Annotated in this window: 43 protein-coding genes and 1 pseudogene (2 of these 44 cut by a window edge); 23 read left to right on the top strand and 21 right to left on the bottom strand. The window is 61.5% G+C overall.

Features of this window, described 5'->3' with window-relative positions; genetic code table 11:
• The 3 genes from AC3I65_RS02775 to AC3I65_RS02765 all read right to left on the bottom strand — a co-directional run.
• Positions 1-953: the 5' portion of an MFS transporter gene (locus AC3I65_RS02775; protein ID WP_139051239.1), read on the bottom strand. Its footprint begins 430 nt before the window's first position; 953 of the gene's 1383 nt are visible here — the first part of the coding sequence; the start codon lies at positions 951-953; the stop codon falls past the left edge of the window.
• Positions 954-1041: 88 nt separating this feature from the next.
• On the bottom strand, positions 1042-1776 hold the full coding sequence (locus AC3I65_RS02770) for an ArsR/SmtB family transcription factor (protein ID WP_047227419.1): 735 nt from the start codon (positions 1774-1776) through the stop codon (positions 1042-1044).
• Between the two features lie 201 nt (positions 1777-1977).
• Entirely contained in the window at positions 1978-2907 is a 930-nt protein-coding gene (locus tag AC3I65_RS02765; RefSeq protein WP_047227418.1) for a LysR family transcriptional regulator, read from the bottom strand.
• A 113-nt stretch (positions 2908-3020) separates the two neighbouring features.
• Here AC3I65_RS02765 and AC3I65_RS02760 point away from each other — a divergent pair, with 113 nt between their 5' ends.
• Both AC3I65_RS02760 and AC3I65_RS02755 read left to right on the top strand, forming a co-directional pair.
• Positions 3021-4034, top strand: coding sequence for a zinc-binding alcohol dehydrogenase family protein (locus AC3I65_RS02760; RefSeq protein WP_488523440.1), 1014 nt, complete (start codon positions 3021-3023; stop codon positions 4032-4034).
• 222 nt (positions 4035-4256) lie between these two features.
• The gene (locus tag AC3I65_RS02755) at positions 4257-4427 is read left to right on the top strand and encodes a hypothetical protein (protein WP_171061426.1); all 171 of its coding nucleotides are present in this window, start codon (positions 4257-4259) and stop codon (positions 4425-4427) included.
• A 1-nt stretch (position 4428) separates the two neighbouring features.
• Here the strand turns inward: AC3I65_RS02755 and AC3I65_RS02750 are convergent, their stop codons facing one another.
• Positions 4429-5631 carry a multidrug effflux MFS transporter gene (locus AC3I65_RS02750; protein WP_076382806.1) on the bottom strand — a complete coding sequence of 401 codons (1203 nt, stop codon included), beginning with the start codon at positions 5629-5631 and terminating at the stop codon, positions 4429-4431.
• Between the two features lie 96 nt (positions 5632-5727).
• Positions 5728-5925, bottom strand: a complete 198-nt coding sequence (locus AC3I65_RS02745; protein ID WP_047227415.1) for a heavy-metal-associated domain-containing protein — start codon at positions 5923-5925, stop codon at positions 5728-5730.
• 148 nt (positions 5926-6073) lie between these two features.
• Between AC3I65_RS02745 and AC3I65_RS02740 the strand changes: the two genes are divergently transcribed.
• The 3 genes from AC3I65_RS02740 (at position 6074) to cueR (ending at position 9389) form a co-directional block, all read left to right on the top strand.
• Positions 6074-6457 carry a hypothetical protein gene (locus AC3I65_RS02740; RefSeq protein ID WP_047227414.1) on the top strand — a complete coding sequence of 128 codons (384 nt, stop codon included), beginning with the start codon at positions 6074-6076 and terminating at the stop codon, positions 6455-6457.
• A gap of 128 nt (positions 6458-6585) precedes the next feature.
• On the top strand, positions 6586-8979 hold the full coding sequence (locus AC3I65_RS02735) for a heavy metal translocating P-type ATPase (protein WP_107321490.1): 2394 nt from the start codon (positions 6586-6588) through the stop codon (positions 8977-8979).
• On the top strand, positions 8976-9389 hold the full coding sequence (cueR, locus tag AC3I65_RS02730; protein WP_047227412.1) for a Cu(I)-responsive transcriptional regulator: 414 nt from the start codon (positions 8976-8978) through the stop codon (positions 9387-9389). Before AC3I65_RS02735 ends, cueR begins: the two co-directional genes overlap by 4 nt.
• Before the next feature lie 1009 nt (positions 9390-10398).
• On the opposite strand, the gene AC3I65_RS02725 is transcribed toward cueR, so the two are convergent.
• Both AC3I65_RS02725 and AC3I65_RS02720 read right to left on the bottom strand, forming a co-directional pair.
• Positions 10399-11292 carry a PA4780 family RIO1-like protein kinase gene (locus AC3I65_RS02725; RefSeq protein ID WP_047227411.1) on the bottom strand — a complete coding sequence of 298 codons (894 nt, stop codon included), beginning with the start codon at positions 11290-11292 and terminating at the stop codon, positions 10399-10401.
• Between the two features lie 225 nt (positions 11293-11517).
• The gene (locus AC3I65_RS02720) at positions 11518-12309 is read right to left on the bottom strand and encodes an AraC family transcriptional regulator (protein WP_160893684.1); all 792 of its coding nucleotides are present in this window, start codon (positions 12307-12309) and stop codon (positions 11518-11520) included.
• Between the two features lie 79 nt (positions 12310-12388).
• Between AC3I65_RS02720 and AC3I65_RS02715 the strand changes: the two genes are divergently transcribed.
• Positions 12389-13417, top strand: coding sequence for a bile acid:sodium symporter family protein (locus AC3I65_RS02715; RefSeq protein WP_454865179.1), 1029 nt, complete (start codon positions 12389-12391; stop codon positions 13415-13417).
• On the opposite strand, the gene AC3I65_RS02710 is transcribed toward AC3I65_RS02715, so the two are convergent.
• Entirely contained in the window at positions 13404-14681 is a 1278-nt protein-coding gene (locus AC3I65_RS02710; protein ID WP_047227408.1) for an acetyl-CoA C-acetyltransferase, read from the bottom strand. The genes AC3I65_RS02715 and AC3I65_RS02710 overlap by 14 nt on opposite strands.
• A gap of 145 nt (positions 14682-14826) precedes the next feature.
• Between AC3I65_RS02710 and AC3I65_RS02705 the strand changes: the two genes are divergently transcribed.
• Both AC3I65_RS02705 and AC3I65_RS02700 read left to right on the top strand, forming a co-directional pair.
• The gene (locus tag AC3I65_RS02705; protein ID WP_076382814.1) at positions 14827-16179 is read left to right on the top strand and encodes a 3-oxoacyl-ACP reductase; all 1353 of its coding nucleotides are present in this window, start codon (positions 14827-14829) and stop codon (positions 16177-16179) included.
• 2 nt (positions 16180-16181) lie between these two features.
• A complete protein-coding gene (locus AC3I65_RS02700) occupies positions 16182-17036 on the top strand; it encodes a MaoC family dehydratase (RefSeq protein WP_139048470.1) in 855 nt (284 codons plus the stop codon).
• 295 nt (positions 17037-17331) lie between these two features.
• Here AC3I65_RS02700 and AC3I65_RS02695 read toward each other — a convergent pair whose 3' ends face one another.
• The 4 genes from AC3I65_RS02695 to AC3I65_RS02680 are packed head-to-tail and all read right to left on the bottom strand — an operon-like array spanning position 17332 to position 19604.
• Complete coding sequence (locus AC3I65_RS02695) at positions 17332-17889, bottom strand: DUF4136 domain-containing protein (protein WP_047227405.1); 558 nt, start codon at positions 17887-17889, stop codon at positions 17332-17334.
• A gap of 20 nt (positions 17890-17909) precedes the next feature.
• On the bottom strand, positions 17910-18527 hold the full coding sequence (locus AC3I65_RS02690) for a DUF4136 domain-containing protein (RefSeq protein WP_076382818.1): 618 nt from the start codon (positions 18525-18527) through the stop codon (positions 17910-17912).
• Positions 18528-18552: 25 nt separating this feature from the next.
• Positions 18553-19302 (bottom strand): methyltransferase domain-containing protein, encoded by a 750-nt coding sequence (locus AC3I65_RS02685; protein ID WP_047227403.1) that lies wholly within the window; start codon positions 19300-19302, stop codon positions 18553-18555.
• Positions 19299-19604, bottom strand: a complete 306-nt coding sequence (locus AC3I65_RS02680; protein WP_076382820.1) for a MazG-like family protein — start codon at positions 19602-19604, stop codon at positions 19299-19301. The genes AC3I65_RS02685 and AC3I65_RS02680 overlap by 4 nt, the downstream gene beginning before the upstream one ends.
• Before the next feature lie 164 nt (positions 19605-19768).
• Between AC3I65_RS02680 and AC3I65_RS02675 the strand changes: the two genes are divergently transcribed.
• Both AC3I65_RS02675 and AC3I65_RS02670 read left to right on the top strand, forming a co-directional pair.
• The gene (locus AC3I65_RS02675; protein ID WP_047227401.1) at positions 19769-20062 is read left to right on the top strand and encodes a hypothetical protein; all 294 of its coding nucleotides are present in this window, start codon (positions 19769-19771) and stop codon (positions 20060-20062) included.
• Positions 20063-20271: 209 nt separating this feature from the next.
• Complete coding sequence (locus tag AC3I65_RS02670; RefSeq protein ID WP_488523439.1) at positions 20272-21621, top strand: MATE family efflux transporter; 1350 nt, start codon at positions 20272-20274, stop codon at positions 21619-21621.
• A 5-nt stretch (positions 21622-21626) separates the two neighbouring features.
• Here the strand turns inward: AC3I65_RS02670 and AC3I65_RS02665 are convergent, their stop codons facing one another.
• From AC3I65_RS02665 to AC3I65_RS02640, 6 genes are all read right to left on the bottom strand, one after another.
• Entirely contained in the window at positions 21627-22424 is a 798-nt protein-coding gene (locus tag AC3I65_RS02665; protein WP_139048472.1) for a DUF4123 domain-containing protein, read from the bottom strand.
• The gene (locus AC3I65_RS02660) at positions 22421-23737 is read right to left on the bottom strand and encodes a type VI secretion system Vgr family protein (RefSeq protein WP_439125461.1); all 1317 of its coding nucleotides are present in this window, start codon (positions 23735-23737) and stop codon (positions 22421-22423) included. The genes AC3I65_RS02665 and AC3I65_RS02660 overlap by 4 nt, the downstream gene beginning before the upstream one ends.
• Positions 23738-23971: 234 nt before the next feature.
• Entirely contained in the window at positions 23972-25885 is a 1914-nt protein-coding gene (gene speA / locus AC3I65_RS02655) for an arginine decarboxylase (protein WP_047227397.1), read from the bottom strand.
• A 223-nt stretch (positions 25886-26108) separates the two neighbouring features.
• Positions 26109-26480, bottom strand: coding sequence for a translation initiation factor Sui1 (locus AC3I65_RS02650; protein ID WP_047227396.1), 372 nt, complete (start codon positions 26478-26480; stop codon positions 26109-26111).
• A 171-nt stretch (positions 26481-26651) separates the two neighbouring features.
• Positions 26652-27209: an NUDIX hydrolase gene (locus tag AC3I65_RS02645; protein ID WP_076382828.1), complete on the bottom strand. Its 558-nt coding sequence runs from the start codon at positions 27207-27209 to the stop codon at positions 26652-26654.
• A 3-nt stretch (positions 27210-27212) separates the two neighbouring features.
• Complete coding sequence (locus AC3I65_RS02640; protein WP_047227394.1) at positions 27213-28280, bottom strand: DUF2333 family protein; 1068 nt, start codon at positions 28278-28280, stop codon at positions 27213-27215.
• Between the two features lie 285 nt (positions 28281-28565).
• Here AC3I65_RS02640 and AC3I65_RS02635 point away from each other — a divergent pair, with 285 nt between their 5' ends.
• The 5 genes and pseudogenes from AC3I65_RS02635 (at position 28566) to accC (ending at position 35118) form a co-directional block, all read left to right on the top strand.
• A complete protein-coding gene (locus AC3I65_RS02635) occupies positions 28566-30236 on the top strand; it encodes a GGDEF domain-containing response regulator (protein ID WP_047227393.1) in 1671 nt (556 codons plus the stop codon).
• Positions 30237-31728: 1492 nt separating this feature from the next.
• Positions 31729-32235 (top strand): annotated as a pseudogene (locus AC3I65_RS02630) (methyl-accepting chemotaxis protein); the annotation flags it as partial.
• Between the two features lie 547 nt (positions 32236-32782).
• The gene (aroQ, locus tag AC3I65_RS02625; RefSeq protein ID WP_018605716.1) at positions 32783-33235 is read left to right on the top strand and encodes a type II 3-dehydroquinate dehydratase; all 453 of its coding nucleotides are present in this window, start codon (positions 32783-32785) and stop codon (positions 33233-33235) included.
• A gap of 48 nt (positions 33236-33283) precedes the next feature.
• Positions 33284-33745: an acetyl-CoA carboxylase biotin carboxyl carrier protein gene (accB, locus tag AC3I65_RS02620; protein WP_047227391.1), complete on the top strand. Its 462-nt coding sequence runs from the start codon at positions 33284-33286 to the stop codon at positions 33743-33745.
• Positions 33746-33762: 17 nt separating this feature from the next.
• A complete protein-coding gene (gene accC / locus AC3I65_RS02615) occupies positions 33763-35118 on the top strand; it encodes an acetyl-CoA carboxylase biotin carboxylase subunit (RefSeq protein WP_047227390.1) in 1356 nt (451 codons plus the stop codon).
• A gap of 81 nt (positions 35119-35199) precedes the next feature.
• On the opposite strand, the gene AC3I65_RS02610 is transcribed toward accC, so the two are convergent.
• Positions 35200-39174 carry a type III effector 1 gene (locus AC3I65_RS02610; RefSeq protein WP_488523438.1) on the bottom strand — a complete coding sequence of 1325 codons (3975 nt, stop codon included), beginning with the start codon at positions 39172-39174 and terminating at the stop codon, positions 35200-35202.
• A gap of 192 nt (positions 39175-39366) precedes the next feature.
• On the opposite strand from AC3I65_RS02610, the gene prmA reads away from it, so the two are divergent.
• The 8 genes from prmA (at position 39367) to AC3I65_RS02570 (ending at position 49733) form a co-directional block, all read left to right on the top strand.
• Positions 39367-40245 (top strand): 50S ribosomal protein L11 methyltransferase, encoded by an 879-nt coding sequence (gene prmA, locus AC3I65_RS02605; protein WP_488523437.1) that lies wholly within the window; start codon positions 39367-39369, stop codon positions 40243-40245.
• A 30-nt stretch (positions 40246-40275) separates the two neighbouring features.
• Positions 40276-41514, top strand: coding sequence for a DUF3426 domain-containing protein (locus AC3I65_RS02600; RefSeq protein WP_107321479.1), 1239 nt, complete (start codon positions 40276-40278; stop codon positions 41512-41514).
• Positions 41515-41699: 185 nt separating this feature from the next.
• A complete protein-coding gene (gene dusB / locus AC3I65_RS02595; RefSeq protein WP_047227386.1) occupies positions 41700-42707 on the top strand; it encodes a tRNA dihydrouridine synthase DusB in 1008 nt (335 codons plus the stop codon).
• Positions 42704-43024: a DNA-binding transcriptional regulator Fis gene (fis, locus tag AC3I65_RS02590; RefSeq protein WP_025211617.1), complete on the top strand. Its 321-nt coding sequence runs from the start codon at positions 42704-42706 to the stop codon at positions 43022-43024. Before dusB ends, fis begins: the two co-directional genes overlap by 4 nt.
• An 83-nt stretch (positions 43025-43107) precedes the next feature.
• Positions 43108-44715 carry a bifunctional phosphoribosylaminoimidazolecarboxamide formyltransferase/IMP cyclohydrolase gene (gene purH / locus AC3I65_RS02585; RefSeq protein ID WP_047227385.1) on the top strand — a complete coding sequence of 536 codons (1608 nt, stop codon included), beginning with the start codon at positions 43108-43110 and terminating at the stop codon, positions 44713-44715.
• A gap of 188 nt (positions 44716-44903) precedes the next feature.
• A complete protein-coding gene (purD, locus tag AC3I65_RS02580; protein ID WP_047227384.1) occupies positions 44904-46199 on the top strand; it encodes a phosphoribosylamine--glycine ligase in 1296 nt (431 codons plus the stop codon).
• 99 nt (positions 46200-46298) lie between these two features.
• Positions 46299-49073, top strand: a complete 2775-nt coding sequence (locus AC3I65_RS02575; RefSeq protein WP_076382840.1) for a hybrid sensor histidine kinase/response regulator — start codon at positions 46299-46301, stop codon at positions 49071-49073.
• Between the two features lie 63 nt (positions 49074-49136).
• Complete coding sequence (locus AC3I65_RS02570; protein ID WP_047227382.1) at positions 49137-49733, top strand: MarC family protein; 597 nt, start codon at positions 49137-49139, stop codon at positions 49731-49733.
• 54 nt (positions 49734-49787) lie between these two features.
• Here AC3I65_RS02570 and AC3I65_RS02565 read toward each other — a convergent pair whose 3' ends face one another.
• Positions 49788-56861: a TcdA/TcdB pore-forming domain-containing protein gene (locus tag AC3I65_RS02565; RefSeq protein WP_488523436.1), complete on the bottom strand. Its 7074-nt coding sequence runs from the start codon at positions 56859-56861 to the stop codon at positions 49788-49790.
• A 465-nt stretch (positions 56862-57326) separates the two neighbouring features.
• Positions 57327-57671 carry the 3' portion of a precorrin-3B C(17)-methyltransferase gene (gene cobJ, locus AC3I65_RS02560; RefSeq protein WP_281459581.1) on the bottom strand. 1347 nt of this gene lie beyond the right edge of the window, so the window shows 345 of its 1692 coding nt (coding positions 1348-1692); its start codon lies off the right edge, out of view; the stop codon is at positions 57327-57329.

Below are 57671 nucleotides of genomic sequence, written 5' to 3'. Positions count from 1 at the left end.
GCCATGAGGAAGCCGGGAATCCCGCCCAAGGAAATCAGCACGGTGTAATACACCGACTGGGTCACGGCGAATCCGGACTGCTGCAACAAGGCACTGAGCCAGGACGTCAGGCCATAAAAACCGAGCAAGGCGAAGAACCAGACGCTCCAGATCATCATCGTGCGCTGGCGATACAGCGGTGACCAGATCTGCGCCAGGGCCGAAAAGAAATTGCCCGGCGTGCTCTCGCCCCTCGGCAGACGAATCGGTTCAGGCAATTCTCCACGTCCCAACGAGGCTCGGACCTTGTCTTCGATTCGCTTGAGCACGGCGTCCGCCTCGTCCCCCCGGCCGGCCTGTTCCAGCCAGCGCGGCGACTCGGGAATGAAGAAGCGAATGACCAGGACGAACACCGCCGGCACCGCCAACACCAGGAAGATGTCGCGCCAGCCGATCACCGGCAACAGGAAATACGACAGCACGCCCGCCGCCACGAAACCCAACGGCCAGAAGCCATCCATCAACGCGATATAGCGGCCTCGGCGTGTGGCCGGGATCAGTTCCGAGAGCATCGACTGAGCGATCGGAAACTCCATGCCCATGCCGATACCCAGCAGGATACGGAACAGCATCAGTGAATCGACGCTCTGGGCGGTCGAGCACAAATAACTGGCGACGCCCCACAACACGATGCTCCACTGGAACACCGGCTTGCGCCCGAACCGATCGGCCAGCATGCCCGACAGCGATGCTCCCAGTACCATGCCAAAGAAACTGGAGCTGGCGAGCAAACCTGCCTGGGCGGTGCTTAAGCCAAACTCGGCTTTGATCGAGCCCAACAGGAACGTCATCATGGCCAGGTCCATGGAGTCGAAGAAAAACGCCAAGGCAATAATGATGAAAATAATCCGGTGGTAGCCGCTGATGGGCAGTCGCTCCAGACGTTCCGCCGCGCTGTAGCCGTGAGTATCCATGCTGTTTCCCCCAATCCAAAAAAATCCCAGGTTCGAGTGTGCGCGAACCTTGCTGGAGGCTATTGCTGAATACGACCTGTCGGCAGCCCTAGAACGCCATTTCCACGGTGTCCTGCGTGGCGAACCGATGGATTTCCTGCTGGCCAAGCACCGTTACCTGCAAGGCCCTGGAGTCGTTGGGCAAGCTCAGCCAACCGGACTGCATGAACAGTTGCAGCAACGCAGCACCCAAGGCGCCCCCCAGGTGCGGACGTCGCTCGCTCCAGTCCGGGCAGGCACAAGCGGTGCGGGCGTTGCGGTGGGCCAGCGCCTGGATGAACAGGCCGTGCCCGGCCAGCTCATTGGCACCTTTGTGAGTCACGATCACCCGCTGGTCGCCCTGCTCGATCCATCCGGCATCCAGCAGGCGCTGATACAGGTCGGCCGCCAGGGTGCCGCCCAGATGGTCTTCGCAAAGCCTGGCCCGCATCAACGAAGCGGGAGCCGACGGGGCCTTGCCCGGCATGACTCCGCGCTTGAAGACTTCCGGAAGCTGGCGCGGCGTACTGGCCAGGGTCGCGCTGGCCAGCGCTTCGACGGCAGCGCCGATCTCGGGTGCCGCCAGGCGGAAAAACCGTTTGCGGCCACGGGCTTCGACTTTCAACAGGCCACCGGCGGACAGACGGCCCAGATGAGCGCTGGCCGAAGACGGCGACAGCCCGGCCAGCAACGCCAGCTCTTCAGCCTGACGCGCAGTGCCGTCCATCAAGGCCCACATCATTGCGCTGCGTTTTGGGTCGGCCAGCAGCGTGGCGATCTGGCTGATGCAAGGTGCATGTTCCATGTATTCACTCCCTGTTGAATCATTCGTCTACTGCTCTGGCGCTAGTGACCAGCAATGGGGCCGCCCAAAGCGGCTCGACCGCCGCAAATCGCGCGCCGCTTCAGGCGGCCGCTAGTATAAGCGTGCGGATCGAGGTTTCCTGTCCTCCGGAAACCTTTGGAGGCGATTGTTCGTGAGGGAAAAGTCTCTATTTACGCGCGACTAATGGTCGTCCCCCGTCGAGAGGGCAAATTGTGCCGTCAACCGGCCACAACGCAGCTTGAGCATTTCCCGCAGCAGATTGATGGGTTTGCTCAGTTGCGCTCGGTGAGCACACAGCAGATTGAGCGGCGCGCGTTCGCATTGCAGATGCGGCAGAAGGATTTTCAAACGTCCGGCCAACACATCGGTTGAAACGTCCAGCCAGGACTTGTAAGCGATCCCCGCGCCTGCCACCGCCCAGCGACGCACCACATCGGCATCGTCGCTGAAGCGGTCGCCGCTGACGGTCAGGCTCATTTCCCGTTTGCCGTCATGAAAACGCCAACGGTCATGAACCCGCGTGCCGAGCATGTACAACAGGCAATTGTGCTGGGCCAGTTGCTCCAACTGAACAGGTTCGCCATGCCGAGCCAGGTAACTGGGCGATGCACACAGCACCCGGCGGTTATCCGGCGCGACCGGCAGGGCCACCAGGCTCGAATCTTCCGGCTCGCCATAACGCAACGCGACGTCCACCGGCTGCTTGAACAGATCAGCGATGCGATCACCCAGCAGCAGTCGCACGGTCAGCCCCGGATGCTCCTCCTGGAACGCGTCCAGCCAGGGCAGCAGCAGGTTGCGTCCCAAGTCCGAGGGGGCGGACAACTGCAACACCCCGCTGACCTGGTCCTGGCCGCTGGTCAATAACCTGCGTCCTTCGTCGAGGCTGCTCAGCGCCGCGCGGGCATACTCAAGGAAGCCTTCGCCCTCGGCCGTCAGGCGCAAACTGCGGGTAGAGCGCGCCAACAGCCGGGCGCCCAAGTGTTGTTCTATCCGCTTCAATGCGGCGCTGGCCACCGCCGCCGACAGGTCCATGACCCTGGCCGCGGCAGACAGGCTGCCCAGGTCTGCGGCCCGGACGAACAACTGCAAGTCGTCGAATCGAAGCATGACGGCCTCATTATCAAAAAAACATTGAAAGAGCCTGTTCTTTTAGCCGGTTTTATCTCGGCGATAAATAGCTAACCATTGGCTTCATCGAACTCACTTCAAGGAGCCGCCCTATGAAAGCCATCGCCTACTACCATTCGTTACCGATCACCGACCCGCAAGCGCTGCAGGACATTGAACTGCCGGAACCCACCGCCGGCCCTCGGGACCTGCTGGTGGAAGTCAAAGCCATTTCGGTCAACCCGGTCGACACGAAAATTCGCCAGAACGTCCAGCCTGAAGACGGCGCAGCCAAAGTGCTGGGTTGGGACGTGGCCGGCGTGGTCAAGGCGGTGGGCAATGAGGTCACGCTGTTCAAGGCGGGCGACAAAGTGTTCTACGCCGGCTCCATTGCCCGCGCCGGCGGCAACAGTCAATTGCATGTGGTGGATGAACGTATCGTCGGCCAGATGCCCAAGACGCTCGGTTTCGCCGAAGCCGCTGCCCTGCCGCTGACGGCCATTACCGCGTGGGAATTGCTGTTCGAGCGCCTGCAAATCCAGGAAGGCCAGGAGGATCAGGGGCAAAGCCTGTTGATCGTCGGCGCTGCAGGAGGTGTCGGCTCGATACTGACGCAACTGGCCAGCCAGCTCACCGCACTGAAAGTGATTGGCAGCGCTTCCCGGCCGCAGACACAGGACTGGGTAAGAGGCCTGGGTGCCGATCTGGTCGTGGACCATAGCCATCCGCTGAGCGATGTATTAAAGCAGGCAGGCCAGGCTCAGGTGACCCATGTCGCCAGCCTGACCCACACCGATCTGCATCTGGATCAATTGGTGGAAGCCCTGGCGCCCCAAGGCAAACTGGCGCTGATCGATGATCCCAAGGCGCTGGATGTGACCAAACTCAAGCGCAAGAGCCTGTCGTTGCATTGGGAGTTCATGTACACCCGCTCACTGTTCGAAACGGCGGACATGATTGAGCAACATAACCTGCTCAACCGCGTCGCCGCGCTAATCGATGCCGGCACATTGCAGACCACCGTGGGCGAGCACTTTGGCACCATCAACGCCGAAAACCTGCGCCGGGCCCATGCCTTGCTGGAAAGCGGAAAAGCCAAAGGCAAGATTGTGCTTGAAGGTTTCTAACCACCGATAAGGGGGCGTTTTTCGTAGAGGCAAAGCTTGCTCGCGATGAAGGTCGCGCGGTTCCCCGTCAGGCCAAGTCGTCGCGTATCGCGAGCAAGCTTTGCTCCCACAAAAAAAACCTGCACCGTCAGTCTGAGAATTGACCCTTGTCACAATTGCGATCGCATTCAGGTCTACACTCGAGGCCTTTGCAGCACAATCTTTTACGTGAGGAGGTCAGCAATGAAGATCCTGATAAAAGAAGTGGCAAAATCCCAGTGGCAAGTGCGTCTTGACCAACACGTCGTGACCTTCCGCACCGAGGCCGAGGCCCAGGCTTTCGCCACCACCCTGCAAGCGCGTATTCACGCACCTCACCGCTACCCTGAACAGCAGCAGCGAGCGGCCGGCTGAATCAGTCCTGGCCACTGGCTTGTGCCAGTGTCCGGGCCTGTTGCAGGCGGCGGGTCAGCATCGCTGCACCCACCACCAATAACCCGCAAAGGCTGATGACCATCGCCATCGGCACGGCACTGCCATCGTGCAGCGCCGCCACCAATGCGGCGGCACCGGCGGCCACCGAAAACTGCAGGCATCCCAGCATCGCCGACGCGCTACCGGCACGAGCACCCTGTCCACTCATGGCGCAAGCCGAGGCATTGGGCAGGATGCAACCCAGGCTGGCGATGCAAATGAACAGCGGAATCAATAACGGCCACAACCGCTCAGGGTGCAAGGAACTGACCGCCAACAAACACAGCCCGGCGGCGAGATAGACCCACACCGCGCGCGACAGCAGGAATGCCGGCCCACGTTTGGACAACAACCGGGCGTTGACCTGTGCCACCAGGATAAAACCCGCCGCGTTGGTTCCGAACAGCCAGCCGAAGTGTTCGGCCGGCACACCGTAGAGCTTGATGAAGACGAAAGGCGAACCGGCAATGTAGGCAAACATCCCGGCGATAGCGATGCCTCCCGTCAAGGCATGCCCGAGGTAGACCGTGTCGGTCAACAGTCGACCATATTGGCGCAACGCCCCGGACAATGGTTGACGCGGCACATGGGCCGGCAGACTTTCCGGCAGCCACAATGCCACGGCCGTCGCCGCCAGTGCGCTGAACAGCGTCAGGGCAATGAAGATCGATTGCCAGCCATGCAGGTTCACCAACAGCCCGCCAAGCATTGGCGCGAGGATCGGCGCCAGCCCCATCACCAGCATCAGTTGCGAGAACACCTTGGCCGAGCCCACCGCGTCGCATTTGTCGCTGACCACCGCCCGGGAAATCACCATGCCGGCGCATCCGCCCAGAGCCTGGACGAAACGGGCACCGATCAGCCATTCCAGACTCGGCGCATAGGCACAGGCCAGAGAAGCCAGGGTAAACAGACCGACGCCCGTCAGCAACGGAATCCGCCGTCCGAAGCGATCCGCCACCGGCCCATAAGCCAGTTGCCCGATGGACAATCCGAGGAAATAAGCCGCCAAAGTCAGTTGGATGTGATTTTCGTCGGTGCCGAAGGCGGTCGCCATGGCCGGGAAAGCCGGCAGATAGAAATCGATCGCCAAGGGACCGAATGCGCTCAAGGCGCCAAGAATCAGAATGGTACGGAAGTTCATCGGGCGTCCAGGTTCAGGCGTCAGTCAGCAGCCCGACAGTCTAGCCCTGCCGGGCGCTCTTGAACATTCCGATAGGTCGCTAACTATTAAAAAATCTCAGGCGGGACTGGCCTCGTACCCCTCCTCTTTAATGGCTTGGAGCACGGCATCGACCGACAACGAACTCTGGACCTGAACGGTCCTGGCGCCCAGATCGATCTGCACCTGCGCCGCCGGATCCTTGGCCTGCACAGCCTGGGTGATGGCCTTGACGCAGTGACCGCAGGACATTCCCTGAACATTGAATGTTTGCATGAGATGACTCCTTGGGATTGAGGTTGCCAGCAGTTTCAAGCTTGCCATCATGGAAAGGTCAAGTTCTGACGAAAACTGCCGGGCTGGCAATCGCTGCCAAGCTCGGCCAAGCTGCACACATCAAGGATTTCACACCGGAGGTTCAGCCATGCGCTGGTCAGCGTTCAGCCTGTTTTGCATGCTCGGTTTGTCAGCGGTGAGCCCTCAGGCGTTGGCCGTCGGCGAAGACTACGGCGTGCTGATCATTTCCCGCGAGCGCCTGGAAGTGCCGACTTCCTGCGAAATCGGCATCTATATCGGCGATCAGCTCTCGGGGCGTTTGTTCCAGGAACAGAGCACCTCCTTCAACCTGCCACCCGGAAAATTCTCCTTGCGCTTGAAGCTGCTGCCAGGCCAGGCGCCGGGCTGCAGCCCGGGCATGCTTGCGCCGGGGTCGCAGGATGTGACGCTCAAGGCTGGCGACATACTGAAGTTCCGCATTGCCATGACCCAGGAAGGGATGTATCTCAAGCCGGCTGAGCTGGGTTATTGACCCCTTAGATAAAAAGTGGGAGCAAGCCCGCTCCCACAAAGTGTGTGTGCAAGCGTTTGGATTAGCGCTTGACCTTCCCGGCGTGGCAAGGTTGATCCTGTAGTCATTCACTACAGGGAGCCTGTCCGATGTCTGAATCCACCCTTTTCGATCTGCCGATTGCCGGGATGACCTGTGCCAGCTGCGCCGGGCGGGTCGAGCGCGCCTTGAGCAACGTCACAGGGGCCAGCGCCGTCAGCGTGAACCTGGCGACCGAACAGGCGCGGATCCAGGCGCCCGAGGGCAGCCTGCCAGCCTTGATGCAGGCCGTCGAACAGGCCGGCTACAGTGTCCCCGTCCAGACGCTGGAACTGTCCATCGAGGGAATGACCTGTGCCTCATGCGTCGGCCGGGTCGAGCGTGCCCTGAGCAAAGTCGCCGGGGTGAACCGTGTCAGCGTCAACCTCGCCAACGAACGGGCCCACCTGGACTTGCTCGGCCGGGTCGACCCGCAAACCCTGATCGATGCGGTCAAGGGCGCCGGTTATGACGCCAGTGTCTGGCAGGCCGAGCAACCCCATGACGCACAAAGCAATCGCCTGAATCGCGAGCGCCTGGCCTTGGTGCTGGCGATTTTGCTGTCCGTACCGTTAGTGCTGCCCATGCTTTTGCAACCGTTTGGCGTGCATTGGATGCTGCCGGCCTGGGTTCAATTCGCTTTGGCGACGCCGGTGCAGTTCATTTTCGGTGCGCGCTTCTATATCGCGGCCTACAAGGCCGTGCGTGCCGGGGCCGGGAACATGGATCTGCTGGTGGCCCTGGGCACCAGCGCGGGTTATGGCTTGAGCATTTATGAATGGGCCATTGCCCGCCCTGGCAGCATGCCGCACCTGTATTTCGAGGCCTCGGCCGTGGTGATTGCCCTGGTATTGCTCGGCAAATACCTGGAAAGCCGCGCCAAGCGCCAAACCGCAAGTGCTATCCGCGCCCTCGAAGCCTTGCGACCGGAGCGGGCGATTCAGGTCATTGACGGGCAGGAGCGGGACGTCGCCATCAGCGCCCTGCGCTTGAATGATCGGGTGCTGGTCAAGCCAGGCGAACGCTTCCCGGTGGACGGCGAAGTGCTGGAAGGCCAGAGTCACGCTGACGAAGCCTTGATCAGTGGCGAAAGCCTGCCGGTGCCCAAACAGCCCGGCGACAAGGTGACGGGCGGTGCCATCAACGGCGAAGGCCGCCTGCTGGTGCGCACCCTGGCCCTGGGCACGGAAACCGTCCTGGCGCGCATCATCCGCCTGGTGGAAGACGCCCAGGCGGCCAAGGCCCCCATTCAAAAGCTGGTGGATAAAGTCAGCCAGGTCTTCGTGCCGGTCGTGCTGGTGCTGGCATTGGCGACGTTGATCGGCTGGTGGTTGTATGGCGCCCCCCTGGAGACGGCGCTGATCAACGCTGTCGCCGTGCTGGTGATCGCCTGCCCGTGCGCCCTCGGTCTGGCGACACCCACGGCAATCATGGCCGGCACCGGGGTGGCTGCCCGCCATGGAATCCTGATCAAGGATGCCGAGGCCTTGGAGCGCGCCCATGAAGTCGACACCGTGGTGTTCGACAAGACCGGAACCCTGACTTCCGGCACACCACGCATCGCCCACTTGAGCGCTCTGGACGGTGACGAAGACAAGCTGCTGCAAATGGCCGGCGCACTGCAACGCGGCAGCGAACATCCCCTGGCCAAGGCGGTGCTGGATGCGTGTGCGGAGCGCGGCCTGGTTGTCCCGGACATCAACGACAGCCAGTCGCTGACCGGACGCGGTATTGCCGGCAGCCTGGACGGACAGCGTCTGGCCCTCGGTAACCGACGTTTGCTGGACGAACTGGGCCTGGCCCCCGGTTCGCTGAGCGAGTCGGCCCAGGCCTGGGAGACCGAGGGCCGAACCCTGTCCTGGCTGATTGAACAAAACGCAACGCCACGGGTGCTGGGCCTGTTCGCTTTCGGCGACACACTCAAGCCCGGCGCCCTTGCGGCCGTACACGCCCTGAATGAACGCCATATCGGCAGCCACCTGCTGACTGGCGACAACCGCGGCAGTGCCCGGGTGGTGGCCGAGGCATTGGGCATCGCCAACGTTCATGCCGAAGTACTGCCGGCCGACAAGTCCGCCATCGTCCAACAGTTGAAGACCCATGCGGTGGTGGCCATGGTAGGCGACGGTATCAACGACGCCCCGGCCCTCGCCGCCGCGGACATTGGCATTGCCATGGGCGGCGGCACCGACGTGGCAATGCACGCCGCCGGTATTACCCTCATGCGCGGCGATCCACGGCTGGTGCCCGCGGCGCTGGAGATCAGCCGCAAGACCTACGCCAAGATCCGTCAGAACCTGTTCTGGGCATTCGTCTACAACTTGATCGGTATTCCCCTGGCGGCATTCGGCTTCCTCAACCCGGTGCTGGCCGGCGCGGCCATGGCGTTGTCGAGCGTCAGCGTGGTGAGCAACGCGTTACTGTTGAAACTCTGGACACCCAAACACCTGGAGGACAAGCGATGAACATCGGCCAAGCGGCCCGCCAGAGCGGCCTGAGTGCGAAGATGATCCGGTACTACGAATCCATTGGCCTGCTCAAGGCGGCTCATCGCACCGACAGCGGCTACCGGATCTACGGTGCCGATGACCTGCACACCCTGGCCTTTATCAAGCGCTCCCGGGACCTTGGGTTTTCATTGGAAGAGGTCGGCAAATTGCTGACCCTCTGGCAGGACCGCCAACGCGCCAGCGCCGACGTCAAGGCCTTGGCCCGGCAACACATCGACGAACTGAACCAGAAAATCCGCGAACTGGCCGAACTGCGCGACACCCTCCAGGACCTGGTGGAACACTGCCACGGCGACCACCGCCCGGACTGCCCGATTCTCAAGGAACTGGCGTCGGGGTGTTGCGAGAAGACAGTGCATGCTTGAGCGAAGGTGAGAGTGAGCCTGCTCGCGATGACGTCGGCACATCCTACATCCATGCAGGCTGATACACCGCTATCGCGAGCAAGCTCGCTCCCACAGGGGATTTGTGCAGGACGCAGGATCCATATACCCCCGAGAACCAATGTGGGAGCGAGCCTGCTCGCGATGACGCCGGCACATCCTACATCCATGCAAGCTGATCCACCGCTATCGCGAGCAAGCTCGCTCCCACAGGGGATTTGTGCAGGACGCAGGATCCATATACCCCCGAGAACCAATGTGGGAGCGAGCCTGCTCGCGATGACGCCGGCACATCCTACATCCATGCAAGCTGATCCACCGCTATCGCGAGCAAGCTCGCTCCCACAGGGGATTTGTGCAGGACGCAGGATCCATATACCCCCGAGAACCAATGTGGGAGCGAGCCTGCTCGCGATGACGCCGGCACATCCTACATCCATGCAAGCTGATACACCGCTATCGCGAGCAGGCTCGCTCCCACAGGGGATTTGTGCAGGACGCAGGATCCATATACCCCCGAGAACCAATGTGAGAGCGAGCCTGCTCGCGATGACGCCGGCATATCCTACATCCATGCAAGCTGATCCACCGCTATCGCGAGCAAGCTCGCTCCCACAGGGGATTTGTGCAGGACGCAGGATCCATATACCCCCGAGAACCAATGTGGGAGCGAGCCTGCTCGCGATGACGCCGGCACATCCTACATCCATGCAAGCTGATACACCGCTATCGCGAGCAAGCTCGCTCCCACAGGGGATTTGTGCAGGACGCAGGATCCATATACCCCCGAGAACCAATGTGGGAGCGAGCCTGCTCGCGATGACGCCGGCATATCCTGCATCCATGCAAGCTGATCCACCGCTATCGCGAGCAGGCTCGCTCCCACAGGGAGTTGGTGGCGGACGCAGGTGTTGAGGGCCTCACAAAAACACTGTGGGATTTTTTGGGCGGCCACAAAAAACCCGGCCTGGGCCGGGTTCTGGTCAAGCGCTCACTGCATCCACGGCGGAGGCGGTTCTTCGGTTTTGCCGGGTGGAGCGTCGTCAGCGGCGCGGACGGCCTGGCGGCGTTCCTCGTCCAGACGGGCAGCCTCGATTTCACGCATGATCCCGCCGACATCCGCCAGCTCTTCCGGCTCATCGAACTCGCCGGTCAGCACGCTGGCCGGGTGCAAGGTGCCGGCCTCATACAACGCCCACATTTCCTTGGCGTACCGGGTGCGCTTGAGCTCCGGGGCAAACCGGCCGAAGTAGGACGCCATGTTGCCCACATCCCGCTCCAGCATGCTGAAGGCATGATTGTTGCCAGCGGCGTCCACCGCCTGCGGCAGATCGATGATCACCGGGCCCGTCGGCGTAAGCAGCACGTTGAACTCCGACAGGTCACCGTGCACCAGACCGGTACACAGCATCAACACGATCTGGGAGATCAGGAACGCGTGATACTCACGGGCCTGATCCGGCTCCAGTACCACATCGTTCAGACGCGGTGCCGCATCGCCGTATTCGTCAGCCACCAGCTCCATCAGCAGCACGCCTTCGAGGAAGTCGTACGGCTTGGGCACTCGCACGCCCGCACCGGCCAACCGGAACAGCGCCGCCACTTCGGCATTCTGCCAGGCGTCTTCAGTTTCCTTGCGCCCGAACTTGGAGCCCTTGGCCATGGCCCGGGCCTGGCGGCTGTTACGCACCTTGCGGCCTTCCTGGTATTCGGCCGCCTGACGAAAACTTCGCTTGTTCGCCTCCTTGTAGACTTTGGCGCAACGTAGCTCGTTGCCGCAGCGCACCACATAAACAGCTGCTTCTTTACCACTCATGAGTGGGCGCAGCACCTCGTCGACCAGACCGTCCTCGATCAGGGGTTCAATGCGTTTTGGAGTCTTCATCAGCTTTTATTGTGGGTCCTTTATTACCGAACACGCGAATGACAGTCGTTATACGGCAATCCTCCCTCCACGGGGAGGGGTTGCCGACTTATGAACCCTTCGATGCACACAATGTGCCGGATTAAATCGACCGAGCCGATCATAGCCGAGACAGCGCATAGCGTTGGCAACTGAATGCAAAGGCATTTGCGACAAGAGCTGACAGCCATGCCCAGTGCAGCTGATTCAATGTTTAAACAACTCCCCCGGGGTCAATCCAAACATCCCCTTGAACGCCACTATGAAAGCGGACGTGGAATCGTAGCCACAGGACAACGCCGCGCCGGTCACGCTATCGCCTTTTTCCAACGACCCCAGGGACGACAACAGCCGCGTACGCTGGCGCCAGGCGCGAAAGCTCAGGCCGGTTTCGCGCTGGAACAGACGCATCAGGGTTTTTTCCGATGTGCCCAAGCGCTCGGCCCACACTTGCAAAGTCACGTTCTGGTCGGGCTGTTCGATCAGCTCGTTGCACAACGCCAGCAGACGCGCATGCCGGGGAAGTGGCAGGCAAAAGCCAACCTCCGGCAGTGCTGCCAACTGGTCCAGCAACACTTGCACCAGTCGTGCGTCCTGGGTATCGCCCTGGGAGTAATCGGCCGGCAACTGACAAAAAGCCTTGATCAGCTCCCGCGCCAGCGGCGTGACCTCCAGCACCCGGCAACGCTCATCGGCCCACGGGCAGGCGTCGCGGTGGACATAAAGGCTGCGCATTTCCGCCCGGGTGGAGGTCATCACATGATGCTCCAGGTCGGCAGGAATCCAGATGGCCCATTGTGGCGGGGCGAAAAAACTGCCTTCGGCGGTGTGCACACCCAGCACGCCACTGATGGCGTAGGAAAACTGCACCCAATCATGACGATGGGCCTGGGTCCACGAACCGGCGCTCAAGCTTTCGACACGGGCATAAAGCGGCCTGGGCAATTCCGTCAGGTCGGGAATGCGTCTTTCGAGTTGTTGGTGTCCGTTAGTCGGCATGGATTGGCCTTATGTCGCAAGACGGCTGCAAGTGCCGACGTTAGGCTAAGTCGACTTTTCTTACAACTTGCGGTGCCGTATGCACATTTTCAGACACCTCAAACGCCTGGTAACCGACTGGTTCCTGTGCGGCATGCTGCTTGCCACGTTGCTGGCGTATCTGTTTCCCAGCTTTGGCGCCACGGGTGGCGCCATGCATGCCGAGTGGGTGGTCAATATCGGCATCTTTGTCGTGTTCTTCCTGCACGGGATAAACCTGTCCGGCGAGCAGATCCGCCACGGTCTGAGAAACACCCGACTGCACGTGATGGTGCAGGTCTTTACCTTCGGCGTGTTTCCGTTGATCTGGCTGGTCAGCGATTGGCTTCTGGGTCGCCATGTGCCGTCACTGCTGATGCTGGGGTTCTTTTACCTGTGCGTCCTGCCCTCGACCATTTCGTCCTCGGTGGCCCTGACCGGCAGCGCCGGCGGTAACGTACCGGCGGCGATTCTCAACGCGAGCCTGTCCAGCGTGCTGGGGATTTTCCTGACGCCACTGCTGGTCAGTTTCGTGGTCGGCAGCGGCGCCGGGGGTATCGATCTGGGTGCGACTTTGCTCGACCTTTGCCTGATGTTGCTGCTGCCGCTGGTGCTCGGACAGTTACTGCGGCGCTGGCTGGCCGGTTTTTTCGGGCGGTACAAACGCTACACCAGCATCATCGACAAACTGGTGATCCTGCTGCTGGTCTACGCGGCGTTCTGCAATTCGATGGTGTCCGGGATCTGGCAACAACAAGGCAACACTGTGCTGCTCAGTGCATTGCTTGGCAGTGCCGTGTTGCTGGCAATCATTTTGTGGATGACCACCCGTACCGCCCGGGCCCTGCGGTTCAGCAACGCCGATGAGATTGCCGCGGTGTTCTGCGCCAGCAAGAAATCCCTGGCGGCCGGGGTGCCGATGGCCGCGTTGATTTTCGGCAACAACCCCGGCCTGGGGCTGATCCTGTTGCCGATCATGATCTATCACCCGTTGCAGCTGATCGTCTGTTCGATCCTGGCCGAGCGCTACGCCAACCGCCAACGGGAACTGATTCATCAACAACGCGAGGCGTCCCTCAACGCTCGATGATTGCCGTCACACCCTGGCCACCGGCCGCGCAGATGGAAATCAGACCGCGGCCCCGCCCCGCCGCGTCCAGCAACTTGGCGAGGTTGGCGACGATTCTTCCACCCGTGGCGGCAAACGGGTGGCCGGCGGCCAGGGAGCTGCCTTTCACGTTCAGCCGGCTGCGGTCTATGCTGCCCAACGGAGCGTCGAGGCCCAGTCGCGTCTTGCAATAATCCGGGTCTTCCCAGGCTTTGAGCGTGCATAACACTTGAGCGGCAAATGCCTCGTGGATCTCGTAGTAATCAAAGTCCTGTAACGTCAGGCCGTTGCGCGCCAGTAACCGAGGCACGGCGTAGGCCGGCGCCATCAACAACCCCTCTGCTCCGTTGACGAAATCCACCGCTGCCGTTTCGCCGTCGCGCACATACGCCAGGATCGGCAACCCCCGGGACTTGGCCCACTCTTCGCTGCCCAGCAACACCAGTGACGCGCCATCGGTCAATGGCGTGGAGTTGCCCGCCGTCATCGTGCCCTTGGCGCTTTTTTCGAAGGCCGGCTGGAGGGCGGTGAGTTTTTCCAGGGTCAGGTCCGGACGCAGGTTGTTGTCCCGTGTCAGGCCGAGAAACGGCGTCATCAAGTCGTTCTGCCAGCCTTCGGCGTAGGACGCGGCCATTTTCTGATGACTTTCCAGGGCCAATTGGTCCTGCTCCTCCCTGGGAATCTGCCAGGTCTGAGCCATCAGTTCGCAATGCTGGCCCATGGACAGGCCGGTTCGTGGCTCGCCGTTGCGCGGCAGTTCGGGAACGAGGTGCTGGGGACGCAGTTGCAGGAAGGTCTTGATTTTCTCAGCGGTGGTTTTGGCGCGATTGGCTTGCAGCAGGATTCTGCGCAGCCCTTCGTTGACGCCAATCGGCGCATCCGAGGTGGTGTCTACGCCGCCGGCAATGGCACTGTCGATCTGCCCGAGGGCGATCTTGTTGGCCGTCAACAGCACAGTCTCCAACCCCGTGCCGCAAGCCTGTTGCAGGTCGTAGGCCGGGGTGGTGGGCGATAGCCGCGAACCGAGCACGCATTCGCGGGTCAGGTTCAGATCCCGGGAAAGCTTGAGCACCGCACCGGCGGCCACCTCACCGATGTGCAGGCCATGCAGGTTGTAGCGCTCGATCAGCCCCTCGAGCGCGGCGGTCAGCATCGCCTGGTTGCTGGCGGTGGCATAGGCCCCGTTGGAGCGGGCGAAGGGGATGCGGTTACCACCAATGATCGCGACGCGGCGTAGCTGTGTCATGAAGAACTCCCTGTGTATGTCCGGATGCGCCAATGGGCCTGCGGAAACCCGGCTCCCGCACAAGCTTAGGCTTTATCTGGCCAATCGAACGACTGATTGCCAATCATGGTCCACACTTTGAACCTCATCAGCCGGAGTGTGTTCCATGTCAGACCGTTATATCGACTTCGCCAATTCGCCCCTGGGCCTGCGTCTGGTCGGTGCGCTGGGCCTGCCATCGCCGGCCCGCCTGGAGCGCTGGCAGGCCGGGCGGCTGCGGCCGATCGAAGGTGCGTTGCTGTTGGGCGGCGGGCCGTTGACCGAACAGATCGGCGCATTTGCCAAGCGCCTGACCGATGCGATCTTCATCTACGGGGGCGAACCGACACTGGCCACCGAATGGATCCCCGGTCACGGTCCGAAAATCAAGGCGGTGGTGTACGACGCCAGTCATCTGGCGCAGGCCGACCAGCTCAAGCAACTGCGCGAGTTCTTCCAACCCCTGATGAAGAACCTCGACCACAGCGCCCATGTCGTCATCCTCGGCCGCGCTCCGGAAGGTCTCGCCGATCCGTTTGCCGCCAGCACGCAGCGGGCCTTGGAGGGCTTCAGCCGTTCCCTGGCCAAAGAGTTGCGTCATGGCGGGACGCTGCAATTGCTGTATGTGGGTGACGGCGCCGAGGCCCAACTGGAAGGTGCGCTGCGGTTTTTCCTGTCGCCCAAGAGCGCCTACGTTTCCGGGCAGGTCATTCGCCTTGATGCCTGCCAGGCGCAGGTCCAGGACTGGACGCGTCCGCTCACCGGCCTCAAGGCTCTGGTCACCGGCGCGGCCCGCGGGATCGGCGCCTCCATTGCCGAAACCCTGTCCCGCGATGGCGCCGACGTGATCCTGCTGGACGTCCCGCAGGCCAAGGCCGATCTCGAAGCCCTGGCTGCACGCCTTAGCGGGCGCAGCGTGACGCTGGACATTTGTGCTGAAGACGCCGCTACACAGTTGACTGAACACCTGCCCGACGGCATCGACATCGTGGTGCACAACGCTGGCATCACCCGGGACAAGACGCTCGCCAACATGACCCCGGAGTTCTGGGACGCGGTGCTGGCGGTCAACCTCAACGCGCCGCAGGTGCTGACCAAGGCCCTGCTCGACAGTGGCACCCTGCGGGACAATGGCCGAGTAATTCTGCTGGCGTCCATCAGCGGCATCGCCGGCAATCGCGGCCAGACCAACTACGCAGCGAGCAAGGCCGGATTGATCGGTCTGGCCCAGGCCTGGGCGCCGGTCCTGCAACCTCGGGGGATCAGCATCAACGCCGTAGCCCCGGGTTTCATTGAAACCCGCATGACCGCCGACATCCCTTTCGCCCTGCGCGAAGCCGGGCGGCGCATGAGTTCCCTGGGCCAGGGCGGCCTGCCACAGGACGTCGCCGAAGCCGTGGCCTGGCTCGCCCAGCCGGGGACGGGCGCCGTTACCGGCCAAACGCTGCGGGTGTGCGGGCAAAGCCTCCTGGGAGCATGACCATGACGATCCAATGGCATGAAGTAAACGCCGCGCCCGGTATGTCCTCGCTGTACGTGAAAGCCGCGACACGGCGCAAGGTCACTGGAAAAACCTTGCCCCAGGACGGACTGCGCCAAGTGATACAGGTCGATCCGCAACGCCTGGCGGCCTATCGCAAGGTCTGCGGTTTTGCCGAAAACGGACTGCTGCCGCCGACCTACCCCCACGTACTGGCGTTTGCCCTGCAGATGCAATTGCTCACCGCCCGGGACTTTCCGTTCCCGTTGCTGGGGCTGATCCACTTGAGCAATCGCATCCGTTTACTGCGGCCCATGGGCGGGGTCAGCCAAGTGCAGGCTCGCGTCAACGTGCAGAATCTGCAAGCTCACCCCAAGGGCGCGGTGTTCGACCTTGTGACTCGCATTGATGATCAATTGGGGCCGTTGTGGGAGGCCGAGAGCCAGATGCTTTGCAAGGGCGTCCAGCTTGACGGCGCGTTGGTGGAAGAGCCGCTGCAAGAGATTCAGGCATTGACTGAAGTGGCGCACTGGACCGCGCCGGCTGACATTGGCCGGCAATATGCCAAGGTGTCCGGCGATTACAACCCGATCCACCTGAGCGGCCTCAGCGCCCGGCTGTTCGGCTTCCCCACCGCCATCGCCCACGGCCTGTGGAACAAGGCCAGGACCCTGGCGGCGCTGGACGAACACTTACCCGATGCCAACGTCGAGATCGATGTCACCTTCAAGAAGCCGGTGCGCCTGCCCAGCGAAGTGACACTGCTGGCGAGTGCCGCGGGGTCCAGCGGGGACTTGCGATTGATCGGTTCGGGGGACTTGGAGCATATGGTGGGGAGCTGGCGGCCGGCTGGCTGAGGACCGGCATCTTTGTTGAATGTGCGATGGCTATCGCGAGCAGGCTCGCTCCCACATGGGTTCTCGGGCGTTCATGGGGCCTGCGTTCGAAACAAATCCCCTGTGGGAGCGAGCCTGCTCGCGATAGCGGTGGGTCAGCTTGCATCGATGTTGAATGGGCCGCCGTCATCGCGAGCAGACTCGCTTCCACATGGGTTCTCGGGCGTTCATGGGGCCTGCGTTCGACACAAATCCCCTGTGGGAGCGAGCCTGCTCGCGATAGCGGTGGGTCAGTTGGCTTCGATGCTGAATCCGCCTACCGCGGCGGATAGTTCGCCAGGATCCGCGCAACCGTCTCACGCACTGCGGTGCTGCGATCCGTCGGATTGGGCGAGTTGCTGAGCATTCGTTCATCACTGCCACGCCACACCAGCTTGCCGTCCTTGCCATCGAGCAGGTCAATCTGCACCGTGGCGACCTTGTAGCTGATGTTGCGGGTTTCGTTGTACATCGGCCCGCCCCAATAGCCATTCCAAGGGCTGCCCCAACCACCGCCGTAGTTGGTCGTGATCTGTTGCTGGCGATCCTCGACGATCAGGTAGGCCTGGACCATCACATCCCCTCGCCCGCCAGCCTGGGCCGGGCGCAGACCGCGCTGGTCGAGTTGATCGGCAACCGCCTGACGGATCCGCTGTTCGGTCAGGTCGCTCTTGATGCGCGGATCATCGGGACGATATTGCAGCGCCGGCTCTTTCCAGCTCCAACTGCGGTAAGCCGAGAAATCCCGGCTGGTGTCAAAGTCGTGGTTGACCGGGGTACCCGCACAGGCGCCGAGCAACAGGGTAAAAGCCAGTAGAGCGATACGGCGAAACATGGTTTTTCTCCGTTGCGTAATCAACTTGGAGGATAAGCCGACAGGGCTTTTTCCACCGCTTCGCGAATGGCATCGGTGCGCGCGCTCTGACTGCCGCGCTGGCTGGTCTCGGCGCTGGCGCTCCACACCGGCTGACCATTACGGGCATCGAACAGGTCCACTCGCACCACCACGACCTGCTCCCGATAAGTGCGCACCACCGGCACCGAGTGATACATGCCATAGCCGGGGCCGTAGCGGTCGTAACGGTTGTAGCCGCCGTAGTAACCGGAATCATAGTCGTCCCGAACCTGACGCACGCGCGTTTCCAGGCGCAGGTCGGCACTGACGAACAGGTCGGCCGGGCGGTTGTCATGCAATGGACGCAGGCCGCGTTGATCCAGGGCGTTGCTCACCGCTTCAGCCACCTGGGCCGAGTCCGCCCAAGCGGTGCCCGGTGGCAGTCGCCCGTTGAGCCAGGCCCAACTGCGATAGCGCCCGTAGTCACGGGGTGGCGCGGGGTAAGCGCTGCGGTCAAACACCGTGGCGGCCTGCGGCGGCGCCGGTGGCAGCGGGTTAGACGTGGCGACATACGGGTTGCTGCCCTGGCAGGCAGCCAGTCCCAGGCACAACACCAACAACCCTGAACGACCTTTCATTTCGCGCTCCGATTGCTCTTTCAGATCAGAGGGGACGGCAGACCCAGTGCAGATAACGCCCCAACCCGGCAAACGCCGGATGGCGGCGGTGAGCCAGCTCCATCTCCAGCAACTGCGCCAGCTCCACGCGGCCCTGGAACTCCACCGGCATGTAGTCATGGAAAACCCGCACGCCACTTTGAGTTTCGACCTGCCACACGCCTTCAAGTTGCGCCGCCAATTCCCGCGGATCAAGGGGTTGTTGCGGGGTCAGGCTCTGTTTTTCACCGGCCATGTCATTTTTGCGCAACTTGCGAAAATGCCCCTTGAGCAGGTTGCGATAAACCAGCGCGTCGCGGTTGTAGAACGCCAGGGACAACCAGCCGCCCGGGACCGTGAGTTGATGCAGCACCGGCAGGATCGCATGGGGTTCGGCCAGCCATTCCAGCACCGCGTGGCACAGCACCAGGTCGTAAGGCTCAGTGAGCTGGTCAGGCAGCGCCTGCCACGGCGCCTGGATGAACGTTGCGCTCTGACCGGCATCGGCGAATCGCTGACGGGCACCTTCGAGCATGGGCTCGGCTGGCTCGGCCAGGGTCACTTGATGGCCGCGCTCGGCCAGCCACAACGACATGTGGCCCAAGCCGGCGCCTATGTCCAACACACGCAACGGACGCTCAGGCAAGGCTTCAAGCAGATCGGCCTGCAGCACCGCCAGGCGGATCGCACCTTTGGCCCCACCGTAGATTTTTTCAGCAAAGCGCGTGGCGAGCTGATCGAAATGGCGATCGCTCATTGGCCGAACCGCCGCTCGCTGTCGGCCAGCTTGCTGCGCACCACAGCCTCCATATCCAACCCCAGCTCGCTGCACAGCAGCAACAAGTACAACACAATGTCACCGACTTCCTGCCCAGCGTGGGCCAGCTTGTCCGCCGGCAACTGGCGCGACTGGTCCTCGGTCAGCCACTGGAAAATCTCCACCAGTTCGGCCATTTCCACACTGGCGGCCATGGCGAGGTTTTTCGGGCTGTGAAATTGCCGCCAATCGTTATGGTCACGAATGGCATGCAGGCGTTCGGTCAGTTCAACAAGGTTCATCGGGGTCTCCTGAATGCGCATAGCTTCGGGGGGATGACGAGGGAAGGCAAGCGTCTCGGTACGAAGCGGCGTTTTGCCCCATAATCGAACGATCTTGGCCTTCAGCCGCTCTTACAACCAGAAGCCCAAGGCTCGATTCCGATCTCTCTCATCAGGATGTACACATGCAGGTAGAAAGCTTTTTCGAATGGCTCGGCCAGGCGCTCGGTTCGGTGATCCGGTTTATCGTCGACCTGCTCAGCGGCCTGTTCAACACCCTGGCCAATGCTGGCGGCAACTTTGTCGATGGCCTGTCGCGCACACTGGGCATGGACACCTCGATCATCAGCATCATTGCGCTGATCCTCGGGCTGATGCTGCTGTACTCGGCAATCCGCGCCTTCATGCGGGCGTCGATCATCCTGGGCATTATCTGGTTGGTGCTGGGGTTGTGGTTGTTGAGCTGGATCATTCACTAGGGCCGAGAGCACTGTGTGGGAGCAAAGCTTGCTCGCGATACAGGCGCCTCGGCGCCCTGAAAGACCGCGTCATCTTCATCGCGGGCAAGCCTTGCTCCCACAGAGTTTTTTGAGATCGAACGCGGAGCGTCCCTAGAGGCATTCCCACGCGGAGCATGAAAACGATCATGCGAGAACCCGCTACAATCGCGCTCCGCCAAGGAGCTCGCATGTCCAACCTGATCACCGACTGGCGCGACCGTCTTACCCACCGCCGGGTATGGGCGCTGGCCGCACCGATGATTCTCTCGAACATTTCCGTGCCGCTGGTGGCACTGGTGGACAGCACCGTCATCGGCCACTTGCCCCATGCCCATCAGTTAGGCGCGGTGGCGGTCGGGGCGAGTTTGTATACGGTGCTGGCCTGGGCCATGGGTTTCTTGCGCATGGGCACCACCGGGTTCGCCGCCCAGGCAGCCGGGCGTGGGGATGGAGCGGCGTTGCGGCAGGTGCTGCTGCAAGGTCTGCTGCTGGCGATGGGGTTGGCGCTGGTGCTGGGTGCGGCCGGCGTGCCGTTGAGTGGCGTGGCGTTGCATTTCATGCAGCCATCCGCCGAGCTTGAGCAGTTGACCCGGGACTTTTTCCACACCCGGCTGTTTGGCTTGCCAGCGGCGCTGGCCAGTTATGCGCTGGTGGGCTGGTTTCTCGGTGCTCAGAATGCCCGGGCGCCGTTGGCGATCCTGCTGGTGACCAACCTGGTGAACATCGCCCTGAACCTGTGGTTCGTGATCGGCCTGGACTGGGGCGTGACCGGTTCGGCCCGGGCGTCGGTGATTGCCGAGTGGACCGGCGCCCTGGTCGGTCTGATCCTGGCGCGCAACACGCTGCAGGCCTGGCCGGGGCAGATCGCCTGGGCGGCCTTGGGGGTGTGGCAAAGCTGGCGTCCGTTGCTGGCGGTGAACCGGGACATTTTCATTCGCAGCCTGGCGCTGCAAGCGGTGTTCTTCCTGATCACGGTGCAAGGCGCGCGTCTGGGGGATGCGACCGTGGCAGCCAACGCGCTGCTGCTCAATGGTCTGCTGCTGACAGCCCACGCCCTGGACGGTCTGGCCCATGCCGTCGAAGCGCTGTGCGGTCACGCCATCGGCGCCCGCGACCGCCTGGCCCTGCGCCGCTCGCTGGTGGTGGCCTGCGGATGGTCATTGATTGCCAGCGTGGGGTTTGCCTTACTGTTTCTGCTCGCCGGCCACCTGTTCATCGATATGCAGACCGATATTCCGGACGTGCGCGACACCGCTTACCGCTACCTGCCTTACCTGGCAGCGCTGCCGTTGATTGCGGTCTGGAGTTATTTGCTCGATGGCCTGTTCATCGGCGCCACTCGTGCCAGGGAAATGCGCAACGGCATGCTGTTGACCCTGTTGCTGGTGTCGCCGTTTGCCTGGGTACTGCAAGCGCTGGGCAACCACGGGCTGTGGATCACTTTCCTGCTGTTCATGGCTTTGCGCAGCCTGACCCTGGGTGCTTTCGCCTGGCGCATGCAACAGCGCGATAGCTGGTTCGGTGCCGGCGCCCATTGACCTTTTCAACCTTGATTGTCCTGCCACAGCCGCCGCAGATGATCCAGGCGTTCGCGCTGCGAACCGCCTTTGAGCCCCGGCACGGGTCGGGCATTGGGGTACTGCAGGCGCAGCCATAACCAGTCGTCGAGTACCGGTCGTTCGGTGAACCCCAGGGTCAGCCCTTGCTGCAAGTCCTCCCAGAGCAGGCGGAAATCCCGTCCGGTAGAACAAGACCACTGCCAGACGTGGCGTTCCAGCAGACATCGCTGCAACTGACTCTGCTGCCAATGGCTGAGACTGTGTTCATTTTCCAGTGCCGGTACTGCCAGCCCCGGATTGCAGAGTTGCTGCCAGCCCTGGCTGCCGATGGTCCTGTCGCCCCAGGTCCCGCCGAACCAGCGCACCAGGCTGATCGGCCCCAGCCAGCAACTGAGTTCCCGAGGATCGCAACCGTCGAAGAAATAACTGGCCGTGTGAGGGTTGTAATAGTTCAGCAAGGCCTTGTGATGCAGGCCTAACGTCACCGTCAACATGCGCCGCAGATGCGCCAGTAATTGCGCCTCTGACGCTCGGCTGACCAACAACAGCCCCGGCCAGGCGCCGGCATCCAGGTGACACAGGCTGGCCAGTGCCGGCGATTGCTGCAAATCCACCAGCAACGGACCATGCTCCCTCAGCCCGTGCAATTCGGTGCCTTCGAACAAGGCAAAGCGCCGGATCTCGGCGAACTGCTCCTGCAAACGCTGCGCGGTGTCCGGCGCACCGGGTACGTCGAGCAGCAGCCATTGCGGCGCTGATGCAGACATGGCGGCAGCATTCATGGAGCAGCGCCCGCGCCAAGCTGCGTGAGCATGCGGCAGGTGCACAACGGCTGGCTACAGGGGTTGAAGCTGCCGCCTCCGGGCAACAGACACAACAACACCAACGGCTCGGCACTCTGGATCGCCGCCAACAGAAGCGGGTCGAAGCCAGAGCCCTCATGGACTGGTTGGGACGTTTCACTCAGGGGGGATTCATCCGCGTCTTCCCGAGATGCCGGCGCGTCGAGCAGTGCGCTGATCAATGGACGGTCCGGGTCGCCCTCGATAAAACTCACCAGCACCTCGGAGCCCTTGCCAATGGCGTGCCCCCAAGCGGCCAGCTCAGGGGCCAACGGCAGCCAGCAATGACTGGGACTGGCTCCCTCCCCCTGATAGACCCAGTCGAACTGCACCGCCACTCGCCCCGCCACCTGCATCTGCGGCTCATCGACCGTGACCACCCAGCCGCGCTGCCGACTCAGCATGCGAGGTTTTGCCGCAACCCCGGTCGCCACGAACGGCCATCCCGCAGGAATGGCGCGAAAATGGTTGCCATATACGCCGGCCTGCGCGCGATGCTCGACTTTCGTCAACAGCCAGGGCTGGTTCCAGCCTTCGACAGGGTGCCCTGCCAGCGACAGCGTCCGGCCGCAATGCAGCCCCATCAGATCGCTGCGGCCCAAGGCTACCTGCTCCCCCGAAACATCGCTTTGTACACGCCAGTTGCGCACCGCCGGAGCCGTTCCCTCGAGCCTGTAAAGCGTCTCGCCATCGGGCAGGGAATCGTCCGTGCTGTCAGCAAAAACCAGACAATGCCCATCCCGAGCCTGCTCGAAATGGAAGTAAATGCCCGCCTCGGCGCACACGCGTTGGAGAAATTGCAGATCTGACTCCCGATATTGGGTACAGAAATCGCGCAGCGGATAATCACCACTCAAAGCCAGGCACACCTGGCGTCCGGCAATGCCGTGGGCCTTGAGCACCTGGCGAATGATTTGCGGCACTGAGCGGGCACTGAACACCCGCTGGCTGAATCGTTGCGCCAGGCACGTCAGCTTCGGCCCGATGCGCACCCGGCAACCAGCGCCCTGACGATGCTGGACAAGCTCGTGAATCTGCCCATGGATGCCCCGCCCTCCAGCGTCGAAACTCAACCAGACGCTGCGGTAGAGCAACCCGGCAAGGTCCAGGGGCGTATCGCCGATCAACAGCTCCACATCAAAGACAAAGGGTTCGCTGATGGCTTCGCTGCCCGTGAAGGCCACGACAACAAAGGATTCGGGCAGACCGGCTATCTCCAGACGAAATGACGGCTCGCTGGCTGGATCGGACATCGGCGTTTCTCTACAGGAGGGGCGGCTGAGGATTCTCGCTGAGAGCCATGGCCGAGTAGAGAGCCCAAGTACAAGTTAGGAAAGGGACTACACGAAATAAGGACACCACCGGTTAAATGCACCAGTGTTCGGAAATAACAGCGGCACAAATAAAAACGCCCTCCGGGACTATCCGAAAAAACCCGCAGCACACGGTGTATTTTCTGACAGTCCCGGAGGGCGTTCAGGCCGCCATCAGGAAGACAGGTAGGACGACCGCGTCAACCCCAGGCGCAGGGCATCCAGGAACTGGGTGCGTTCCGCGGCGCTGATACGGGCGCTGGCGCATTTGTCGCGGTAGTGGGTCATCAACTCCTCCGGCGACAGGTGCACGTAGCGCAGCATGTCTTCGATGGTGTCGTGGGTTTCGATACCGGCGTGGTACACGCTGCCGTCGGCATTCTGGTAGATGTTCACCGAGTCGGTGTCACCGAACAGGTTGTGCATGTCGCCAAGGATTTCCTGGTAGGCACCCACCAGGAAGATGCCCAACAGGTAATCTTCGCCCGGATTGAGGGAATGCACCGGCAGGCTGGTTTCGATGCTCTGCTCGTCGACGTACTGCTTGATCTTGCCGTCGGAGTCGCAGGTCAGGTCTTGCAGCACGGCGCGGCGCAACGGCTCTTCATCGAGGCGATGCAGCGGCAGGATCGGCAGCACCTGACCGATGGCCCAGGTGTCCGGCAGGCTCTGGAACACCGAGAAGTTGCAGATGTACTTGTCGGCGAGCTTGTCGTTGAGCTCATCCAGCACCTGACGGTGGGAGCGCTGGCGGGCCTTCAACGAGTTATGCAGGCGACGGCACACCGCGAAGTAGCACTGCTCGGCCAGGGCTTTTTCCGCCAGGGTCAGCTTGCCGTCGGCGTACTGGGCGGCCACGTCACTCATGTAGTGGGTGGCGCGCCAGTAGGTCTCGGTGACCATCTCGATATCAGTCGGGCCCAGCAGGTCAACCAGCCACTGCACGGTCTCCGGCAGGCTTTCCTTGTTTTCGATCACCGGCACGTCGTCGTGGTGTTTCTCGACGTCGGTCACCTGCACCACCAGCATCGCGTGGTGGGCGGTCAGGGAGCGACCACTTTCCGAGAATATGTGCGGATGCGGCAGGCTCTGGGCATCGCAGAACTCCTTGAGCATGCCAACCACGACACCGGCGTAATCGTCCATGTCGTAGTTGATCGAACTGGCATTGCGCGAGTGCGTACCGTCATAGTCCACGCCCAGGCCACCGCCAACATCGATGTGATCCACCGGCAGGCCGAGGTTGCGCAGCTCACCGTAGTAGCGGATCGCTTCCTTGAAGCCATGCTGGTAGTCCGCCAGGTTGGCGATCTGCGAGCCCATGTGGAAATGCAGCAGGCGGATGCCCTGATCCAGGCCAGCGGCGCGGAAGCGCTCGACCACCGACAGCAGTTGCGCGGCAGACAAGCCGAACTTGGACTTTTCGCCACCGGTATCGGCCCACTTGCTCGACGCCAGGGACGACAGGCGTACCCGCAGGCCGACCTGTGGCTTGACCTTGAGCGACGCGGCTTCTTCGATCACCAGGCCGACTTCGGATTCTTTCTCGATCACGATGAAGACGTTATGGCCCAGTTTCTGGCCCATCAGCGCCAGGCGAATGAACTCGCGGTCCTTGTAACCGTTGCAGACGATAGTCCCGCCCTTGGGCGCCAGGGCCAGCACCGCCAGCAGCTCGGGCTTGGAGCCGGCCTCAAGACCGATGGAAACGTTCTGGGTGGCGATGATGTTTTCGATCACCGCTTCCTGCTGGTTGACCTTGATCGGATAGAGCGCGGTGTACTGGCTCTGGTATTCCAGGCGCGCGATGTTGCTGTCGAACGCACCGGTGAGCTGGCGCACGCGGTCTTGCAGGATGTCGGGGAAGCGCACCAGCAAGGGCAGCGACAGGCCGCTCTGGCGCAACTGGTCGACTTGCTCGAACAGGTCGATGGGCGAACTGCCTGGACCGTTCGGACGGACTTCGACGCGACCGGCGTCATTGATCGCGAAATACCCGGCCCCCCAATGGCGGATCCCGTAAACACTGCGGCTGTCCGCAACTGTCCATTGGCTGCCATCGTCTTTGCGTGTGCGTCGTACGGACATCGAAGTCCCCTATAAAGAAGTCAAAATGCACCATCCGGTAGGAGGCTGGAGCAGTCTAGAGAATGGAAATGACGATTTGCCTGTAAGCAAGGTAGACCCTGCTCACAGCGCTGAGTTTAGAAACCCGTTCAGAACAGGCTCTGTGAAAACCATGTGGGCGACTTCGAACCGTGCTTCGTAGAAAGGGTTCGAATCAAGCCGAGGGTGGTTTTCACAGAGGCTGCTAGCCGCCGGACTTTTTCGCCTTGAAGCCGTGTCGGGTCAGTTCCGCCAGCAGCAGCTCGACGTGATCGCCCTGGATCTCGATGATGCCGTCTTTCAAAGCACCACCGGTGCCACAGCGTTTCTTCAACGTGGTGGCCAGTTCCTTGAGCGCGTCCTCGGCCAGCGGCACGCCAGTGATCGTGGTCACCGTCTTGCCACCGCGACCTTTGCTTTCACGGCGCACGCGAGCGATACCGTCACCTTCCGGGATGGTGGTCTGTTTGCAGATGCAGGCATCCACCGGCTGGCGGCAATCAGGGCAATGACGACCGGCGTCGGTAGAAAATACCAGGCCGCCCAAGGCGGCGAAGGATGCGGCTTTTTTGGCCACCGGCAATCCTCTTGGGAGGACAAAGACTGGCCGGGCAAAAGTAAGTGCCCCGACCGCGAAGCCCCACTCAGGCAGGGGCAGCGCTACTGGATCGCAGACAGCGATTCAGCTTGAAAAGTCGCGCAGTGTAACGGCAAAAAGCTAACTTGCTAAGGGCCAATCGGCGCCAATTTAGCGCTTCTTTGCGACATCATCGCCATGGGCTCGCAAATAGCGCTCCAGTGCCGCCAGAGAGTCCGGGCAGTAAGGCTTGTGCTGGATTTCATCGAGCACCTGGTCGACCGCCAGGAAACGCGCCTCGAGTACCTCTTCAGGTTGCAGAATCAGCGGCCCGTCCCACACGGCCGAGAACGCCGAGCACCACAGGCGACTGCCGCTGTCTTCGAAATAAAAATGGTCATGGGCCGTCAGTTCGACGCCGCTCACGCCCAACTCTTCCGCCAGCTCTCGAGCCGCCGACTCGGCATAGGTCTCGTTGGCCTGCACCATCCCGCCGGCCGCCACGTCCCAGAAACCCGGATAGATTGCCTTGCTCAGGGTCCGCCGATGAACGCACAACTCACCGGCCGAGTTGAACAGCATGATGTAGGTGCCGCGCCCGATCAGACCGCGCTCACGCAGGTCCGAACGCACCAGGCTGCCAAGCAGGTTGTCGTCTTTATCGACCCAAGCGATAAGCTCGGCATCCGAGGCCACTCGATGAGCGACCTCCCGCGGACTTTCTTCCATCTGTCAGCCCTGGTTCAGCAGTTGCCGCAAGTCGATCACCGCCGCGTTGGCGCGGGAAATGTAGTTGGCCATCACCAGCGAATGGTTCGCCAATACACCGAAGCCGCTGCCATTGAGGATCATCGGGCTCCAGACCGGCTCCTGGGAGGCTTCGAGTTCACGAATGATCTGCCGCACGCTGACCGTGGCGTTTTTCTTTGCCAGCACATCGGCGAAATCCACTTCGATTGCGCGCAGCAAATGCGACAGCGCCCAGGCCTGGCCGCGAGCTTCGTAGAACACGTTGTCGATTTGCATCCACGGGGTTTCGACCACCTCCTCGTCCACTTGCGGTACCTGGCCCGGGGCCGTGACTTCGGTTTTCAGCGAGGTGTTGAGCTTGACCCGGCCCACGCTGGCCGACAGGCGCTGGGACAGCGAACCCAGACGAGTGCCGACATCGCCCAGCCAATTATTCAGGTTATCGGCGCGGGCATAGAACAGCGCGCTTTTCTGGTTCGGATCGGACAGGCGCGCCTGATAGCGGCTCAGCAGAGTGATGCCTTCCTGGTACTCCGACTCACTGGAGGGCAGCACCCAGCTGCGGTTATCGAAGTTGAAGCGCGGCTCGGCCTTGGCCAGGTCGGCGTCCTCGGCGGACTGGGACTGGGATCGGGCGAAGTCCTTGCGCAGAGCGCGGCTCAGGTCGCGTACCTGCACCAGCACGCCATATTCCCAGCTCGGCATGTTGTCCATCCACAGGCCCGGCGGGAAACGGTCGTTGGAAATGTAGCCACCTGGCTTGGTCAGCAGCGTTTCGGCCACGGTCTTGAGGGTCTCGACGGTGGTGTAGCCGATCACCATTTGCCGGCCTTCCTTCTCCGCGGCCGCCTGGGCGTTCTGCTGCACGGGGAACAGGGCGGGCTCCTGGCTCCAGTACCAGCCGACGGCAATGGTCACCAGCAAATACAGGCCGACCAGGGTGGCCAGTGCCCGGCTGAAAAAAAGCCCACCCAGGTAGCTGCGGGTGGCCGATTTCGGCTCGGCGGCACGTTCAGGCGCGCTGCCCGCGCGGTTTTTCCAGTCCAGCATGGCGATGTCCCTTCAATCACTTGAGTTCACGGTTCGACCACAACCCTACGCCATCGTGCCTGATTTGAAACGCGATAATGCGGCGCAAATCATGCCGACCACGACAGGGCAATCGAACGGCCACTATAAAGGAAGCGCTGTCACCAGCCTACGAAACTGACCGGTCATAAACTGAATACCCTCCCAAGACAGATTATTGACGTATGACACTCATGCGAATGAAAAGAGGTGCTAGCATAGAGCCACCAGTCGATCTCAGCATGCACCCTAACTAGTAGTCAGGATATGACCGAGCCAGAAGACCCCAGCCGTGAGCGCCTCAAGCACCACTTTGCCCAGCGGGTAATTCACCAGGCTCGTCAGATCCTGGAGATCTGGCAGCGCCTGCAACGCAGTGAATGGTCAGGCGTCGACCTGTCGGAGCTCAGCGAAGCCAACCTGCGTCTGCTGCGCTTTGCCGAGCGCTTCGAGCAACCGGAGCATTGCCAGCTCGCCCAGGGCATCAGTCAATCGCTGCAAGCGGTGGAAGCCAATCGCGGGCGTCTGAGCAGCCACCTGATCACTGAAATCAATCGACTGATGCAGCGCCTGTCCCGCACCGGCCTGCGCCATGGCGATCAGCTCGAACAGACCTTCCTGCCGCCGCTGCGCAAACCCATCTACGTGATGTTGCAGGACCATGACCGCGCCGAGCGGCTGGCCAAGCAGTTGGAGTTCTTCGGCCTCAGCGCCCAGGCGCTCGACAGCGTGGCGGCGTTTCGGGCTTCGATGGTCGAGCGCCTGCCGGCCGCGATTGTCATGGACGTGGACTTCAGCGGCCCCGGCATCGGCCTGAAACTGGCCGCCGAAGCTCAGGAAGGTCTGGAGCAGCCGTTGCCGCTATTGTTCTTCAGCCTGCTGGAAACCGACACGCCGACACGCCTGGCGGCGGTGCGCGCCGGCGGGCAGGAGTTCCTCACTGGCACCCTGGAAGCCTCGAGCCTGCTGGAAAAGATCGAAGTGCTGACCTGCGTTGCCCAGTACGAACCCTACAAAGTGCTGATCATTGATGACTCCCGTGCCCAGGCCCTGCACACCGAGCGCCTGCTCAACAGCGCCGGTATCGTCACCCGCACGCTGATCGAACCGATCCAGGCCATGGCCGAGCTGGCGGATTTCCAGCCTGATCTGATCATCCTCGACATGTACATGCCCGCCTGCACCGGCACGGAGCTGGCGAAGGTGATCCGCCACAATGACCGCTATGTCAGCGTGCCGATCATTTACCTGTCCGCCGAAGACGACCTGGACAAACAGCTCGACGCCATGAGTGAAGGCGGCGACGACTTCCTGACCAAACCGATCAAACCCCGGCACCTGATCACCACCGTGCGCAACCGAGCGGCCCGGGCGCGCAACCTCAAGGCGCGGATGGTCCGCGACAGCCTCACCGGTCTTTACAACCACACCCATATCCTGCAATTGCTCGAAGACTGCTGCTTCCGCGCTCGCCGCGAAGGCAAGCCGTTGAGCTTTGCCATGCTGGACATCGACCATTTCAAACGGGTCAACGACAGCCACGGCCACCCCATGGGCGACCGGGTGATCAAAAGCCTGGCGCTGTTTCTCAAGCAGCGTCTGCGCAAGACCGACTTCATCGGCCGTTACGGCGGTGAAGAGTTCGCCATCGTCATGCCGGACACGGATATCGATGCGGCCTATAAGGTACTGGATGAAATCCGCCAGCGTTTTGCCGAAATTCACTACCCGGCGCAGCCCCAGGACCTGTGGTGCACCTTCAGCGCGGGCGTGGTGCAGATGAGCGAAGAGTCCGACAGCCTGATGATGGCCAGCCAGGCGGACGAAGCGCTGTACCGCGCCAAGCACGCAGGGCGCAATCGGGTACAAAGCGCGCGGCAATCAAAGCAAAGTGCCACCTTTTCATCGGAATCCACCGATTCAGTCATAAACCTGTAACCCAAACGCAATAACTTCAAGCACTTACGATTCTGCCCTTGGTAGACCCTTGATGCGCCTGAAGCTGCTGACCAATCTCAATACCCTTCTTTTAGTTGCCGTGTGCCTTGGCCTGGCTTGCACCCTGTGGTGGTCGCAAATCGCCCTGGAGCGCCCCTATCTGTTGATGGAGCGCTACCTGAGCCTGTCGCGGCAGTTCCAGGGCGAGGTGGCGCGCAACATCGAAGATTACCTGGCCAGCGGCGACGCCTTGCGCCTCAGCGCAGCGACCCAGTCCATTGATACCTTGCAAAAGGACCTGGACCAATTTCCGCCCGAGTTGGCCAAGAGCTTGCGCCCAAGCCTGTCCAGCCTCGACGGCTTCAGCAAGACCGATCTGCTGGCCGCCGGTAAGCTGGCGGGCGATCCGCAAGCCCTGCTGTTGCAGGCCGAACGGGAGCTGAGCGCGAGCCTGGACCGCCTTGCGCAATACGCCAATGGCGCCCCGGCCTACCTGCCGCCGTTGTTCGCCGCTTCGCAACATCTGGGCCGACTGTCCCTCGCCCGGGACAAACTGGTCAGCAGCGGACGCAGCGAATTGGCCGCCGATGTCGAACGGGAACTGCAGAGCATCCGCACACAGGCCGAGAGCCTCGACAGCCTGCCGCTGCTGGGCGTGACAGCCAGCAACGAAGCGCAGGGCGATGATTTCGCTGCGCTGATGGGCTTGCAGACCCAGGAAGAAACCGTCGCCGAAGACGCCGGCATCGCCCTCAAGCGCGAACTCAACAGCCTGCTCGGCCGCTACCCTGCCGAACTGGGGCGCACTCGCGCATTGATCCAGAAGCGCACAGAACTGAGCAGCGCCACGCACTTGAAAATCGCCGATGTGCAACAGGCGATCGATGCCATGGAGTCGGCGGTTCGCGCCCAACATGGCCAGATCCAGGGCGAAGTTCGGCTGATTCAGGGATTGATGATCGGCCTGATCCTGCTGATCGCATTGCTCATCGACACCTTGCAGCGGCGCCTGGCCCGGACTTTGACGAATCTGGCACCCGCCCTGTCGACTTGGGCCGAAGGGGATTTCAGCCGCGACATTCATGTGGGCGCCAGCAACCGCGAGTTACAAGACATCCAGGCCTCGCTCAATCGCTTGCGGGCGTATCTGGTGGATCTGGTCGGCACCATTCGCCTGAATGCCGAGCAGGTCGCTGGCAGCAGCCGGGCACTGGCCGAGCTGAGTGGAGAATTGCACAGCGGCGCCGAGCACCAGGCCGGTGACACGGCGCTGATCCGCGACTCTCTCAGCGAACTGGAAGCGACCATTCAACAAGTGGCCGGTGACGCCAGCCAGGCCGCCGACGCCAGCCGTAGCGCCGGGCATGCTGTGGAGCAAGGGCAGAAAGTCATCGGCCTGAGCCTCACCGGCCTGCATGCGCTGGTGGGCGAAGTGCAAGGCAACGCACAAATGATCGAACAACTGGCCGAGGAATCGGCCACCATCGGCGGCGTGCTGACAGTGATTCGCTCGATTGCCGATCAGACCAACCTGCTGGCCCTCAACGCCGCCATCGAAGCCGCACGCGCCGGAGACATGGGAAGAGGTTTCGCGGTGGTGGCCGAAGAAGTCCGCTCCCTGGCCCAACGCACGGCGGGCGCCACTGCCGAGATCCAGGAACTGATCGCCCGCCTGCAACTGGCCGCGCGCCAGTCGGTGGACGGCATGCGCGCCCAGGTCGAACACGCCGAAGCCACCGCCAACCAGGCACAAGCGGCCGACGGCGCACTGGATAAAATCGTCGGGGCCATCCAGACCATTTCCGAAACCGCAGTGCGCATCGCCGACGTCACCGCCCAACAAAGCGGCGCCGTCAGCGAAATCCGCGATCACAGTGAGCGGATTCATCAACTGGGTGGGGATAATCTGCTGCGCATTGGTCAGGGGCGGGAACAGGGCGACAACCTGCTGGTGCTCGGTGGGCGCTTGCACACGGCAGTTCAGGCATTTCGGGTTTAAGCAGCACAGATCCCCTGTGGGAGCGGGCCTGCTCGCGCTTGCAGTGGGTCAGCTTGCAGAAATATTGAATCTATCGCCGCCATCGCGAGCAGGCTCGCTCCCACACGGGTTTCGGGTTATTCCCAACATTGATATTCACCACAGATCCCTGTGGGAGCGGGCTTGCTCGCGATAGCGGTGGGTCAGCTTGCATCAGTGCTGAATGTGCCGCCGCCATCGCGAGCAAGCTCGCTCCCACGCGGGTTTCGGGTTATTCCCAACATTGATGTTCACCACAGCCCCCCTGTGGGAGCGAGCCTGCTCGCGATTGCAGTGGGTCAGCTTGCAGAAATGTTGAATGTATCGCCGCCATCGCGAGCAGGCTCGCTCCCACAGGGTTTAGCGCAGGCATCCTAGGGGCGGGTGACCGGATCTTGGAGCATGGTCACAAATTTCGCGCAAACATCGGTCATCGTGCTGGCTATTGCAGAGAACTGGACAGTCATAAAGGCTTTGCGGCATAGTCGCCGGGTTCTGACACCTGCTCATAGATAACAAGGAACAGCAGATGGCGACCCTATTGGTCCTGCACGGACCCAACCTGAACCTGCTGGGCACCCGCGAACCGGGCGTCTACGGGGCCGTGACACTGGCCCAGATCAACCAGGACCTGGAACAGCGGGCCCGCAATGCCGGCCATCATTTGCTCTACCTGCAAAGCAACGCCGAATATGAATTGATCGACCGCATCCATGCCGCGCGTGGCGAAGGTGTGGACTTCATTTTGATCAATCCCGCTGCTTTTACGCACACAAGCGTCGCATTACGTGACGCGCTGCTGGCAGTGAGCATCCCATTCATCGAAGTGCATTTGTCCAACGTGCACAAACGCGAACCTTTCCGCCATCACTCCTACTTCTCCGATGTAGCGGTGGGAGTGATCTGCGGCCTTGGCGCCAGCGGTTACCGACTGGCTCTGGAGGCCGCCCTAGAGCAGCTTGAAAAACAGGCAACAGCTTGAACAACAAGCGTTAAACGCCCCTGACCGACCCTTGGGAGTTGATGATTCATGGATATCCGTAAAGTTAAGAAACTGATCGAATTGCTGGAAGAGTCCGGCATCGACGAGCTCGAGATCAAGGAAGGCGAAGAGTCCGTACGCATCAGCCGTCACAGCAAGACCCCGGCCCAGCAGTTCTACGCGCCGGCACCGATGCAGGCCCCAGCCGCCGCGCCTGCTCCGGCAGCAGCGCCAGTTGCCGCCGCTCCAGCAGCACCTGCCGCGCCAACGCTCAACGGCACCGTTGCCCGTTCGCCAATGGTAGGCACGTTCTATCGCAAGTCTTCCCCGTCCTCGCCGTCCTTCGTTGAAGTCGGCCAGACCGTGAAGAAAGGCGACACCCTGTGCATCGTCGAAGCCATGAAGATGATGAACCACATCGAAGCTGAAACCAGCGGTGTGATCGAATCCATCCTCGTTGAAGACGGCCAGCCGGTTGAGTACGACCAACCGCTGTTCACCATCGTTTGAACCGCGGAGAGCCTTTGATGACTGCGAAGTTGGAAAAAGTTCTGATCGCTAACCGCGGTGAGATCGCCCTGCGGATTCTGCGTGCCTGCAAAGAGATGGGCATCAAGACCGTCGCCGTTTACTCCAAGGCCGACAAAGAACTGATGCACCTGGGCCTGGCGGACGAATCCGTCTGCATCGGTCCGGCGTCGGCTGCGCACTCTTACCTGCACATCCCGGCGATCATCGCCGCCGCTGAAGTGACCGGCGCCACCGCCATTCACCCTGGCTACGGTTTCCTGGCGGAAAACGCCGACTTCGCCGAACAGGTCGAAAACTCCGGTTTTGCCTTCATTGGTCCGAAAGCCGACACCATCCGCCTGATGGGCGACAAGGTATCGGCCAAGCATGCCATGATCGCCGCCGGCGTACCTACCGTTCCAGGTTCCGACGGCCCGCTGCCTGAAGACGAAGAAACCGCCCTGCGCATTGGCCGCGAAGTCGGCTATCCGGTGATCATCAAGGCTGCCGGTGGTGGCGGTGGTCGCGGCATGCGTGTGGTACACAAGGAAGAAGACCTGATTTCCTCGGCGAAACTGACCCGCTCCGAAGCGGGCGCGGCGTTCGGCAACCCGATGGTCTATCTGGAAAAGTTCCTGACCAACCCGCGTCACGTCGAAGTCCAGGTGCTGTCCGACGGCCAGGGCCAGGCCATCCATCTGGGCGACCGCGATTGCTCGCTGCAACGTCGTCACCAGAAGGTCCTCGAAGAAGCACCGGCACCGGGCATCGACGAGCAGGCTCGCGCGGAAGTCCTGGCACGCTGCGTCAAGGCCTGCATCGACATCGGCTACCGCGGCGCCGGCACCTTCGAGTTCCTCTACGAGAACGGTCGTTTCTACTTCATCGAAATGAACACCCGTGTTCAGGTGGAGCACCCGGTTTCGGAAATGGTCACTGGTATCGACATCGTCAAGGAGATGCTCAGCATCGCCGCCGGCAACAAACTGTCGTTCACCCAGGATGACGTGGTGATCCGCGGCCACTCGCTGGAATGCCGGATCAACGCCGAAGACCCGAAAACCTTCATGCCAAGCCCAGGCACGGTCAAGCATTTCCATGCTCCAGGCGGCAATGGCGTTCGCGTCGACTCGCACCTGTACAGCGGTTATGCGGTTCCGCCGAACTATGACTCGTTGATCGGCAAGCTGATCACCTACGGCGCAACCCGTGACGAAGCCATGGCGCGCATGCGCAATGCGCTGGACGAAATCGTGGTGGACGGGATCAAGACCAACATCCCGCTGCACCGCGACCTGGTCCGCGACGAAGGCTTCTGCAAAGGTGGCGTCAACATCCATTACCTGGAACACAAGCTGGCTGATCAGGCTTGATGTCCCGAGTGATGTAAAAAAGACCCCGGTCCATTGGCCGGGGTCTTTTTTTGCCTGTCTTTCACAATGGCGGCGAATGACTCAGCTCAGCGCTACCGTAGGGAGTGCCTGTGCTTCGATCTGCGCCCTCGTCGCCGCCCTGCCCTGCAGGGTGCGAACGCCACCATTGGCATTGGCTACCAACGGCTCACTACGCAAGCGCGTCATGAACCCACGCGCACGCACCGACACCGGGTCGGAACTCTGTTTCGCCCTCGCCAGCACCGGTATGTAGTAGCGCTCAACCTGACTCTGTGATGTCTTGAACACCGACGTCACCCCAGTGCGCAGATCCAGCGACACACCATAGGTATTACCGAAGCAGGAAGAATACGACCAGTGATCCCAGGTTGGCTGCAGCCCCTGGCGCCTCATCACCGATCTGACCGGCTCGCCAATATCAGCGCCTGTCAGCCAATCGCCGCCCACCAGAATGGCGCGAATATCCTTCGCTGCCCCTCCCAAACGCTGCTTCACTTCGCGAACACTGCGCTCGATCAGTGCGCGGATGTTGTGATCGAAATGAATGACCGCCCCGACCTTGGTGGTCGGGTTGTACAACGAAGCGATCACGCATGTCTGGGCGTTCAGGGAGAACAGATAGTTGTCTGCCGCCGTCTCGCTGAACCTGGCGACCACCGCCTCGCCCTGCAACGCGCCCCGCGCCACGTCCGGGAAGACATGCCCGGGAAACGCTTCGCGAAGATCGCTCACTCGCCCAAGGTTACGCACATCATCATTGCCGCCACTCATTCCAACGGGTTTACGCGCCCACTTGCCATTCGCCATCCTGTACACAGGCGGTTTGTAAAAGGCGCCGGGATAACGGGCATCCACCAGGCACAGACCATCGAAGTAGATATTCCCCCTCACCTGGTAGTACCTGCCCTTGTCGAGTATGTAGAAAGCATTTCGCGGCTGCGTAGCGCTGGACGGGCTGAGATAGGTGCCTTTGAAAGCCCCCTCGGTCACCTGCTGCAAATTCTTCGGCGTTTCCCTGACCGCCTGTTTCGGATCGAAACGGATAGGCTGGATCAGCGGCCCGCTCTCCCTGGCAGCGACTGATGTCACCTGCCTCAAGCGCTGAGCGGCCAAGGACATGGGCCTTACGGCAAGCTTCAGACTCCTGACAGCCTGACCGAGCAGCCGGGTCATGCTCATTGCCCCAAGCATGCCGAACAACGCGCCCCAGGTCGCTTGCAGCCAATGGCCGAGGGCCCGATCGGTGTCGCCCTGCCCATGCGCCTCGATCGCCTGCCTGGAACTGAGGGCAATGAAGCCGGCATCCAGCAACAGGGCAAAGGGCGGGTAAACCATGCACACCGGCGCGGAGGCGAAGAGCAGGCCCTTGAGCACCTGATCCCTGATCACCTCGCCACGACTCTGGGTGACATCTTCCACGTCCGTGACAGCGCGCTCGATGTAGGCATCGAACTGCGACGAGATATCCATTACCCGATTGAATTCGCGCAATACTTCGAGGCCACGGGTCGTGGTCGCCAAAGCCGTCAGCGAGCGCCTTACCGCGGCACGAGCACCAACGGCCACCCGCTCCAGCACGTAATCACGCAGGCGTGCGGCGATCGCCCCGGGGAAGTCCTGGTATGGGCGAAACGTGACGCCGTCGGGAGCGTCGGGCGTGTACAGCCAATAGGCGCCTTTGGGATCAAAGTAGGCAAAGACATAGACGCCCAATACCACATGACCGCCGACGGTAAACCGGATCAGACCTTCGCGCTGCACCACTGCCTGCGAACTCACTGAGCCGGTCACCGGCGTCGACTCACTCAGCAGCGTGATTTGCCGGGTGAGCCACCAGAACTCACGGGCGTTCAACAAGGACTTGCCCGTCGCGATCCGCAGGTCGCGATCCATCCGGGTCAGCAACAGGTTGCGGTAGGCATTGCGCCGCTTGGTGTATTCGGCAGCGCTGGCATCAAGGAACCTGGCGCGGATCTGCCGCGCATACTGCTCGCCCACGTAGGCCCGCCGGATGTAGGTCGCCAGCTCCGCACTGCGAACCTGCCCCAGGTCCTGCCCGATCGATGACCGCACGCCTTTTCTGGGGTTGTCGATGCCCGAGTTGTCGTCATACCCATGGATGGCCAGCTCCAGCAAGCTGGCAACCTGGGTCTTGCCACTCGCCAGCCCGGGTGTGTAGTCGATGAGCACCGTGGCAGGATCGACCGGTTCCTGCACCCCCTTGCTACGCATGTACGGTGCGATGGCTTGGGTGACGGTACGTTTGGCGAAGTCCACAAAGACCTCATAGCCGGCGATCTGCTCGTTGAAGACCTGCTGATGAACCAGGAGCTCCTGGCTCAAGCTGCTGATGATACGTCGGGAGTCAAGCGGCAGGGCCGCGTACCACTGGGGCGATTCGTCCTGCTCCACCTGCGCCAGGTTGTTGGCCAGGCCCATTGCAACAGACGCCTCAAGGCAGGCTTTGAAGGCCATCGCAGTGCTCCTGAGGTCTTTGTTCAGATCCCATGCCGTCGGCTTGTCCGCCACGCCGGCAAAGTACTCCCGAGCCACATCACGCCCGGCTGCAGAGAGTTGTTGCAACAGGTATTCGCGACCCGCTTCGCTTTCAATCCAGGCGCCTATCTCTGCATTCACGGACCGAAGCGAGGGCAACTCGATCCACTCCTGCCCATCTGGCTTGCCGGGGGCGTACAACAACAGATCACTGACCTCGCCCGACCGGTCCTCGCGGTAGAACAACAGAAGATCGGAACACTTCAGTGCGTTTGGAAGCGCAAGGCAGGCCACACGCCAGGCACTGGCCGATTGCGCCGACGTCTCGTTTGCCCATAAGGTTTTGAGCGCCTCGTGATGGCTCACCTTCAAATGGCCCGCACAACGTGCTACGAACGCGCTTTGCTCCAGGCGCGCCACGAACCAATCGAGCATGGCGTCCTTCAGGTCTGCCCGGCCATATTGGCTGACCAATGCTGCCCCATACCCAGCGGGGGCATCCACGTCTGCCAGCAGTTGGGTAATGAACGCCGGCGAAAGAGGCTGGTTGCGCAGCATGGCGCCATTTTCCACCAGGAACACCGATATAGCGTCCGATCTTATCGGACCTGCCGCCAGCAATTCGCTCAGGCTATGGGTCTGCACCGGCTGGTCAATGATCCCTCGCCACTGCAACTGCACTCGAATGCCGTCAGGCTCGACTTCCATGTCCAGTTCACGCCTGACATAGTCCCTGGCCAGCCGCCGGGCAAACGCCTGCAGCGAGCCCAGGCCGTCGAGCAGCTCATCCACCAGCGCCTGCGCCTGCGAGGTCCGTGCCTCAAAAGCCTTCAACTGTTTACGCTCGACTTCACTCAGCGCCTTCAGCCAGCCAGGCAATTGCCCCCCAGCGATTGCCTGAAGACTCCGCCGTTCCTGAGCGGTTGCCAACGAGGTGATCTGGTTTGTGAGACGCCAGTGCGCCTGAAGGTTTTCAAGCTTCTCCCTCAGCTCATCGACGTCCACCCCCGCCAGTTGCTCCGGCTGGAAAATCCTATCGATCCGGGCCAGGTATTCAGCGAGCCTGTGCTTGACCACCTCCTCAAGAGAGGCGTCGCTCCCGGCCATGCGCCAGTGACGTTGCAGATAGTCTTTGTAGTGATGGGTAAAGCCCGCAGCGCTTGCTTCCACCACCTGCACGATGACTTCCCGACGCTCAGCCGCAAACCCCGGATCAGTCCCGCCGGGCCAGCGATAAGGAGCATCCTGTTCTTCATCAAAAGCCACCGGCGTCTGGTCGATCATCCGTTGCAGCACCGCATCGAGCAGGGTGCCGATGAAGTATGGATCGATGTTGCCCTGGTAATAATGGGTGCGCAGTTGGACCAGCAGGTACTCTTCCAGCACCTCCAGCAAGGGCATCTGAGCGTGTAATCGCTGGTCGATAGCCGCCTGCCAACGTGCCAACTTCTCCAGAATGACTTGTGCTGTTTCCGCCTGCGGGGAAGAGACCGTCCCCGCGCCGCTCGTGTTGCTGTGCCGTTCGGCAGTGTTGTCCATCACATTCCTCCCTGTTGTGTGGACCCGCACCTTATCCGTCCTGCATTGCCCCCATGTCATACATATATATATCGAAACACCACGCCGGCGGCACGAGACTCGCTTATCCACTTTGATGGCGACCTGGCGTACACTGCGCGCCTTTGCAGCCCCGCGCTGCCTCCTGTAGATTTTTTTCCAAAGGTGCCCGCCATGCCTTGGCTGCAAGTACGTCTGGCCATCAGCCCGGAACAAGCCGAAACCTACGAAGACGCGCTTCTTGAAGTAGGCGCCGTATCGGTAACCTTCATGGACGCCGAAGACCAGCCGATCTTCGAGCCGGAACTCAATACCACGCCGTTATGGTCCCACACTCACCTGCTGGCCCTTTTCGAAGGTGGCACCGAGCCGGCCAGCGTGCTGGCACATCTGGAGCTGCTCACCGGCAGCCCGTTGCCCGAGCATCACAGCGAAGTGATCGAAGACCAGGATTGGGAACGCAGCTGGATGGATAACTTCCAGCCGATGCGCTTCGGTCAGCGCCTGTGGATCGTGCCGAGCTGGCATGCCGCGCCGCAGCCGGATGCGGTGAACCTGCTGCTGGACCCAGGGCTGGCGTTCGGCACTGGCACGCACCCGACCACCGCGCTGTGCCTGGAATGGCTCGACGGCCAGGACCTTAAAGACTGTAACGTGCTCGACTTCGGCTGCGGCTCGGGGATCCTGGCCATTGCCGCGCTGCTGTTGGGCGCCAAGGAAGCGGTCGGCACTGACATCGACGTCCAGGCCCTGGAAGCCTCCCGCGACAACGCCGGGCGCAACAACATTGCCCCAGAGCTGTTCCCCCTGTACTTGCCGCAAGACCTGCCACAGGTTCAGGCCGACGTACTGGTGGCCAACATCCTGGCCGGTCCGCTGGTGTCCCTGGCGCCGCAGTTGTCGAGCCTGGTCAAGCCGGGCGGACGCCTGGCGCTGTCGGGCATCCTGGCCGAACAGGGTGAAGAAGTCGCTGCGGCCTATGCCGCGGACTTTGATCTGGACCCCATCGCCAATCGCGATGGCTGGGTGCGCATCACCGGTCGTCGGCGCTAGAATGGCCGCCTGTATCAACCGGATTGCCGCATGACTGACAGTTTCGTCACCCAGTGCCCGCATTGCCACACCAGTTTTCGCGTCAGCCATACTCAATTGAGCGTGGCCCGCGGGGTGGTTCGCTGTGGCTCGTGCCTGCAAGTGTTCAATGCCGCACGGCAATTGCTGGAACAGCATACTGCCAAGGAAACCGTCACGCCCCTGGCACCGCCAATCAAGACGCCCGCCGCCGAATCCCCGCCCCGTGCGATCAGCCAGAAGCAATGGACCGCCGCCGAGCTGGACCTCGATGATCTGGACAAGGAACTGGCTCGACTGGAGCGGCGTGACAAGCGTGCGCCGGATACCTTCGGCCGACGTCGTGAAGACAACCTGAGCGCGCAACGCGACCCGCTCTCGAACGATCAGGAGCCTTGGTCCGACAGCCTGTACAGCGAATCCGCCAGCGAGCGCGACGAAACGGCCCTACAAACCCCGGTCGAACCGTTCGAGCCCCATGAACCGGCCCGCCCACCGCGCACCGAACCGTCCTTGCCCCTGACCCTGGAACCGCTGGAACCGGACGACGAGCCGGTCACCCCGCTACGCCTGGAGCCGGACGACGAGCCCCACGAACACCTGGAAAGTCTGTCTGCCAGCGATGATCACGATGATCACGACGAAGCACCGTTGCAAGCGGTGCCGACGCGCAAGGCACGCGAGCGCCATGAACCCGGATTACGCGCCGAGGCCCTTCAGGACCTGGATGACGATCCGCTGCAACTGGACTGGCGCAAGCGTCGCTCGCCCTGGGGCCGGCGTTTGCTGTGGGGCCTGTTGATCCTGTTCGCCGCCGCGGCCCTGGCCGGCCAGTACATCGCCTACCACTTCGAAGAACTGGCCCGTCAGGATCAGTATCGCCCGTGGTTCCTGCAGATTTGCCCGACCATCGGCTGCGACGTGCCGTCCAAGGTCGACATCGGCAAAATCAAAAGCAGCAACCTGGTGGTGCGCAGCCATCCGGAGTTCAGCGGCGCCCTGGTGGTGGACGCAATCATCTACAACCGTGCGCCGTTCTCCCAGCCTTTCCCGCTGCTGGAGCTGCGTTTCGCCGACCTCAACGGGCATCTGATCGCCAGTCGCCGTTTCAAGCCCGGTGAATATCTGGGCGGCGATGTCGAAGGCCTGGGGGAAATGCCGCCGCAGACGCCCATTCATATTGCCCTGGATATCCTCGACCCGGGACCTAAAGCGGTGAACTACAGCCTGAGCTTTCATTCACCAGAGTGATGCACACCAGGGCCGGGCGATTGGCGGCAGCTTTCTGACTCAGCGCACCCGAACCAAACCGCTGGCGATAACAAAATAGCTGTTCAGATTTTATCCAATTCGACCTTTATCCAGTCATCGAGAGCGGGTATCATGCCAACCCTTTTTCGAAGTCTCATGATCCGGCCCCACTTCAGGGAAGTCCTATGTCGGCGGTACGCATCGGCCCATATACATTACAGAACGGCCTGGTTCTCGCCCCAATGGCGGGCGTCACCGACCAGCCCTTTCGTCAGCTGTGCAAGCGACTGGGCGCCGGGCTTGTAGTTTCGGAAATGGTCAGCAGCGACATGAGTTTGTGGAACACCCGCAAATCGCGTCTGCGCATGATCCACGAAGGCGATCCCGAGCCCCGCTCGGTGCAGATCGCCGGTGGCGATGCCCAGATGCTGGCGCAGGCGGCCCGGGCCAATGTCGAGCTGGGCGCACAGATCATCGACATCAACATGGGCTGTCCGGCGAAGAAGGTCTGCAACAAGGCTGCAGGCTCGGCACTGTTGAAGGATGAAGCGCTGGTCACCGAGATCCTGCAGGCGGTCGTCGCCGCAGTCGATGTGCCGGTGACCCTGAAGATCCGCACCGGGTGGGACCGGGAGAACAAGAACGGCCTGACGGTGGCCAAGATCGCCGAACAGGCAGGCATCACGGCGTTGGCGGTGCATGGCCGCACCCGTGCCGACCTGTACACCGGCGAGGCCGAGTACGACACCATTGCCGCGATCAAGCAGGCGGTGTCGATGCCGGTCTTTGCCAACGGCGATGTCGACTCGCCCGAAAAGGCCCGGTACGTGCTGGACGCGACGGGTGCCGACGGGTTGTTGATCGGCCGGGCTGCCCAGGGGCGGCCATGGATTTTTCGTGAAATCGAACACTTCCTGCGCACCGGCGAAAAGCTCGCTGCGCCGCAACTGTCCGAGGTGGAACGTATTCTGCTAGAGCATCTGGCCGCGCTGCATGCCTTCTACGGAGAAGTCATGGGTGTACGCATCGCTCGCAAGCATGTGGGCTGGTATCTCGCAACCCTGCCGGGCGCCAGGGAGTTTCGCGCCCGTTTCAATCGTTTGGATGGTACGCAAGCACAATGCGCCGACGTTCAGGCGTTCTTCGCTGAGCGTTACAAGAGCCTGACAGGGGACGAAGGGGTGGCCGCATGACGATGATGACCGAGACTTTAGTGAGTGGAATAACACCCGTGAGCGACAACGTAAATTTGAAACAGCACCTCAATACGCCCAGCGAAGAAGGTCAGACCCTTCGCGGGAGTGTCGAGAAGGCGCTGCACAATTATTTCGCCCACCTTGAGGGCGCTGCCGTCACGGATGTGTACAACCTGGTGCTTTCGGAAGTCGAGGCACCTCTGCTCGAGAGCGTGATGAACTACGTCAAGGGCAACCAGACCAAGGCCAGTGAGCTGCTGGGCCTGAACCGCGGCACCCTGCGCAAGAAACTCAAGCAGTACGATCTGCTGTAAGCATTCAATCAAACCAGAAAGGCGCCCGCGTAAAAAACGGTCGCCTTTTTTGCTGACTTCCCTTGCTTTTGATGGAAATTGAAATGACCGACCAGACCACCCGCCTGCCGATCCGCCGCGCCTTGATCAGCGTCTCCGACAAGACCGGGATCCTCGAATTTGCCCGCGAACTGCAACAGTTGGGTGTCGAGATCCTCTCCACCGGCGGGACCTTCAAGCTGCTGCAGGACAACGGCGTCGCCGCAGTGGAAGTCGCGGACTACACCGGTTTTGCGGAAATGATGGACGGTCGGGTCAAGACCCTGCACCCGAAGATCCACGGCGGGATCCTGGGTCGTCGCGGCATCGACGACGCCATCATGAACGAGCACGGCATCAAGCCGATCGACCTGGTGGCCGTCAACCTCTACCCGTTCGAAGCCACCATCAACAAGCCAGGTTGCGACCTGCCGACCGCCATTGAAAACATCGACATCGGCGGCCCGACCATGGTCCGCTCGGCGGCCAAGAACCACAAAGACGTGGCCATCGTGGTCAACGCCAGTGACTACGCCAGCGTGCTGGAAAACCTCAAGGCCGGTGGCCTGACCTACGCCCAGCGTTTCGACCTGATGCTCAAGGCCTTTGAACACACCGCCGCCTACGACGGCATGATCGCCAACTACATGGGCACCGTGAACCAGGCCGCTGAAACCCTGTCGACCGAAGGCCGCAGCGAATTCCCACGCACCTTCAACACCCAGTTCATCAAGGCTCAGGAAATGCGCTACGGCGAGAACCCGCACCAGAGCGCGGCGTTCTACGTGGAAGCCAAGCCGGCCGAAGTCGGTATCGCCACCGCCACCCAGTTGCAAGGCAAGGAACTGTCGTTCAACAACGTGGCCGACACCGATGCGGCGCTGGAATGCGTCAAGAGCTTCGTCAAGCCCGCCTGCGTGATCGTCAAGCACGCCAACCCGTGCGGCGTGGCCGTCAGCCCGGACGCCGAGGGCGGCATCCGCCAAGCCTACGAACTGGCCTACGCCACCGACACCGAATCGGCCTTCGGCGGCATCATCGCCTTCAACCGTGAACTGGACGCCGAAACCGCCAAGGCCATCGTCGAGCGTCAGTTCGTCGAAGTGATCATCGCCCCTTCGGTCAGCGAAGAAGCCCGTGCCATCGTCGCCGCCAAGGCCAACGTGCGCCTGCTGGCCTGCGGCCAATGGTCGGCCGACCGCGCGCCGGCCTGGGACTACAAGCGTGTCAACGGCGGCCTGCTGGTACAAAGTCGCGACATCGGCATGATCGGCAGCGAAGATTTGAAAGTGGTGACCAAGCGCGCCCCAAGCGAGCAGGAAATCAACGATTTGATCTTCGCCTGGAAAGTCGCCAAGTACGTCAAGTCCAACGCCATTGTCTACGCCAAGAACCGCCAGACCATCGGCGTCGGCGCCGGCCAGATGAGCCGCGTGAACTCGGCCCGCATCGCCGCGATCAAGGCTGAACACGCCGGTTTGCAGGTACAGGGCGCGGTCATGGCCTCCGATGCGTTCTTCCCGTTCCGCGACGGCATCGACAACGCGGCCAAGGTCGGCATCACTGCGGTGATCCAGCCGGGTGGTTCGATGCGTGACGCTGAAGTGATTGCGGCGGCTGATGAAGCCGGCATCGCCATGGTATTCACCGGCATGCGCCACTTCCGTCACTAACAAGACAACGGCCGCACTGAAGCCGGCATCTGCTGCGTTGGAGCCGACCTCGATGATGCTCATTGCCAAAAGGCAACTCCGCTCATCAAGGTCGACTCCGCCTTGCATCTACCGACTTCATTGCGACCTCCTATGGCGCAAAACGCCCTAGGCTCCAAACAGAATCAGCGTCATCCGAGGTTTTTGAAATGAATGTTTTGATCATTGGCAGCGGTGGCCGTGAACACGCCCTGGCCTGGAAAGTGGCTCAGGATCCGCGTGTGCAGAAGGTTTTCGTGGCACCGGGCAATGCCGGTACCGCCATCGAAGCCAAATGCGAAAACGTCGCCATCGACGTGCTGGCCCTGGAACAACTGGCCGACTTCGCCGAGAAGAACGTCTCACTGACCATCGTCGGCCCGGAAGTGCCGCTGGTCGCCGGCGTGGTCGACCTGTTCCGTTCCCGTGGCCTGGACTGCTTCGGCCCGACGTCCGGCGCCGCACAGCTGGAAGGCTCGAAAGCCTTCACCAAGGATTTCCTGGCACGTCACAAGATTCCGACCGCCGACTACCAAAACTTCACCGAGATCGATCCGGCCCTGGCTTACCTGCGCGAAAAAGGCGCGCCGATCGTGATCAAGGCCGACGGTCTGGCCGCCGGTAAAGGCGTGATCGTAGCCATGACCCTGGCCGAAGCCGAAGACGCCGTGCGCGACATGCTGGCCGGCAATGCCTTCGGGGACGCCGGTTCGCGGGTGGTGATCGAAGAGTTCCTCGACGGCGAAGAAGCCAGCTTCATCGTCATGGTCGATGGCAAGAACGTCCTGCCAATGGCCACCAGCCAGGACCACAAACGTGTTGGCGATGGCGACAGCGGCCCGAACACCGGTGGCATGGGTGCCTACTCCCCTGCCCCGGTGGTCACTACCGAGGTCCATCAGCGGGTCATGGACCAGGTCATCTGGCCGACCGTGCGCGGCATGGCCGAGGAAGGCAACGTCTACACCGGCTTCCTGTATGCCGGCCTGATGATCGACAAGGCTGGTAACCCAAAAGTCATCGAATTCAACTGCCGTTTCGGCGATCCTGAGACCCAGCCGGTGATGCTGCGCCTGCAATCGAGCCTGGTGCTGCTGGTCGAAGCGGCCCTGGCCCAGGCTCTGGACAAGGTCGAAGCCCAGTGGGATCCGCGTCCGAGCGTCGGTGTGGTACTGGCAGCCGGGGGTTATCCGGGCGACTACGCTAAAGGTAATGCGATACAAGGCCTGGAGGCTGCAGCCGGGCTTGAAGGCAAGGTTTTCCATGCGGGGACCGCGCTGAAGGATGGCCAGGTGGTCACCGCCGGCGGTCGCGTACTTTGCGCCACCGCCATGGGGTCCAGTGTCGACGCGGCTCAGCAGCAGGCCTACAAGCTTGCCGCCGAGATCGACTGGGAAGGCTGTTTCTACCGCAAGGACATTGGCTACCGTGCCATTGCCCGCGAGCGTGGCGAAAATCTGGAATAACCCGGCCATTCAGACCGGCAAGCGCCCATGGCCCTTGCCTGTCTGCTCCGGCGCCGCGCATAGTTATAATCTGGCATCAACCTACGAAGGGATTTCGCCGTGCGCTGGCTCAGGATTGCCATAGGTTTAACCGTCACCCTGCTGACACTGCTCTGCACGCTCCCGGCTCAGGCCGCGCCAGGCAGTGGCTGGGCGGTATTGCTCGACGAACAGGGCGACCTGAAGCTGAGCGACATCCGTTCTGCCCGCTACACCAATCAATTCAGCCCCATCGACCTGGACCGCCTGAAGGCCGCCGAGCCGGGTGGGGCATTGTGGTTGCGTTTCCGGCTGGCCCCCGACCCACATGAACAAATACTGCGTATCTTTGCACCCGACCTGTCTCGCCTGAACCTCTATGTGCTGGACGGCGATACCCTGGTGGACCAACAGGTCGGCGGCGATGCCCTGCCCCGTATCGAACAACCCCTGCCCAGCAGCGATTACATGCTGGCCCTGCCGCGCAGCGACAAACAGCTGGACGTCTACCTGCGCCTGGCGTCCCGGCACGAACTGCGGCCCTATGTCACCCTGGAAACGGCGATTCAGGCGGCGGCCAACCAGAACCAGACGCTGATCTACGGGTTGCTGTTCGGCTGCATCGCGATGCTGATCCTGCACAACCTGACCCGCTACGCCTATACCCGCTCACGCAGTTGCCTGTGGCTGGCGGCCTGTGAAGGGTTGTTGATGCTCAGCCTGGTGCTGCTATTGAACCTGGCTGGAGCCTGGCTGCCCGACTGGCCGGCCATTCAGACGCCGGGGGCCTATCTGGCCCTGCTGCTGACCGCGCCCTGCGGCCTGATGTTCGCCTACCGCTTCTTCGCCCCCCTGGGGCCGCACCCGTTGAACCGGCTGCTGCTGGGAGACATCGTGTTCATCACGCTCTGCAGTCTGCTGCTGCTGTTCGTGAACACACTGCCGCTCAATATCATGACCTATGCCCTGGTCGCGCTGGCCGGCCTGAGCATGCTGTTTGTCAGCGCCTGGCACTGGCAAAAGGGCTATCGCCCGGCACGGCTGTTTGTCGCCGCCATGGTGGTTTTCAACCTGGGCACGCTGATCATCCTGCCGGCCCTGCAAGGGCTGACGGAAGTCGCTCCCCAGGGCCTGATCATCACCCTGCTGGGGTTCATCTGCGTCAGCGGACTGCTGATGAGTGTCGCCCTGGGTGAGCGCCAGCGCTCGATCAACGAGAGCCGTTTCAGCATCAGCCGCGACCTGGCGGCGAGCAATGCCGAGATCAATGCCAAGGCCGAGTTCCTGGCCAAGATCAGCCACGAAATCCGTACGCCGATGAACGGCGTACTGGGCATGACCGAACTGCTGCTGGGCACGCCGCTGTCGGTCAAGCAGCGCGATTACGTGCAGACGATCCACAGCGCCGGCAACGAACTGCTGACCCTGATCAACGAAATCCTCGACATTTCCCGACTGGAGTCCGGGCAGATCGAACTGGACGACGTGCAGTTCGACCTCAATGCGCTGATCGAGGACTGCCTGAGTATCTTCCGCGCCAAGGCCGAACAGCAGAATGTCGAATTGATCAGCTTTATCCAGCCCCAGGTGCCGCGAGTGATCAGCGGTGACCCGACACGGTTGCGCCAGGCGCTACTGAGCCTGCTGGAAAACGCCCTGAAAAAAACCGACGAGGGCGAAGTGTTGATCGTCGTGGCGCTGGACGAGCGCAGCAATCAGCCGCGCCTGCGCATCGCGGTGCAGGACAGCGGAACACCCATGGACGCCGAAGAGCGCGACACGCTGATGCATGCCGAATTGCACAGCAAGAACTTCCTCTCGGCCACCCGCCTGGGCGGCAACCTAGGCCTGGTCATCGCCCGTCAATTGATCATGCTGATGCACGGCGAGTTCGGCATCAAAAGCGGCAGCAACCAGGGCAGTACCTTGTGGCTGACCTTGCCCCTGGACCCGGATCGCCTCGAACATCCGACTTCCGACCTCGACAGTCCGCTGCAAGGGGCGCGGGTGTTGATCGTCGACGACAATGACACTTGCCGCAAAGTGCTCGTGCAGCAATGCAGCGCCTGGGGCCTGAACGTCAGCGCCGTACCATCGGGCAAGGAAGCCCTGGCGCTGCTGCGCACCAAGGCGCACCTGCGGGACTACTTCGACGTGGTGTTGCTGGACCAGAACATGCCCGGCATGACCGGCATGCAACTGGCGGCCAAGATCAAGGAAGACCCGAGCCTGAATCACGACATCCTGTTGATCATGCTCACCGGCATCAGCAACGCGCCGAGCAAGGTCGTGGCACGCAACAGCGGGGTCAAGCGCATCCTCGCCAAACCGGTGGCCGGCTATACCCTCAAGACCACCCTGGCGGACGAACTCAACCAGCGCAACAAAGGCCAGGCGCCGAGCATTCCGATGGGCGCCGGTCCTGTCGTTCCGGTAAAAGTGCCCAGCGACTTCCGCATCCTGGTGGCCGAAGACAACAGCATTTCCACCAAGGTCATCCGTGGCATGCTCGGCAAGCTCAACCTGCAACCCGATACCGCCAGCAACGGCGAGGAAGCCCTCAAGGCCATGAAGGAGCAGCGGTACGACCTGGTCTTGATGGACTGCGAAATGCCGATCCTCGACGGCTTTTCCGCCACCCAGCAACTGCGTGCCTGGGAAATGGGTAACCAGCGAACCCGCACCCCCGTGGTCGCGCTCACCGCGCACATCCTGGCCGAACACAAGGAACGCGCCCGTCAGGCCGGGATGGACGGCCATATGGCCAAACCGGTGGAACTGTCGCAACTGCGCGAGCTGATCGAACACTGGGTGGCCCAGCGCGACCAGCAGAATCGTACAGCGCAGACGTCCTGAGCCGACAGACACCAAAACGCCTGATAGACTCCCCGACGTCTTTCTCCGCCTTGAGCCTCGACCATGCTTCATGTGTTGTTCAGCGTTTATCTGAAGATGCTGGTGCTCTACAGCCCCTTCTTCGTGCTGTCGTGTTTTATCGGCCTGACTCGCGGCTACTCGCGCAAGGAACAACGGCGCCTGGCCTGGAAAGTCGCGATCGCGACGCTGGTGTCCAGCGTATTGCTGTATTTGTTCGGACGGGTGATTTTCAGCGTGTTCGGCATCACCGTGGATGCGTTCCGAATCGGCGCCGGCAGCGTGCTGTTCATTTCGGCGCTGGGCATGGCCCAAGGCAAATCAGCCGTACAGACAGATAATGTTCAGCAGGACGTGACCATTGTCCCGCTGACCATTCCGTTGACGGTCGGCCCCGGCACCATTGGCGCCCTGCTGGTGATGGGCGTGAGCCAGCCGCACTGGGACGACAAACTCATGGCCATCATCAGCATCGCCCTGGCCAGCTTTACCGTCGGCGTGGTGCTTTACCTGTCCAGCCGCATCGAGCGGATTCTCGGTGACCAGGGCTTACAGATTGTCAGCCGCCTGATGGGGTTGTTTGTCTGCGCGTTGGCCGCGCAGATCATCTTTACCGGGGTCAGAGGCTATCTGGTGCCCTGACACAGCAGCGGTCTGCTTGCGACGTAAGACCCCAGCGAGAATATCGGACCGTGGTCAACTCACCAGATTGCTTTCCTCCTCATACGATACGTGTGACAACTCTTTGAGCGCGACACCGTTGCTGGCATTCTGCAAAGCACCCAACTGCTCAATCAGTGTCGAGACGGTGTAATGCCGGTTTCCTCCAAAGCTGAGCACGACTTCTCCGCGCAAGTTGACATCCGCCGCATACACTTCACGAAAAATCACACTGTGCCCACTGTTCGGGTCGATGATCACCAGATGTTCATGGATGGGGCTCAGCAACAACTGGTCAGGCTCATCGTGCTCCCAGATCAACTTACCGGGGATTGTCTGCGCGCTGCCCAGCGAGTGCCGGCAATCGAGAATGACCGACTTGACTCTCAACCAGGCCGCTTTCGACAACCTGTAACTCACCGCGCCTTGTCCCATGCGCAGGACCAGAGTCGTAACATCGTCCGGCATCAGCGCAAGAAGATCATCAACCTTCATCTGGCCCTCAATAGCCAGAACCTCGGCATCACGCCGGATGTAACTGAGTGGCCCAAGATGCTCCATACCCGGCAAGGTCAGCAGCTTTCCGTTCCTGCTTTCATGAAGCAGCACGTTGCTCCGCTGCTGGGTGCCCAATAGTTCAAAGGACTCTGGAATGACCGTCTTGGGAACCCGAATCACACGCTCGGTCTCGGCGACGAACCATTGCAGGTTACCGGGCTCCTCCACTGACAGCAGTGCGCTGCGAAATGGCTGGGCCGCCAGCTGTTTGAGGCCCTCGAGCTTCCGGCCACCTTGTGCGACGACCCATTCGTGAGTGACGCCGGTAATCAACGCCGGCTCCCGGTCTCGCAGCACAACCACCACGCCCTCGAATGTCACGCCACGCAGCCCCACTCCTTCGACCGTCAGTTCGACAAACTGCCAGGGCGCCCATGCACGCTCCGCGGCGGGTAATGCATCAGCCTGCAGCAACTGCGAACCCTGGCCAAAAGCGGACTCCAGTTTCTGCGGATCGATGAATGCCTGGCGATAGACTTCGCCACTCGATACATCGAACAGCCAGGCCGCTTCGCTATCCGGGGTAACGCCGAGCAGGCGCACTTGCTTTGCATGCCCCCATTCAGCCAGCAACAATCGGTTGCCGACGTACCAGGCACACAACCTCGCGTCACCGTTCAAGTGGGTCAAGCCGATCAGGGCAAAGCTGTCGGTTGCGTATTGCCGGGCCAAGGGCTCCAATGCGGACCACCAGTGCGCCCGATCCTTGAGCCACACTTCACTCAAACCGCCCAAGGCCAGTCTGCCCTGGCTCGTCAGGTTGAAGAACAGGCCCTCTGACGTCAGGGCGACGTAGCCGCCGTCAACCGCCATGACGTTTTCCAGCTTCTGCGGGCGCATCCATGTTTCGGACCAGTGTCCCTTTCCCGCCACCTCGGTACGTTGCTTGCGACACAGTTCCTGTCTGAGCCGGTCATAGATGACAAACACATCGCTGTCGCCCGCCGGTGTCAGCAACGTCAGGTCAGTCATGTGCTTGATCGAGTCGGCCCAGCCACGGTGATGGTTGCGGCGGGGTGAGGGACGGATGATCAAGTGATCGCTGCGGCGAACCCAGGCCATGTCCCGCCACTGCGCCTCGGGCTTCCAGCAAACCGAAACAAAGGGGGCAGGCCGCCAGTTGACGGTGATGAAGCTGTCCTTTTCGCTGGCGGACGGGGTAAAGGGGTAGCCGTTACCAAGGATCAGCGACCAGTCGGCCAGTGTTTCGCTGGCACTCAGGACCGACTCCAATGCCAGGTCCAGGTCCCGAGTGATCGAACTGAGCAGCAGTTGCCCCTCATGTATCACATAAACCAGAACATCGCGGGCCTGATCCTTGCGGGTGATTTGCTGAACGACATGAATCACCCCCTGAGCATCCACCTCGACGCGCTTGATGGTGCTTGCGACATTGCTTGCGCCCCACAGCCAATAACGATGGCTCAACAGCCCGGTCACCGCGTCGACTTGCCAGATGATCAGGTTCTGCGGGTCGTAGAAGTAACAGGAAGCACCCGCCACCGCTCCCAACACAGCGGCATCGACACCCGGCATATCGTCACGGATGTACAGGAAGCGGTCCTCCTTCGCGTCGTACCAGGCCGTAACATAGCGGGGCTCGTCCGGTGCCTCGAACGGAATCAAATAATGGTGCACCGCCGTATACGGCATCACCAGGCGGTGCTTTTGAGCCAGAGTCTTGAGGTGTCCCTGCAACGCCTGTCGACTCATGCCCGGAGGCACATCCTGCTCGACGAGGGTGAGTTTGCATGCCTGCAGCTCAACCTGAAACACTTGATTGTCGGAGATCTTGAGCACAATTTCATGGCTCCCCGTTCCCGTTAGCGTCACTTGGAGCTCACCGATAAACAGTTTCCCTGAACCCTCGAAACGGATGTCGCTCTCGCCGACCCAAGGGGCGTCCAATACCCAACTGGACTTCTGCGCAGGCCCCGACTCAAGGATCAGGCCCACGCCGGGATTGAGTCCCAACGCGCAGCGTTTTCCGGCACCCCGAATCCGATAGGCTACCTTTGCGTGCCAGAAGGCAGGGAGAACGGGCACCACCAGCGAGCGATCGACGGAATCGAGCCACACATCGATCACTGTTGGCCGATAGTCAGGCACCATGCGGTAGAGGATGTGGTCGCTGGGAAACGAATAGAACGAAAACAGGAACAGCCAGCCACCATCCGCTTTCCTTTTTTCCAGACGCCGGGCCGTGTCGAAACCGGTGTCATGGCGCAGGCTCGCGAAGGGCAGCGCCTTGTACTCGTAGCGATAACAGGTTTGCGGTGTGCAAGGCAGGACGACGACCTGGTCTGCCGGCGGCGTGAACTTGACCCGACCTGGCAGATTCAACTCTCGACGGATATCGATTGCCCGGCGGTAATCGTCATCAAAGGTCGGCACGCCGAAATGATCACGTAGCGGATACAGCCTGGGGCTGTCCAGCACGAGCTCGGAGCGGGTCAGGTCCAGCGTCTGAACGATCAACGAAGAACGCGGCAGCCATGCCCCACTGGGGGCATCAAAGTGATAAGGCTGAAGATGAGCTTTTGTAGCCTCATCGAAGAAAAGCCCGACTTGCTTGGCTTCTTCAGCAATGGTGGCGAAACCCTGGGCCAGCGCGGCCACCCCCACCGCCAGCCCGCCCAGCATCACCGCGGCGCCGCCCAGAAACGCTCCGGCGGTGGTGGCACCGGCGGCGTAAGCGCCTACCGACAACGCCAGACCGGCCGAGTCGAACGCCAGTTGGGTGCCGAACTGCGCGCGTTCCACTTCGTTTCGGGCAGTCGACAACTGATAGATGTCGAAGCCGACATTCGCCAGTTGCAGCAGCCCCCCTGTCGCTTCGCTCACGCTGCTTCCCACCGCCGCCTTCACCACTGGCGCGACGGTACGGGCAATCAGTTTTTCTTCAGCCAGTGCCTGACGCACCAGCCCCACCAGGCCCGCGATATCCACCACGTTGCCGTGAACCAATTGCGCGTAATTGACATAGCCATGCAAGCGCACCGCCAGCGTCAGGGAGCGATCAGGCCCTTCCTGCCGTCTCAATGCATTCATCAATGCCTGTATGGCGAAACCGGCGTTCAGGGTATGGACGCTGCCCACTTCGGTGGGATCGCTGGGCACGGACGGTTTATTGGCCAAGGCTGAAAAACGTTCCGAGAGGTAGCTTTTTATACGCAAGAGTCGATGGTCGTCAGTGACGACCCGTACCAGGTGCTCGGGACTCTCAGGATCGATCAGGCTTATGCGGTACGATCCGTTCGACATGACCTCCAGGGTTTCGAACAACGGCACAAGGCCTGATGCCAATTGACCCGCCTGCTGAAGATGGGCCGTTGCCTGCGCGATCTGTTGCCCCCACCACTGGCCATCCAGCGCCAGCAGACAGTTGCCCAGTCGAGGATTACTCTGCAGCGACTGCCCCCGGGCATTGGCCAGGCGCTGCCTGACCGGGCGCAGCGCCTGCCCGGGCAGCGCGCCGGGTTGCAGCAGTTTGGAAACTTCAATTGCACCAGACAATGCCAGGCTCGCCACCTTGGCACCGTCCAGGTCGATGAGATCGAAGGTCGGGCGCGCCGCATCGCCATACGCGGCGTAATAACTGGCCATCTCGTGCTGAAGGAAGAACTGCTCCAAGGCTTGCCTGAAGCGTGTCGCCTGCTGGAACTCGAATACGCCAAAGTTCGGATCGTAGAAGTGATACGTACTGCGCTCCCCCTCTAGGGTCTTGGCCACCAGCATGGCGTGATTGTCGGAGTTGAGCATCAGCGTGCTGGTCGTTGTCCTGGCTTGCAGAATGTCCACCACCGCATTCAGATCCGAGCGCGCCAACCCACGGCCGACGTCGCCGATCTGCACGTCGCGCAACGACTCCACGCAGTTGAGGAACGTCTGCGAATCACTGGCCTGAGGCTCGATAACCCCCAGGTAGAACCGCTCACGCAAGGTGTTGACCGCAACCTTGTCCTGCGACAAGGCAGCTGCCATTGCCAGGGCCAAGGGATAACAACGTCCGCCCACCCTGTCGCCATCGCCCTGGAGCAGCAGATCCTGAGGTACAAGCTTGATTGTGTCGGCATCGAAATCGTCCAGGACAGTACCGAGGCGTTCAACGACCCGGACACGGTATTCAAGCTTCGCCACCTGGCGGATCCGGGCGACGTGCTGGCCCCATTGGCGCAATGTCAAAGGCTGCTCCAGGGCGTTTTTCTTCAGGGCCAGGGCGGTTTCCTCATGCCCTGGCGGATACTCGGCCGCACTGGCAAGCCCGGCCAGAAAAGCCGGCGCCTTACGTTGGTACAACGCATGCTCGATCGTTGCATAGCCGCCGGCGCTTCCCTGGTTCGCGACGTTGTTGGCCAGGTTATCCAACTGCGGGCGTACCGCATCGAAGCTGCGATTATCCAAGGCCGTCGCACCGGTCAAGCCCCCCAGCAGCAGACGTTGCAGGGGACTCAATTGAGCGACTTCAAAATCACCTTTGGCGAGGCGCTCCAGAAGCTCAACGACGGACAACCGGCGCGTTTGCTGATCGCTCAACGATGCTGGCGGCAACGCACTGGCGCTTTGGGCGAGGATCGACTGACGTTCATCAAAACCCAGCGGTATCGCCTTGTCGAAAATCACCGTCCCGTCATGGCCCAGACTCATCATCTGCATGAACGGCTTACCCAGCTCATCGGCAAGATGCTGCAAAAGCTCGGTGGACAACACATGTCGCCCCTCGATCACCGGCCAGCCTTCATCGAACTGGAGCGTACGGTATTTGAGCAGCTCGGCCATATCGCCGGCATAACGAGCCTTGAACCGGCCCTCTTGCCAGCGTTTTTTCTCGTTAACGAGCCATTGCCCGGTGTCACTTTCGTTTTCCTTCCAGGAGTGATCCAGCTCCTCCTCGGTGGCCCCATTGACGCTGCCGACGGCGGCGATGGCCGCCTCCGCGCGCCACTGCTCGGCGGTTCGCGGGGTGAAATGCGCCCGGTGGTAATCGGCCATCCCCTCGCGCATGGCGGCTGGGCCGGTCAGGTAGATCGTCACTTCGCTCTGGGGGCGGATACCGTCGCTGTAGTAAGTGGCGGCCGCCTCCACCAGAAACGCCGCGGCCATTTCCGCTTCCGGCGACAGTTCGTGAAACGCACCGAAAACCTGCGTTGCGGCCTGACGCGCAAGGCCGATCATGCTCTGGGCATCGGTAAGGGCAACGTTTTGCTCATCGGCCAGGCGCGCGGTGGCATCGACGATTTCATAGTTGAGCCTGAAACGCTCGAGCACGGTTTTGAGCATCGCCGCCCCAGGGTGGCCCATCAAAAAAGCGTTGCTCAACGAGTTTCGCGCGGCAACGGCGCGCAGCTCGTACGGACGCGCCAGACGCTCCACCGGCGGGCGAAAAACGCGGTTCAACTCGGGCTGGCTTTTAGCGAACCGCTCCAGCGCATCGCGATGCCGCGACGGGATCGCGTGGAGATAATCCGTGTACTGGCTGCGCAATGCCTGACGGCCGGGCATCCAATCCGGGTTTCGATCAAGCAACAACTGCAACACCCCCAGGCGCGCGTCGGTCTTGAACTCACGAATGTCCACCTCCCCCAGTTTCTCCAGCAAGGGCGGCAGGTGATCGATATCGACATAGCTGCCCCCTTCGGCGAACAGGGCTTCGACACGCACAATGTCGGAGCCCCCGGCAAACATGCCACGCAGACTGATCTCGCGTTCGTAGATATCCCGCAAGTGAAGGGGTGCTTGACCGGCGGCAACGTCGCGCAGGCTCAGGCAACCCTCAGCCAAGGCCGTGAGGCTGAGGCGGTTATCGTTCATCAGGGTATTGAGCCGCGCCTTATCCTGGCCGTAGGCGCGAACCAGCAGATCGATTCGAGCCTCATCGGCACTGCCGCCGTTCTTCACAACCTTGGTGATATGCGCATACATCTGCTGCTTCAGGACGATGGCGCGTTCTTCATAACGGTCGCCCAACTCCAACGGATCGACACTGGCCTGCCCGCCATTGAGCATGGCATCGGCCTTCGCGGCTTCGACAATGATCCGGTTGGTCTCATAGGCCAGCAGCGCGTCGCTGTCATACCAGAGACTGAGGCGATAGCCCTGCGGGCCCATCACCTTTTTCCAGATATTGATGTAATCACGCTGAATCGCCCCGACGCCGCCCCCAAGCCAGACAAAATGCAGGTTTTTCGGCACTTCGGTAGCGGGTAGTTTCAACTGCTCGAAGCTGTTGTGCAGGCGCGCTTCGAAACCCTCGATTTTGTTTTGTATCTGCGCCAGGTTCGCAGGCCCGGCGCCATCGGTGCTCAGCGGCTCCGGCGCACGACGGCGCCGGCTGTTTCCCTGCAAGGTTCCCACCGCCTGCTTGAGCAGCCCCAACGGTTCCAACATGCGCGCAGAATCCAACAAGGCGATACAACCAAAGTAATACCGAAGTACCGAATCATATTGTTCGGAACCCTTGTACGGTATTAATGCCCGTTCAAGATCCTTTAGTTTCAACAAACTCACAAAATCGACGTAGTCATCCGCCGATGAGCGCTCAGGTTCACTCATAAACAATACTTCCATTTATCGTATATAAATACAGGACAGCCTTGCACGATGACCGCCGACAAGCGCTTCCAAGCACTCGGGCAGCCTCTGCATCAAGTCATCCAAAGAAATAATCTTGTCAGGAGAATTTGCGCGCTCTCTCCTGCAATAGATAAGTAGCAGCCATCCGCAGTGCGCCCCAACAACAGCGTTCACTCAGGCCGCAAACAGCACTTTACAGTCCCAATCAATTTCAAAGCGGAAGCAAACATAGCCCACACTTCGAACGCTGTTCAACTCACAAGGAATTCAATAAGTTTCCGAACACAATGACTTAGCGCTCGCGCATCGAATATTTATTTCATTATTCAAACAAACAGGTATTCGCGACGTCTACAGCGTCAAACAGCGGGTCGTCTTGTACCCACGAAGTCTCGAACATGACGAAGTCAGATAGAGGCGGCCCAGGCGGGCCGCCGGGTTTTATCAGAGCGGTTTGCTGCCATACCAACGCGGCGTGTACACCCAGTCGCCCCCTTCGGCGCGCGGGAATACACACGTGGTGGAGGAACCGATCAGCACCATGGTGCGCATGTCCACCTGGTCCGGGGTCAACTGTCCCAAAGTCGTGACCCGCAGGGTCTGGCCCGGACGACCGATATCACGCCCCAACACCACCGGCGTGTGCGGCGTGCGATGTTGCGCAACGATCTCCAGCGCTCGCCCCAGCTGCCACGGTCGGGAACGGGAAATCGGGTTGTAGAACGCCAGGGCCAGGTCTGCTTCAGCCGCCAGATCCAGGCGTTTCTCGATGATCGACCACGGTTTGAG

The organism is Pseudomonas sp. N-1-13 (assembly GCF_057787095.1).
This window is presented reverse-complemented; position numbering and strand designations above follow the sequence as displayed.

Coding starts and splice junctions, on each gene's coding strand:
- accC (WP_047227390.1), top strand. CDS start 33,763: ATGACTGCGAAGTTGGAAAAAGTTCTGATCGCTAACCGCGGTGAGATC.
- speA (WP_047227397.1), bottom strand. CDS start 25,885: ATGTCCGTACGACGCACACGCAAAGACGATGGCAGCCAATGGACAGTT.
- purH (WP_047227385.1), top strand. CDS start 43,108: ATGACCGACCAGACCACCCGCCTGCCGATCCGCCGCGCCTTGATCAGC.
- AC3I65_RS02750 (WP_076382806.1), bottom strand. CDS start 5,631: ATGAACTTCCGTACCATTCTGATTCTTGGCGCCTTGAGCGCATTCGGT.
- fis (WP_025211617.1), top strand. CDS start 42,704: ATGACGATGATGACCGAGACTTTAGTGAGTGGAATAACACCCGTGAGC.
- AC3I65_RS02710 (WP_047227408.1), bottom strand. CDS start 14,681: ATGACACAGCTACGCCGCGTCGCGATCATTGGTGGTAACCGCATCCCC.
- AC3I65_RS02715 (WP_454865179.1), top strand. CDS start 12,389: ATGCACATTTTCAGACACCTCAAACGCCTGGTAACCGACTGGTTCCTG.
- AC3I65_RS02660 (WP_439125461.1), bottom strand. CDS start 23,737: ATGTCCGATCCAGCCAGCGAGCCGTCATTTCGTCTGGAGATAGCCGGT.
- AC3I65_RS02720 (WP_160893684.1), bottom strand. CDS start 12,309: ATGCCGACTAACGGACACCAACAACTCGAAAGACGCATTCCCGACCTG.
- AC3I65_RS02685 (WP_047227403.1), bottom strand. CDS start 19,302: ATGAGCGATCGCCATTTCGATCAGCTCGCCACGCGCTTTGCTGAAAAA.
- AC3I65_RS02665 (WP_139048472.1), bottom strand. CDS start 22,424: ATGAATGCTGCCGCCATGTCTGCATCAGCGCCGCAATGGCTGCTGCTC.
- AC3I65_RS02700 (WP_139048470.1), top strand. CDS start 16,182: ATGACGATCCAATGGCATGAAGTAAACGCCGCGCCCGGTATGTCCTCG.
- AC3I65_RS02680 (WP_076382820.1), bottom strand. CDS start 19,604: ATGAACCTTGTTGAACTGACCGAACGCCTGCATGCCATTCGTGACCAT.
- AC3I65_RS02690 (WP_076382818.1), bottom strand. CDS start 18,527: ATGAAAGGTCGTTCAGGGTTGTTGGTGTTGTGCCTGGGACTGGCTGCC.
- AC3I65_RS02765 (WP_047227418.1), bottom strand. CDS start 2,907: ATGCTTCGATTCGACGACTTGCAGTTGTTCGTCCGGGCCGCAGACCTG.
- prmA (WP_488523437.1), top strand. CDS start 39,367: ATGCCTTGGCTGCAAGTACGTCTGGCCATCAGCCCGGAACAAGCCGAA.
- AC3I65_RS02755 (WP_171061426.1), top strand. CDS start 4,257: ATGAAGATCCTGATAAAAGAAGTGGCAAAATCCCAGTGGCAAGTGCGT.
- AC3I65_RS02565 (WP_488523436.1), bottom strand. CDS start 56,861: ATGAGTGAACCTGAGCGCTCATCGGCGGATGACTACGTCGATTTTGTG.
- AC3I65_RS02695 (WP_047227405.1), bottom strand. CDS start 17,889: ATGTTTCGCCGTATCGCTCTACTGGCTTTTACCCTGTTGCTCGGCGCC.
- purD (WP_047227384.1), top strand. CDS start 44,904: ATGAATGTTTTGATCATTGGCAGCGGTGGCCGTGAACACGCCCTGGCC.
- AC3I65_RS02645 (WP_076382828.1), bottom strand. CDS start 27,209: ATGGAAGAAAGTCCGCGGGAGGTCGCTCATCGAGTGGCCTCGGATGCC.
- AC3I65_RS02760 (WP_488523440.1), top strand. CDS start 3,021: ATGAAAGCCATCGCCTACTACCATTCGTTACCGATCACCGACCCGCAA.
- cueR (WP_047227412.1), top strand. CDS start 8,976: ATGAACATCGGCCAAGCGGCCCGCCAGAGCGGCCTGAGTGCGAAGATG.
- AC3I65_RS02725 (WP_047227411.1), bottom strand. CDS start 11,292: ATGAAGACTCCAAAACGCATTGAACCCCTGATCGAGGACGGTCTGGTC.
- AC3I65_RS02640 (WP_047227394.1), bottom strand. CDS start 28,280: ATGCTGGACTGGAAAAACCGCGCGGGCAGCGCGCCTGAACGTGCCGCC.
- dusB (WP_047227386.1), top strand. CDS start 41,700: ATGTCGGCGGTACGCATCGGCCCATATACATTACAGAACGGCCTGGTT.
- AC3I65_RS02675 (WP_047227401.1), top strand. CDS start 19,769: ATGCAGGTAGAAAGCTTTTTCGAATGGCTCGGCCAGGCGCTCGGTTCG.
- AC3I65_RS02670 (WP_488523439.1), top strand. CDS start 20,272: ATGTCCAACCTGATCACCGACTGGCGCGACCGTCTTACCCACCGCCGG.
- AC3I65_RS02635 (WP_047227393.1), top strand. CDS start 28,566: ATGACCGAGCCAGAAGACCCCAGCCGTGAGCGCCTCAAGCACCACTTT.
- AC3I65_RS02770 (WP_047227419.1), bottom strand. CDS start 1,776: ATGGAACATGCACCTTGCATCAGCCAGATCGCCACGCTGCTGGCCGAC.
- AC3I65_RS02745 (WP_047227415.1), bottom strand. CDS start 5,925: ATGCAAACATTCAATGTTCAGGGAATGTCCTGCGGTCACTGCGTCAAG.
- AC3I65_RS02610 (WP_488523438.1), bottom strand. CDS start 39,174: ATGGACAACACTGCCGAACGGCACAGCAACACGAGCGGCGCGGGGACG.
- AC3I65_RS02600 (WP_107321479.1), top strand. CDS start 40,276: ATGACTGACAGTTTCGTCACCCAGTGCCCGCATTGCCACACCAGTTTT.
- AC3I65_RS02570 (WP_047227382.1), top strand. CDS start 49,137: ATGCTTCATGTGTTGTTCAGCGTTTATCTGAAGATGCTGGTGCTCTAC.
- accB (WP_047227391.1), top strand. CDS start 33,284: ATGGATATCCGTAAAGTTAAGAAACTGATCGAATTGCTGGAAGAGTCC.
- aroQ (WP_018605716.1), top strand. CDS start 32,783: ATGGCGACCCTATTGGTCCTGCACGGACCCAACCTGAACCTGCTGGGC.
- AC3I65_RS02740 (WP_047227414.1), top strand. CDS start 6,074: ATGCGCTGGTCAGCGTTCAGCCTGTTTTGCATGCTCGGTTTGTCAGCG.
- AC3I65_RS02735 (WP_107321490.1), top strand. CDS start 6,586: ATGTCTGAATCCACCCTTTTCGATCTGCCGATTGCCGGGATGACCTGT.
- AC3I65_RS02705 (WP_076382814.1), top strand. CDS start 14,827: ATGTCAGACCGTTATATCGACTTCGCCAATTCGCCCCTGGGCCTGCGT.